This is a genomic window from Candidatus Njordibacter sp. Uisw_056 (assembly GCF_047730085.1).
Taxonomy (GTDB): Bacteria; Pseudomonadota; Gammaproteobacteria; order Pseudomonadales; family Balneatricaceae; genus Njordibacter.
This window is the reverse complement of record NZ_CP159830.1, coordinates 2,083,126-2,139,683: the sequence shown is the minus strand read 5'-3', so window position 1 is coordinate 2,139,683 and position 56,558 is coordinate 2,083,126. Positions and strand designations below refer to the sequence as shown.

Here is a 56,558-nt window from a genome sequence, read left to right as displayed (position 1 = left end):
TCAAGTCAGTGTTAGAAAAGAAAAATGCCCTGGTGAGTTTGCGGCAGATTATTCGGGAATTAGAGTCGACTCAAGAAACTTTATGGAGCCCTATGGTGATGAATGGCTCAGGATTCGGCCTAGTGGCGAACCACTCGTTAGTTATGGCGTCGTATATAGCTCGGGCCAATGCAGGTATTATAGACTTAAGAGGGTTGTTAACTCAGGGTTAAGTTAACAGTTTGCCCCATTGATATTTCAATGGGGCAAACTCGCACTGGTTAGCTTTTGTATGCGGCTGCAGCCACTTGGATTTTAGCCTTGGCAGACTCTACACCTTCCCAACTTTCAACCTTAACCCACTTGCCTTTTTCTAGGTTCTTATAGTTTTCAAAGAATTCTTTGATCTGGTTGCGTAGCATTTCTGGCAAGTCGGTAATGTCTTGTACGTCGTTGTATGCTTGAGTTAGCTTCTCATGAGGGACAGCCAATAGCTTGGCGTCTTCACCAGCTTCATCTGTCATGTTTAAAACACCTACGGGGCGGCAACGGATAACACTACCCGGCACTACAGGATAAGGCGTTACAACTAAGACGTCTAAGGCGTCGCCATCGTCTGCCAGTGTGTTGTTTATATAGCCATAGTTGGCTGGATAAAACATCGGTGAAGCCATAAAGCGGTCAACAAATAAAGCGTCAGCATCTTTGTCAATTTCGTACTTAACAGGGCTGCTGTTGGCTGGAATTTCAATGACAACATAAATGTCGTGAGGTAAATCTTTACCCGCTGGGATGTTTTGGTAGCTCATGATCTAGTCTGATCCTAATAATGGTTAATAGATAGTATGTTAACTAATGCACAGCCTAATGTGGCCATTAGGTTTGGTGATAGCGATTAACTCGCTCAACCTCTTCCTTAGAGCCTAAAATCACTGGCACACGCTGGTGAATATGGTTAGGTTCTACGTCCATAATGGGTTTTTGAGTATCACTAGAGGCGCCGCCTGCTTGCTCAATAAGGAAACTCATGGGGTTGCCTTCATACATTAAGCGTAGCTTACCCGCTTTACTTGGGTCTCGGCTGTCATAGGGGTACATAAATATACCACCACGGGTCAAAATGCGGTGAACTTCAGCCACCATGGAAGCAATCCAGCGCATGTTAAAACGTTTGCCTAGAGGGCCTTTTTCGCCAAGCAATAAATCATTGACGTAGTTTTGCATGGGGGCTTGCCAAAAACGTTGGTTAGACATGTTAATAGCAAATTCTTCTGTGGTTTCAGGTACTTGGATTTGGTCTTCAGTTTGGTAAAAAACACCATCTGAGCCCAAGTTATACATAGCCACACCGTTACCTGTAGTAATTGCAAGAATTACTGAAGGGCCGTAAAGAACATAACCTGCAGCTATCTGTTTGCGGCCTGCCTGCAAAAACGTATCAGTAGTCACTTGGGTGCAGTTTTCTGGCAACGCTAACACGGAAAAAATGGTACCCACCGTAACGTTAACATCTATGTTGGAGCTGCCATCTAATGGGTCAAAAGTGACCAGGTACTGGCCTTCTGCATTGCCTGCAATCGCCTGTTCTTCTTCTTCAGAAGCGATGCCAGCAACGTTGCGGTTAGCCAGTAGGGCCTGCTTGAGTAAGTCGTTAGAAATGACATCTAGTTTTTTCTGTATTTCACCTTGCACGTTTTCTTGCTCAGCAGATCCATATAGACCGCTTAAAGCACCGCCACGAAGGCGCTCGGCAATGTTTTTACAGGTGATGGTTATAGAGTCAACTACGGAGACAAGTTGGGGGTCAACTTGGGATTGCTCAAAGGCTTGATTGAGGCTCAGCATGAGATTTTTAGGGACGTCCATTATAGCGCATAAAAGTTGGGCGCAATTATATGATACTTACTACAAAAAGTCTTGCGGCTTAAGTCTAATGTGACCCGCTTTTGCGCTATGGCAAAGTTATGTGAGTTTGTGTCAGTAGTGGGTGGTAGCTTATGAGCCTTTAGCTGGTACAATAACGATGAAACTCACCTTATACACACGATTATGAATCAAACAGCTGGTAAAACGCCATCTCCAACAGAAAGACCCTACAAGGTGACCTTGGCTATTACTGGTGCTTCAGGCGTGCAGTACGGTTTGCGCTTGTTGCAGTGCCTCTTGGCAGCAAAGTGCGAGGTGTCGCTGATGGTTTCTTCAGCAGCGCAGGTGGTATTGGCAACAGAAACAGACCTTAAAGTGCCTTCGGCCACATCGGCAATGCAAGCCTTTTTTAGTGAATTGTATGGTGCAGAAACGGGGCAGTTACGGGTGTTTGCCAAGCAGCAATGGATGGCTCCAGTAGCATCGGGCTCTGGTGGTGGTGACGCAATGGTGGTGTGCCCATGCAGCACGGGCAGCTTATCAGCAATTGCTTGTGGCTCAAGTAATAATTTAATTGAGCGTGCTGCTGATGTGCATTTAAAAGAACGTCGTAAATTAATTTTAGTGCCTCGAGAGGCGCCTTATTCAGAGATTCATCTTGAGCATATGCTCAAATTAACCCGAATGAGTGCGGTGGTTATTCCTGCCAGCCCTGGGTTTTATAATAGGCCGCAAACTGTGGCAGATATGGTGGATTTTGTGGTGGCGCGAATTATGTCTCAACTGGGTTTGCCGCAGACCTTAGTGCCGGCATGGGGAGAATAGAAAAATTCCAGTAATAGCTCTGGTTTTTCCTCTATTTAGGTTCAATTTGGGCTATAATGTTCGCGCAAGTATTGTTACATTTTTTTAAGAGATTTTTATCATGTCAGTCGCTGATTACATGCAGCAATTAGGGTCCCAAGCTAAAGCCGCTTCCACGGTTTTGGCCACAGCACCTACCTTGGTAAAAAATAATGCTCTTATCGCTATGGCGAACGCCTTAGATGCCTCTAGATCTGGCTTAATTGCAGCAAATGAAAAAGATTTACTAGCCGGCCGAAATAATGGTTTAGATAACGCTATGTTAGACCGCCTGAGGGTTTCAGACGAGGGCATTGACGCCATGATGGTAGGTTTGCGTCAGGTTGCAGCGCTTGCAGACCCGGTGGGAGAAATCTCAGAAATGAGCTTCCGTCCGTCTGGTATTCAACTCGGTAAAATGCGTGTGCCTTTAGGCGTGGTGGGGATTATTTATGAATCGCGCCCTAACGTAACGGTCGATGCAGCTAGTTTATGTATTAAATCTGGTAATGCTGCCATTTTAAGGGGGGGGTCAGAGGCCACTCATTCCAACCAAGCCATCGCCCAGTGCGTGAAGCAAGGCCTGCTTGCGGCAGGTTTGCCCGCAGCAGCGGTGCAAGTGATTGAAACGACAGACCGCGCTGCCGTAGGCGAGTTGATTACTCTGACGGAATTTGTTGACGTCATCGTGCCTCGTGGTGGCAAGGGCCTGATTAAACGAGTGAGTGCAGAAGCTCGTATTCCTGTGATTAAACATTTAGATGGTAACTGTCATGTGTATATTGATGAACATGCAGATGCCACTAAGGCCATTAATATTGTCATTAATGCCAAAACTAGGCGCTATGGTGTCTGCAATGCTTTGGAGTCGTTATTAATTGCCGAGTCCCGCGCAGATGAGTTACTCCCTGCGCTGGCTCAAGGTTTACAGGAATTTGATATTGAGTTGCGCCTGTGCCCAAAAGCTATGAGGCTGGTTGGCAGCTACCAAGGTACCACTGTTGCTGCTACAGAAGATGATTGGTACACCGAATACTTAGCACCTGTGTTGTCTATTAAAGTTGTCACAGACATGGAAGCAGCTATCAAACACATTAATGCCTATGGCTCTCATCATACAGATGCTATTGTCAGTGAAAATTACACCAAAGCTCGCGATTTTATGGCGCGTGTCGACTCAAGCTCGGTGATGATTAACGCATCTACCGCTTTTGCAGACGGTTTTGAATACGGCCTTGGTGCAGAAATTGGCATTTCTACAGACAAGATACACGCCCGGGGACCGGTTGGCTTAGAAGGCTTAACATCACAAAAGTATGTGGTTTTTGGTGATGGCCATACCCGAACTTAATTCAAGCCCTGCAGCCTTAGTTAAGGTGCTGTGGGGTGGCACATTTGACCCGATACACCAAGGCCATGTGGCGTCGGCTATTGAACTGAGTCATTACTTGGGTGTGCAACCCGTGCAGCTGCTGCCCAATAGCCAACCTGCCCATAGAACAAGCCCAGAAGCAACGACGCATCAAAGGGTGAAGATGTTATCTCTGGCTATCGAGGCCCATGACGAATTAGCCATGGACACCCGTGAGGTCACACGCCAAGGACCAAGCTATAGTGTGCTAACTATGGCAGAAGTAAGGCAAGAAATAGGCCCTGTTAAACCGTTAATATGGTGCATGGGAATGGATGCGTTTGCAGGGTTAAAGCAATGGTACCAATGGCAAGAATTACTAAATTACGGGCACGTGTTAGTGCTTACTCGGCCTGCAAGTCTTTGGCCACAAGATCCTGAGTTGCTTACTTGGTATGCAACTCACAAAGTGGATGAGGCTAAGCTCTTGCTGGCTTCACCATCTGGTCAGGTAGCCCACCTGAAATTAGGGCAACATCCCGTATCTGCAACACAGATACGGCAGCAACTGCGCCTAGGTCATAAACCAAGCGCAACAGAATTAGCGCCTGCAGTGTCACAATACATTGCAAGCCAAAGCCTATATGGCATTAATTAGATTTTTGGAACACGAATTATGGCTATGCCCATTGAAGACTTATTAAAACTAATCACCAGCGCCTTAACCGATATGAAGGGCAAAGATATTGTGCAGTTAGATGTACGTGGCTTATCAAACGTAACTGACTACATGGTGATTGCTACTGGCACATCCAACCGGCATGTAAAATCGCTAGCAGATGAAGTGTCATTCCAAGCCAAACAAAAAGGTGTTATACCCTTAGGCATTGAAGGTGAAATGAGTGGCGATTGGGTATTATCAGACCTTGGTGACGTTGTTGTTCACGTGATGCAAGTGGAAGCCCGTGAATTTTATGACCTTGAGCGTTTGTGGAACCCAGCGCTGAAGGAAAATTTATCGAGTGCCGTAGAGCCTCGCGTATAGATGAAAATTAAGTTGCTAGCAGTAGGCACGAAAATGCCTACTTGGGTCATTCAAGGTTATGACGAATACGCTCGTCGGATGCCAAGTGACATGCAACTTCAGCTACACGAATTGAGCTTAGGTTTTCGTGGCAAAGGGGCAGATTTAAAGCGCGCTATTGCTAAAGAAGGAGAGCAAATGCTGGCTTCTATCCCAGCCCAAGATCACGTGATTGCTTTAGATGTGCTGGGTACTCCCTGGAGTACTGAGCAATTGGCTAAACAATGTGGCGATTGGCGTATGGGCGGTCGCAACGTCACTTTGCTAGTGGGTGGGCCAGATGGGTTATGCCAAACCTGTGTGGCAAAAGCAGATCAACGTTGGTCGTTATCGCCACTTACGTTGCCTCACCCTTTAGTACGAGTGTTACTCGCTGAGCAAATTTACCGTGCTTGGAGTTTGCTCAATAATCACCCCTACCACAAGTAACTGACCTTATTATGCCTTGGTCAAAAATGGATACTCAGCGCCAAGAAGTCAGTCAGTTTAGGGCGCGTCTTTGGTGGGCTCTTCTAGTAATTGTCATTGTCTTTGTGGGACTTGTCTCGCGTTTAGTTTATTTGCAAGTTTGGCAATATGAGCGCTATGCCACAGAGTCAGATGACAATCGCCAACAATTACAAGCTATCGCTCCTACCCGGGGATTAATCTATGACACTAACGGCGCTTTGTTAGCAGGCAATCGTGCCAGCCATAGTTTAACCTTAGTGCCTGAACAGCTCATAGGAGGCAGGCGAGGTATTGATAATGTTTTAGCTGAACTGGCTCAAGTTGTCTCCATCGATCAAAACGACGTAAAGCGCTTTAACCGTCGTTTAAATCAACCCCGCAGGCCCCACAGTCCCGTGGCATTGCGCTTTCAGTTGAACCCAACAGAAATTGCCCAAATCACTGTTAATCAACACCGTCTTCCTGGTGTAAGAATTGTGCCTGAGCTAGTGCGTTTTTACCCGTTGGATAAAGGCTTTGTCCATGCCCTAGGTTATGTGGGCCGTATTAACGACCGTGAGCTTGCCAAACTAGACAGTGCTAACTACAGCGCTACTCATCATGTGGGCAAATTGGGTGTAGAACGTTTTTATGAAACTGAGTTACACGGTAATGTGGGGTACCAAACTGTAGAAACTAACGCCAGAGGTCGAGTACTGCAGGTGTTAGACCGCTTTGAGCCGGTGCCAGGAAAAAATATCACCCTATTTTTAGATGCGCAATTACAGCAGGCCGCAGCCAAGTTGTTAGAGGGCAAACGAGGCGCAATCGTGGCGATTGATCCTAAAACAGGGGGTGTGCTAGCAATGGCCAGCGCGCCAAGCTATGGCGCCAATCAATTTGTTACGGGTATTAGCAATGCTAACTATCAAGCCTTAAGAGGTTCTGACGATTTGCCCCTGTTCAACCGTGCACTTCGGGGCCGTTATCCCCCAGCCTCAACGGTAAAACCAGTGATGGCCATTGCCGGCATGGATTCAGGTATTATATCTCGCAAATACTCCTTATGGGACCCTGGGTATTATCAACTCACCGAAGGTGGGCGGCTTTATCGTGATTGGAAAGAAGGTGGGCATGGTCAAGTTGACATGCACAAGTCTATCGTTGAATCTGTAGACACCTATTATTATGCCATTGCTCATATAATGGGCAATGACCCGATGACCAAGTATCTTGCTCAATTTGGCTTAGGACAGGTGACAATTGCTGATCAACCCGAAGCGACCAAAGCTGTTCTGCCCACTCAGCAATGGAAGCGCATAAATCGAAGCGCCTCGTGGTTCCCTGGAGATTCGTTAAACCTAGGCATTGGCCAAGGCTTTTTATCGGCTACGCCAACTCAGCTAGCAACCATGGCTATGGTCCTTGCCAACAAAGGCAAATGGCATCAAATTAGAATGATTAAAGCTATTAACGATCAACCTGTGGAAAAGGTCAGCGATATAGGTCGCAATGACCCTAAGCAACCTAGCGATGTTGCCCTAGAGCGCAGTAGTGATTGGAATAAGATTCACAATGCAATGATTGATGTTATGCATGGTAAAAAAGGTACGGGCCGACGTAGTGGCGCTGAAAGTAGTTATAAAATGGCAGGAAAAACAGGAACTGCACAAGTGTTAGGCATTAAACAAGATAGCACTTATGATGCTGCAACTATTGCTGAACGGTTCCGAGATCACGGACTATACATTGGTTGGGCGCCGGCCAAAGACCCAGTTATTGCAATAGCAGTGATTATTGAAAACGGCGGTGGTGGTAGTTCCGCTGCCGCACCGTTAGCCCGTAAGCTCTTTGATTTGAGCATTTTGGGTGCTCAGTCTAAGACTAAAGCTAAAGAGGGGGCTGAAAACGATGGCTGATTTCCAGCGCTGGGCCCCTGATGCACAAAAACATTTAAAGCAAGGCCCAGGGCTATGGGTCAAGCTTAGGCTAGATCCTTTCTTACTGGTGTTGTTATTTGCCATCATGTCGTTTGGGTTGTTGGTATTGTATTCTGGGTCTGGCTCCAGTGAAGCTGCGGTGCAAAAACAGCTAATACGATATGGTTTAGCACTCTTGGGAATGGTCATTATTACCCAAATTAATCTGCGCAATGTGCAGCGATGGATCCCCTTATTTTACATTATTGGATTATTGTTATTACTTGCTGTGCTGCTATTTGGAGTGGGTGCAAAAGGGGCTCAGAGATGGTTAGAGATCCCAGGATTGCCACGCTTTCAACCGTCTGAAGTAATGAAGCTAGTAGTCCCCTTAACACTATCTTGGTATTTGTCTAGCCGCCCCAGACCTCCCCATCTCATTCATGTTTTAGTGGCAGTGGTGCTAGTGACGCTGCCTGTATTATTAATTGCCAGGCAACCTGACCTAGGAACTGCTTTACTCATTGGTAGCTCTGGCGCGTTTGTTGTTTTTTTTGCAGGGTTGCTGTGGCGCTACCTTTTTGCTGCAATTGCCATTGGTGCTGCTGGGCTACCCTTGTTGTGGACTGGTATGCGCGAATACCAAAAACAACGGGTGATTACTTTCTTAGACCCCGAAAGCGACCCTTTGGGTGCAGGCTGGAATATTATTCAGTCTAAAATTGCTATTGGCTCTGGTGGTATTGATGGCAAGGGTTGGCTTCAAGGTACACAGTCTCACTTAGACTTTTTACCAGAAACTCATACGGACTTTATCGTTGCCGTTCTGGCAGAAGAATTTGGCTTAATGGGCGTGTGTTTACTACTAACCCTCTATTTCTTGGTATTGATTAGAGGATTAATGATTGCGGGTTCAGCCACACATCCATTTGATCGAATGTTAGCAGCAAGTTTAACCTTAACTTTTTTTGTTTATGTAGCGGTCAATATAGGTATGGTCACTGGTTTGCTGCCAGTAGTGGGCGTGCCCTTACCTTTGGTAAGCTACGGCGGTACAGCTGCGGTGACCTTAATGGCTAGTTTAGGCATATTAATGTCTATTCATGCCCGCAGGCCCCAACGCACTTAACTTAGATTAGGGTCGTTGGGTAAGGTGACAGGTTATTGGGTGTATTTAATGGGTAGGCGCTGCGTTACTCTGGTCATTAATTCATAGCCTATAGTGGCTGCATGGCTAGCCACTTCATTGATATTTAAGCCTTTCCCCCATAAGCACACGGGGTCACCTATTTTAACGTCATTCAGGTCTGTCACATCAACGCAGATCATATCCATTGACACACGACCCGCAATGCCTGCTCGGTGCCCATTGACCATAACAGGTGTACCAGATTCGGCGTTACGTGGGTAACCATCACCATAGCCAATAGCAACAGTGGCAATAGTTGAAGGGCGGTCAGCACGCCATTTTTGAGCGTAGCCCACAGTTTCGCCGGCATCAATATGTCGTAAAGAGGTTACCGCCGAGCACATTTGCATCACTGGCTTTAGGCCCTCACTTGATGGATGGTGTGCATCCAGTGGTGAATTACCATAAAGCATAAAACCAGCCCGGTTCCAATCTCCGTGGGCTTCTGGCCAAGCCATGATAGCGGGAGAGTTCGCTAAACTTACAGGCTGATTAAAGGGCGCAGTGGCTTCCATGAATACCTTTAGCTGAACTGAGGTAAAACTATTGTTAGTTTCGTCAGCGCTGGCAAAGTGAGTAGCAAAGACAATGTTATTAGACACATTTGGGCTGTTAAGCAACTGCTGGTAATAGCCTCCTAGTTTTTGTGGGCTTAAGCCTAAACGGTGCATGCCTGTGTCTACCTTAATCCACACTGTCAGTGGCTTAGATAGATGGGCATTCAAAATAGCATGCACTTGTGTAGGATCCTCTACCATAACCCAAAAACCCTGCTCGGCAGCAACAGTCACTTCGTCAGGGGTAAAGGTGCCTTCTAGTAGAACGATAGGTTTGCTGATGCCGGCCTTGCGAAGCTCTATAGCTTCTTCTATGCAAGCCACGCCAAATGCGGGTGCATACGGTTCTAAAGCATTAGCACAAGCCACTGCTCCATGGCCGTATGCATTCGCTTTAACCACAGCCATAGTCTGTGCTTTGGGTGCCAGCTGACAGGCCCATTGATAATTATGAATCAATGCGCCAAGATCAACGACCATATGACTGGGACGGGCCATAGAAAGATCTCTAGTAGTTAAACTTGCCGGCGCTATAAAGCTTAGCTGCTTTTTCCCAAATAGGGCCTGGCATGCCATCGCCTATGATCTGGTCATCGATCTGCGTAACAGGAGCAATTTCTTTACTGGAACTAGAAATCCAAATTTCGTCAGCATCAAATACTTCTTGTTTAGTCACAGTGCGTTCTTCTACGGCAATGCTGCCATCTTCACGCAATACGCCCAAGGCAATAAGACGAGTAATACCTGGTAATATTTGGTTATCTAAAATAGGCGTAATTACCGTGCCATTTTTTACAATATAAGCATTACAGGCACCACACTCAGTGAGCTCGTCCTTGCCATTAAATAACAACACTTCACCACTTCCCTGGCTATAACCCTTTTGATAGTGCATTACATTGCCAAGCAATGAAATAGACTTTATGTTGCACCGTTGCCAGCGTTGATCTTGCATAGTGGTGACTTTGTAGGCATTCACTTTATCCCTTTCTGGAATAGGTGCAGGAGGAATGTCTGTGGGCATGGCGAATACTGTTGGTGCTACACCTGCTGGGTATGGGTGATGGCGCTTGCTATCTGCCCCACGCGTAACGTGTAAGTATAAACCCACCTGGGTATTTGGGTTGCGCTGAATAAGCTCTTGGCATAGTTCGCGCCACTCATCATGGCTCCAGTTGAGTTCAATTTCCAGTGCAGCTAAGCCTTCGATCATGCGGTCAATGTGAGGTCCAAAACCGACCATTTTTCCGGCATAAGAAGGAATGACTTCATAGATGCCATCACCAAACAAAAAACCTCGATCTAGAGGGGAAATGTTGGCTTCTTCAATTGGCATATAAGTGCCATTAAGGTAAACAATGCTCATAACTTATTCTCTAATGATTTGACTTACCAATTGACTGGCGCTGTCGGCTAATAATTGTGGTAACAAACGGTCTTCGTCTTGACGCCAGCCACAACAAAACTTTAATTTTGGTGGTTCTGGGTCAACATCAAATGCGATAAGCCGCTCGGCCCTTAACGCATCTTCTACAATAGGTTGTGGTAGTAATGCTATACCAGCGCCTTGCTCGGCCATGGCTAGTAAGCCAGACACTGAGTTACTAGTATGGAATTTAGGTTTTTCTGCTACCTGGCTAAATAGTTCCTGTAAGTGTTTACCAGGCCCTGTGGCTGCGGGAAAGCTTAAAATAGGACATTTGCTAAGGGCGTCAATATCCATGCTGCGGTTACCCTTAGCATAATGAGGGCTACCAACCCAGGTCTGTGGCAGAGCACTTAATGGCTGCGTGTTCACAGAGATCGCTTGTCCGGTGTAGACCATCAGCGCTAGGTCTAATTGATGCTCTTCCAGTTGCTTGTAAAGTGCCAATGAAAGGTCAATGGTGAGTTCAAATTGAATCAACGGATGATGCTCACGCCATACTTTTAATAAATCTCTTAGCCATAAATGCGCTACGGTATCAGCTATGCCAATGCGAAACACCCCTTGTTGAGGGGCATCATCTTGCAGCTGGGCTTTCATTTCATTACTAATAGCCACTAAATGTTCTGCAAAAGGTAGCAGTTGTCTGCCACGAGCAGTGAGTTTAGTGCCACTTTGGTCGCGTTTAAACAGCTTAACACCCAAGTCTTCTTCTAGGGTGGCTATACGAGCAGAAATAGCAGGCTGAGACGCATGTAACTGAGCTGCGGCACCATGAAAGCTGCCTAAAGTGGCTACTTTTATAAAGCTATTGAGATTACGAAGACGCACAGTGTGCTCCCACAGTTAGTTTGCTTAACAACATTAATCGCTAAAGCCGGTTATTTGGCGTAACTGATCAATGACAGATTGGCCTTCGCTCATTGGCATGCCATCCTCTGTAAGTTGGTTGATGCGCGTTACACCATCTACGCTGCCAAGGTCTGACAAGTACTGCACAATGGCTAGGGGGTCAATTTTAGCTAATAAATCCTGTCCATGCCATAGGCCAAGAAAAGCGATCATACCATAGGCTCCCCAGTTAGAAACGTCGGCTATGATTAGCTCATCAGCATTAGTGACTGCAGGCACAATATCAAGCTGTTCAAGCACATGAATAACCTTCCCCATGCCTATTTCATTACCGCCGTCGCCCACAGCAATAGTGGGGCACTTGGCCCAGTTCATGAAGCCATCAAAACACGCTGTTCGCTCACTAATATTTTCCCCACGCATGTTGTAATAGCCACCATCTTTAGCCTGGCCTGGGCGTTCGATGGAAACAACGGTTTGGGGATTAAAGTGCGCAAGGGCAGCTATGGTATCAGCGTCCACATCAGCGTATCCGCCCACACGTATTTCATGGGTGCGGTAACGCTCTGAAAGAGCACCCACCAAAGGTTGTCCACACACAATAATGGGCACTGCACCTAACCATTCCAGCGTGTCATAAAGAGCAATAGCGCCCACAGGCCCATCGGTCTCAAACGTGCCTACTACAGGAAAGCCAGTACCAATGAGTACGGTGGCACCAGGCTTATATTTAATGCAATTCTGTAAGATCTGGGCAGCTCTTAGGCAATAGCCCGCCGTTAACACCGGTTGCACCTGGGCCATACCCCTGGGGTTGCGGGCCACCAAGGCGTCTTCAATCTGCTGGCTAGTGTGTTGGTCGTTTGGCATGATTAATCCTTCAGGTACAGCAGTGGTGTGGCATTAAATTTAAGTTGCGCTAAGGTATTTATTGTATGGGCTTGGAATAAATCTACGGCTTCAAAGTGCACTGTGTCACCTGGCCTTAGTTGGGCAAGCTGGGCTGTATCACGGGAAATAATGGCGCCTATTTTAGGATAGCCACCAATGGTTTGTCGGTCATTAAGCAAGACAATGGGCTGGCCGTCTGCAGGCACTTGCACTGCGCCTAAACAAATGCCCTCAGAGAGCATTTTCTCAGAGGGGCAAGGTACAGCAGGTCCTTCAAGTCGCATACCCATACGGTCACTGCGATCTGTAACGGTATATTGGCTGTTAAAAAAGCGCGCTCGCGTCGTAGAGTCAAATAAGTGATGTTGATACCCCGGTAGTAGGTGCAATACGGCATTACTTTCCTGTTTATTGCTGCCCTGTTGGCCATACAGTGGCCAGTCTGATTCAGGCAAGGCTTGGCGGGCTAACTCTGCGGTCTTGGCACAGGGAAGGATATCATTAGCTGCAAGCTTAGCGCCATTTAGGCCGCCTACTTTCTCTCGCATTACTGTGGCACTGCTACCAAAACTTGGGTTGATGTTAAACCCACCTGCTATGCCAATGTAGCTGCGACACCCATGGCTAGAATAACCAAGTTTAATCTCGTCTCCACTGACCACTTTGTGGCTGGTCCATAAGGCTTTATTAACGCCATTCACACTGATGTCTAAGCCAGCTCCAGTAACGCAAAAGTAACTGTCTGTTTGCACTAAGAGCTGCAGCCCACCAAAACTCAATTCAATAGCACATGCGTTGGACTCATTGTGAAGTATGCGATTGGCCCATAAAAATGCTTCACTGTCTAATGGTCCGCCAGTGGTCAAACCAATGTCATGCTGACCAAAACGACCAAGGTCTTGTATCAGGCTAAGCAAGCCAGGCTGGAGAACTTTAAAGCTCATGTAGCAGGCCTCCCATCAACAGATACTGGGGCTCGTCTATAGCAAAAAATTGTACTCGATCACCAACTGTTACTGGCATATGGGGCTGTTTTTCAGGGTTGAACATAGGCGTAGGGCACAGGCCAATAAGATTCCATCCGCCAGGTGAGCTTGCAGGATAAACAGCTGTTTGACGGTCCGCTATTGCCACTGCTCCAGCAGGCACTTTAAGCCTGGGTGTGGATAGTCTTGGCGCAGCTAAGCGCTCGTCTACTTCACCTAAATAAGCGAAACCTGGGGCAAAACCAATGGCATAGACACGGTATTCTGTGGCGCTATGAATGTCGATAACTTGTGCTATTGAAAGCCCTGCATTTTCGGCTAATAATGCCAGCTCTGGGCCATATTTAGTACTATAAAAAACAGGTATTTTAACCAGTTGGCCCCTATTTTCGCTGTGCTTTTCTGGCGTATTTAATATAGACCGTAGGGCGTTTTTTGCCCATAAATGGTCACATAAGTGGGTGTCATAAATGACCAGTACAGAAGCGTAAGACGCCACTAAGTCTATTAAACGAACACTAAAACGTTGCTTAATCTGCTCACAAGTTGCAGCGATAACTGCACTGACTTCAGGGCTAATCTGTAAGCTATCAGGATCACCAAAATAGACAATGTAGCTATTTTCGCTGGCTATTTCTATGTGTGTTTGGCTAGTGTTCATGATGTTAGGTTATGTCTGGTCGGCAGATGCTTGGTTCATCAATTGGCGGATGGATGTAATGGCTGCAATACCAGCATCATTATCTCCGTGTACACAAAGGCTGTCCACCTTAAGCCTTAAGATTGACCCACTGGCGCTAGTAATTGTGCCTTCTTGGGCTAACTGTTTTACTTGCTTGAGCATGGCATCATGACCCAGCACAGCGCCAGCCTTAGCACGAGCCATTAAGCTGCCGTCATCCTCATAACAACGGTCTGCAAATGCCTCAAAGTACAATTCTAAAGATAAGTCTTGTGCTTGTTTTAGATGTTCTTGCGCCTGGGTATTGGCTTGTAACATTAACTTTAATGGTGGTTGGGTTACGCCACTTGCAGGCACTCGGCTTGGGTAACTGCTCACTGCGTGCATAACTGCCTGGCGCACCGTTGCCTTGCTCATCATGTCGTTGTAGAGGGCGCCGTGGGGCTTTACATAGCTGAGGGTTAACCCTTGGCATGCAGCCATGCCTTCCATGGCAGCAATTTGATAGTGCATAAATGCAATTATTTCTTGCTCTGAGCAGTTCATGGAACGACGGCCAAAACCCACTAGATCTGGGTAGGCGGGATGAGCCCCCACCATAACCTTGTGCTGCTTTGCTAATGCTAACGTGTGTTGCATTACCAACGGATCACCCGCATGAAAACCACAGGCAATATTGGCTTGATCTATGTGTGGCATAGCCTTTGCGTCTTGGCCTAAAGTCCAAGAACCGTAACTTTCACCTAAATCGCAATTAAGTAACATGTTTTTCCCCTTACCTAAAATATGGCTAATTGGCTGTTAGGTAAATCTGTTACCAGCATACAACCTGGCGCATGGGTGATACAGAACGGCGGTTTAGCATTTTCAACGGCCACCTGAGGGGTGACACCACAGGCCCAAAACACAGGTACTTCGCCTTCATTAAGAGATACCTTGTCACCAAAATCAGGTTGGTTGAGGTTGCTAATACCAATTTCACTGGGGTTGCCAAAATGTACTGGGGCGCCATGGACAGATGGGAATCGGCTACATATTTGAATGGCTCTTATTGCATCTGCAGGTTTGTACGGGCGCATGCTTACGACCATATTGCCCGCAAATGGACCGGCTTCCTTACACGCAATATTAGTGCGATACATAGGCACATTCACCCCTTCTGAAAGATTACGTACATCAAGGCCATCAGCGATCAGAGCTTCCTCAAAAGAGAACGAGCAGCCTAGTACAAAAGCGACCAGGTCGTCACGCCAATGATCAATAATATTGCTCACTTGATGTTCAGCTTTGCCATGATTAAATAGTTTATACTGCGGTATGTCAGTACGCAGGTCGATGTCTTGGCCCAGGCTTTTTAGGCGAAAGTCGCCAGGGTTTTCTGACATGCCAATAATAGGGCATGGCTTGGGGTTTAGGTGGCAAAATTTTAAGAAATCGTTGGCATAATCTTCAGGTAAGATACACAGGTTGCCCTGTACGTAACCAGAGCATAATCCAGAGGTATTATCAGTCATAGATCCGCTACGGATTTGTTGCCTAAGTTGCAGTGGTGTTAGGGTCATAGAGCGTCCGGCAATTAATGATGGTTATATCTGTATTTGCATGTATTTTGCAGTCCAAAAGCGGTAGTGTCTAATTAAATCTATTTGGCGTATTGATAGATATATTTTATCAACTGATCGGCTTATTGATATTCTGCGTGTTAATTGATAGATTTTAGTTTAAAAGAGCGTAACTAGCTTAAGTTGTGTCAACATTAGCAAAGCCAAATGTCCAAGGAGAAGGGTGTGAGAAAGATCGTATTAAGTTGGCTTATAGTTGGGCTGTTTAGCGCTCATGGGTATGCTGGCTTCGACCAGCGAGATGACGTAGCAAAGTGGCTGGATGAGGCAGGTGATGTGGGTTTTACTAGAACTGAGGTGTTACAGTATTTGTCCCAAACTAAAGCCAAACCCAGTATTGTGCCAATACTGCGGAACGCACCAGAAAGCAAATTATTATGGCGTGGTTATCAACAGCGACTGGTGACTCCGTCGCGCATTAACTTAGGCCGAAAGTTTCTCAAACAGCATGCAACTCAATTGAATTTAGTCGCTCAAGAAACTGGCGTTGATGCCGCTATTATTGCTGCCATTGCAGGTATTGAAAGTAATTATGGTAACAACATGGGTAAGCATCTGGCCTTGCGGGTGCTTGCAACGTTATCGTTTGACTACCCCCGTAGAAGTCAGTTTTATCAGCGTCAATTAGCTGAGTTTTTTCGTCTCAGCCATAGTCAGGGCCTAGATCCTATGCTGGTTAAAGGGTCTGCTGCAGGTGCTGTGGGCATGGGACAATTTATCCCTACAAGTTATCGTGATTTTGCCCTAGACGGTGATGGTGATGGCCGCATTGATTTATTCCACAGTGAGGCTGATAATTTTGCCAGTATTGCCAATTACTTAGCACGTCATGGTTGGCAGGCTAATGAACCATGGCTGGTAGAAGTAGACACAAAAATAGACCCAGTTTGGGTGAGTAAAAAAGCTAAACGGCAAGGTATAACCCTAGAGCAATGGCAGCTCAGGGGTATTCGAGTGCCAGAGTTGGCAGACAAAATGAAGGAATTCAACTTGTATGCTTTTTCCACCGAAAATGAGGCTGAGCATCGTTTAGGGGGTGCTAACTTTTACGCCATAACACGTTATAATCATTCACTTTGGTATAGTCGTGCGGTGGTAGAAATTGCCCAAGGTATCGCCAAACCCTAAACTAGGTTGTATAACATGCAGTATAGATTCCAAATTATTTTAACGACCCTCTTGGCCCTGGCTGTGAGTGCTTGCTCTACTTCCAGCCAACAACCCAGCGGCAATGCTAGTGCCCAGCCCAATAGCAATACAAGCGTGGGCAATTCGCAAGTGGCAATAGTAGCGGCTGCTAAGGCTAAAACCGAAGCACGTTATGCCATTAAACAAGACTTGGGCCCCAAGCAGCACCTAGACATGAGTAAGGCCCCAGATGCCATTCCAAAAGTAGAGCCCCACAGCCGAGGTGGCAATAAGAGTCAATACCAAGTGTGGGGTAAATCCTACTCGGTAATGGCGTCTAGCGTTGGCTATCAAGAGCGCGGTTTAGCGTCTTGGTATGGGCAAAAGTTTCATGGTCATTTAACCTCTAACGGGGAAACCTATGACATGTATGCAATGAGTGCAGCTCATAAGTCTTTGCCTCTGCCTACCTTCGCTCGAATTACTAACCTGGCTAATAATAAGATGGTCATTGTTAGAGTGAATGATCGGGGCCCGTTTCATGGTGATCGCGTGATTGATTTGTCTTATGCTGCCGCCAGTAAATTAGATTACCGCAAAACGGGTGTTGCAGAAGTGTTAGTTGAGGCCATTGATGCGAGTCAGTGGAGCCCTGCACTAGAACAAAGCATTCGTAAGCAGCGTAATAGTAATAGTTTTTCTGCGTCACAAAGCAAAGCTATTGTGCCTGTTAAATCCGCGGCTAAAACTGCTGCAGTTAGTGTTAAGCCAGTGGCTCAGGTGCGGTCTTCATCCCAGAATGAAATTCGCCAACAATACAAACGTGTGTCTGGCTATTACGTGCAGGTAGCGGCAGTGTCGAACATTGGTAGCGCTTTATTGTTGCGAAACGCTCTAGTACAGGAGCTTAAGCGAGCTAATGTTTTTGTAGAGCAGGCTAGTGATCGGCCAGATTTATTTCGCATCCTTATTGGGCCTATCACAGATGCTGGCAGTGCCACTTTATTGATGCAGCAATTGGCAACCTTAGGGCGTGGCCAAGGGCTTATGATAAAGCCTTAATTTGCTGCCTCAAGCGTGTCTCTCATGGTACACTTTGAGCCGTTGAAAATTGCCAATGAAAATGATTAGGTCATTGGACCAATAAACTAAGGTGTTTGAGTATGGTAAATATTGTGGCTTCGGCTAAGTTATTATTTTGCGGCGTGAAGCAGGCAATAAAACATAGCGTTAAAACTGTGGTGCTGGTTGCAGCCGCATCCATGCTGCTACCTATTGGCCTGGCTACTTCTGCCCACGCTGCTCAAGCCCTTGTGCCTCAACCTCCCCAGCTGGCAGCTAAGTCCTATATATTAATCGATGCGATCACTGGTGAGGTGATTGTTGAAATGAACGCCGACGACGTGCTGGCCCCAGCGAGCTTAACCAAGTTAATGACCGCTTACATGTTGGACTATGAGGTAGCTTTGGGCAACGTTTCGTTAGATGACCAGGTGCGTATTAGTGAAAAGGCATGGCGAACAAAGGGTTCGCGGATGTTTATCCAAGAGGGCACCTTTGTTAAATTAGAAGACTTAATGCGTGGCATTATCATTCAATCTGGTAACGACGCCAGTGTAGCAGTTGCAGAACATTTGGCAGGCAGCGAAGACGCTTTTGCAGATTTAATGAACCAGCATGCTGTGCGCCTAGGCATGACTCAAACACACTTTCGCAACTCTACAGGCTTGCCAGCAGAAGGCCATAAAACTACAGCACGGGATCTAGCCACCCTGGCTCGGGCAATTATTCGTGAATACCCTGAGCAATATAAGGTGTATTCGGAAAAAGAGTTTACCTTTAATAAAATTAGGCAGCCAAATCGTAATAAGTTGTTGTGGCGTGACAGTACAGTAGATGGACTAAAAACAGGCTATACGTCTGAGGCTGGATACTGTTTGGTGGCATCAGCTAAAAAGGATGGCCAGCGTTTAATTTCTGTTGTTCTAGGTGCCGCCAGCACTGAGGCTCGGGCACAAGAATCACAAAAACTCATCACCTACGGCATGCGCTTTTTTGAAACACATGTGCTTTACGACGCCCAAGAAATTTTAAACGAAGCTCGGGTTTGGGGCGGTGCACAAGACTACATGGAGTTAATGCTTGAAAGTGAAGTTGCTGTCACTATTCCACGTGGCCAAGCCAAATACATTAAAGCGACCATGGACATTAATAACGGCATTGAAGCCCCATTATCTGCCGGTGATATTTTAGGTAAGCTTGTCATTACCCTAGACACAGACATTATTTTAGAGCGAGATTTAGTTGCCAGTAACGATATACTTGAAGGTGGTTTTTTCAAAGGCATTACCGATAGTGCAAAACGACTTATTAGTGGCGAATGATGAAAGTTAAGCCTGAAGCCCCAAAAATTGAGTTTCCCTGCGCTAACTATAGTTTAAAAATTGTGGGCCTTAAAACGGCAAATTATCATAAGTGGGTGGTTGAATGTATGCAGCGTTTGGCCCCCGAACTAGACCCCAAAAAAGTGCAGGTAGTAGATAGCCGAAATGGCACGTTTCAGTCTATACGTCTGGCGGTAACCGCTCAGAGTGAAGATCATTTAAAAGAAATACATCAAACTCTAATGGACAGCGGCAAGGTTAAACTTGTCCTCTAGCTTAGCCGCTAAAAAAGGGGTGTTAATAAGGCTGCTATCACCCCAAGCCTATGAACTCAGTTGGCAAGGTATGCAAGACTTTACCAATCAGCGGGATGAGGCGACTTTAGATGAGATATGGGTATTACAACACCTGCCTGTATTTACCCAAGGCCAGGCAGGTAAGGCCGAACATATGTTAGACCGAGGCACCATACCTCTAGTACAATCGGATCGTGGGGGTCAGGTAACTTACCATGGGCCCGGGCAGATGATGATCTATCTAATGTTAGATTTAAAACGCTTAAGTATAGGTGTTCGAATGCTAGTTTCGCATATGGAGCAAGCACTAGTTGGCTGCTTGAAGTCTTATGGCATTGCGGCTAATGCAGACACTAAAGCCCCTGGCGTATACGTGCATGGTAGTAAAATAGCCTCATTGGGGCTGCGTGTTCGCAAAGGGTGTAGTTTTCATGGCCTAGCTCTTAATGTAGACATGGATCTTAGCCCCTTTAAGCGTATCAATCCCTGCGGCTACCCTGGTTTAGACATGGTGCAGATGATCGATTTTAATCAGGCGGTTGATTTTGATCAAGTAGCCCGTAGCATGTGCCAACATTTAGTAAAGCAATTGCAGTACCTACACGTTAAGACAACTCAACAACCTTGGGTTGGACACCATTGAATATAACACAAGAGCAATAAGTTACTATGGCGACATCATACAAAGCAGAAGCAGGCGTTAAACTTCGTGGCGCCGATAAGGTATCGCGTATCCCAATTAAAGTTATTCCGACTGAAAAAATGCCTCGTAAGCCAGACTGGTTGCGGATTAAAGTTGTGAGTTCGCCTGAAATTAACCGTATTAAATCTAAACTTAGAGAGCATAAGCTGGCTTCTGTATGTGAAGAAGCTAACTGCCCTAACTTAGGCGAGTGCTTTAGTAACGGCACTGCAACCTTTATGATTATGGGTGAAATCTGCACGCGTCGATGCCCATTTTGTGATGTAGCCCACGGGCGCCCCAATGCATTGGCCGTCGATGAGCCTCGAGAATTAGCCACTGCTGTGGCTGATATGGCGCTTAAGTACGTTGTGGTCACCTCTGTAGATCGTGACGATTTAAGAGATGGTGGTGCACAGCATTTTGCAGATTGTATTAGCGCCATTAATGAGCGTACGCCAACAACTCAGGTTGAAGTACTTGTGCCAGACTTTCGGGGGCGTATGGACATTGCATTAGATATCCTAGCCCAAACACCTCCCCATGTGTTTAACCATAACTTGGAATCCATTCCCCGCCTATACAAAAAGATCCGCCCAGGTTCAGACTACCAATGGTCTTTGGATTTGCTGCAAAAATACAAACAGCGGTGTCCTGACGTGTTAACTAAATCAGGCCTAATGTTGGGTTTGGGTGAAACCAACGAAGAAGTATTGCAAGTGTTGCAAGATTTACGAGACCACGATGTAGATATGCTCACCCTTGGACAATACTTACAACCGAGTTTAAGCCACTTGCCTGTAGATCGGTTTGTGCCGCCTGCAGAGTTTGATGAGTTGGGTGTAGCAGCCAGAGCAATGGGCTTTAAGCACGTAGCCAGTGGGCCACTAGTGAGGTCCTCTTATCATGCAGATTTACAAGCAAAAGGCGAAGTGATAAGTTAATTGCTAATGAAAAAGTGCACTTTATATTGCCTAACGCGACACATAAAAAATACAATAAAATAAACCAACATAAGGTAAGGGCTAGTTATGGCGATCATTCATTGGCTAGGCGCTGGGCTTTCTAGCGCGCCAGGTATTAAACGACTCATCGGTAATGGTGCAGAGTTATGGTTGTGGAACCGTACTTTAAGTAAAGCTGAAGCCGTTATCCATAATTTAGAAGGCCAATGTCAGGCACGAACACTAGACTGGCAACAACTAGCTAGTCATGTAAGCAAGGGTGACATTTTGGTATCCATGTTGCCTGGGTCATTTCATCTTCAGGTGGCCCAGTTAGCCCTAGATAGCCAAGCTCATTTTGTGTCCAGCAGCTATTTATCACCTGCCATGGAGGCCTTGAACCAACAAGCCAAATCGAAAGGCCTATGTTTGGTAAACGAGGTAGGCTTAGACCCGGGTATCGATCATCTCTTGGCTTATGCATTATTAAACCATTACCGTGGGTCTGCGGCATATAAAAAAACTAATCATATAGAGTTTAGGTCATTTTGTGGCGGCTTGCCTGCTGAAGAGAATGATTTTAAGTACAAGTTTTCTTGGTCGCCACTGGGTGTGCTCACTGCCCTTAGGTCTACTGCAAAATGGCTTGAAGGCGGTGAAGTTAAAACCAATAGTAAGCCTTGGCTTGCCGTGCGTGACTATACGATGCCGCTGTCTGAAGAGCACAGTTCAACCTTTGAAGCCATTCCTAACCGTGACTCACTACCCTTCATGGCCCAATACCAATTTGACCCTCAGTGGCCTGTTGATACATTTATCCGTGGTTCTTTGCGGCTACCAGGCTGGTCAGATGCATGGCAGGACATTTTTAGTTTAGTGGAATCTGCCGATGGTGCGGATGCAAACGCCAAGCTTGCTGCCAAGTCTGATGAGCTTTGGCAGCGATACGCTTATAAAGACGGTGAGCAAGACCGCGTGGTATTGTATGTAGAGCTGTTGGCCAAAGATGCAGATACTAACCAATGTATTTGGCACCAAAGCTACTCAATGGATGCCTTTGGTAAGGACCAAGGTAGCGCCATGGCGCGCTTGGTATCGACCACGGTGAGTTTAGCTGTTGATGCTGTTTTAGAAGAGCGTATTAGTGCAGGTGTTAGTGCCGCACCCAACGAAATTAGCTTAGTGTCTGATTGGTTGAGTTATCTAAATGATCACCATGAGCCCATTAAACACCTGAATCATCTGGTTTAACTGTGCAACAACCTAAAAGCGCTATTGTTGTTGGGGCTGGGATGGTAGGCCTATGCTGTGCTTATGCCCTACACATTAGAGGGGTTAGCGTCACTATTGTAGACCGAGACCCTGTGGGAGATAAAACCTCTTATGGTAACGCTGGCGCTCTAGCTATCAGTGAATGTGTGCCGCACAGTTTGCCAGGGCAAATTTGGTCTATACCCAAGTGGCTGTTAGACCCAATGGGCCCCTTGTCTATAAGGCCAGCCCACATTCCTCAATTTATACCCTGGTTACTAGCGTATCTTGGGCATAGCCGTAAAAAAAACGTCTCGCACATTGCCAAAGCACTGCAGGCCATCAATGGTAGAGTAAGTGCAGACTATGACCCTATGCTTAAAGCCATAGGCTATGCAGATAAAGTGCGAGATAAAGGCTGTATTAGAGTCTACGATGATTACAAAAGTTTTAAATTAAGTGCGCAAGAGTGGGACATCCGTAAGCAATATGGGCAACACTTTGAGCTTTTGGGTGAGGCTGAATTAAGGCGTATGGAGCCTGCTATAGGGCAGACAAAGTCCTTCGGTGTATTGCAGCCCCAATGGCGCATTATTGACGACCCGAAGGCCCTAGTGGGAAGTTTGCGAGAATGGTTAGTGAGCCAAGGTGTGGCCTTGGTAACGGCTAATGTAGACGCTTTAGTAACTCAAGACAAGCGGGTAGTGGGTGTTAAAACGCCAGTGGGTGAGCATGTTTCAGACATCACCTTAGTAGCCGCAGGTGCTTGGTCTAAACAGCTAGCCAAACAAGTGGGAGAGACGTGTTTGCTAGAATCTGAACGAGGCTATAACACCACCTTGCCTTACCCTAATATAGCCTTAAGCCATGAGCTTTTATTTGCCGAACAAATGTTTGCTGTGTCGCCTTTATCTGTTGGTGTGCGCGTTGGCGGTGCGTCAGAATTTGCGGGCTTAACAGCTGCGCCCAACTTTAAGCGCAGTGAAAATTTATTGGCTCTAGCCAAGCGCTACCTACCCGAGTTAAATACCAAAAACGGCCAGCAATGGATGGGACATCGGCCATCTACGCCAGATTCATTGCCTGTGCTAGGCCGGTCAGTAAAATGGCAGGGATTGTCTTATGCCTTTGGCCATGCCCATTTAGGTATGACTCAGGCCGCGTCTAGTGGGCAAATGGTAGCTGAAGATTTGTTGGAACCCGACAAAGGTACAGACTTAACAGCCTATAGTATTGGGCGCTTTAGCTAATGACTAGCGAATAGGTTTGCCGGCAAGTTGCATTATTAAGCCACTTAGCAAGTCCCATGCATTAGCTTTGCTCACACCCTTTACACACTGATCTATGGCTTCGCATTGCTGTAGCATATCTTGGGCACTGTGGCTGTTATGATTTTGCGCCGCAGTACGCAGGTAGCCTTTACGCTTTTCCCATACGCGTTCTTGCTTCAGTCCAGCTTCAACCCCTTGAGGGTGGTTAATAACATTAATGAGCAGCCTAATTTCTCGGCTTAATACCCATAGAATTTCCATAGCCTTGGACCCTTCTTCCTTTAAACCATAGAGCATGGTGAGGCTGTGGCTCGCTTGGCCGGTAAGGGCGGTATCTACAAGCTGGTAATTACTGTATCTGGCAAGGCCGCCAACGTCGGCATTAATATGTTCTGCAGTAATTTCGAAGTTCGCACCATTAAGGGTGAATTTCTCTAATTCCTGAGCCGTAGCGAGTAAGTTACCTTCAGTTCTTTGGGTCAGCAATTGGCAAGCGTCTGGGGTTATTTTTAGGCCTAGTTTTTGGACCCTATTGTTAATCCAGCCAGCCATGTGATGTGCTTCTAGTGGAAAAATGGCCATACAAACCCCAGCGGTTTCTAGTGCCTTAAACCATTTAGCACTTTGGCCTTTGGAGTCAATTTTGCCACTGCTAATTAACACCAGATTGTCTGGGTTAGGTTGGCTAACCAGCAAGCTTAAGGTGGCAGAGCCTTCTTTGCCAGGTTTGCCATTGGGCATTCTGATTTCAATTATTTTGCGGCTAGAAAAAAGTGACATGGCTTGATCTGACGCAGTAATTTGCTGCCAATCAAAGCGTCCTTCTGCATGGAATAAATCACGTTCCAAAAAACCTTCTTGGCGCGCTTTGGTTCGAATAGCATCACATATTTCCTGCTGCAACAAAGGTTCATCACCATGCACCATATAACAGCCAGCCAAGCCCCTGGTTAAGTGGTTTTGGAGTTGGTCTGGTTTAATGCGCATTATTCAAAGCTAAGCTGGCGAGTAATGCCAGAGGCAAGTTGCTTATACAGCAACGCCCAGCTGTCAGCTTCAATGCGTTCGTTAATAGTGGCGTTACCTCCGCTCAAGTCAACATCAGTGCTTACAGACATAGGCAGTGAACCAGTTGCAGTCAGTGTTTGTTCAGTGTCTGGCTGCACGCCAGCTGCAATCACCAAATACTCACTGCTTAGGGTGTAGCGCCAGATTAAAGCATCCCCATTAGCGTCTAAAATGAGCTCAGTGCTATTTTTTAGAGTACGCGTTAGCTGCAGGGTGGGTGCTTTGGTATCAGTGCCCACCACAGACTCTACCAGAGTTAACACAACGCCACGTTCAGACAGGTTGTTGGCAACCATAGACCCTAGTATAGGATCGTCTACATAAAGGTTGAGCTGAGCTGGAAAAGACCGTTGGCTTTGGCCTTGCAAATGAAAGCCACAGCTGGCCATAACCAGGCTAAGGCATACAGCGATGCTAAACCTGCCCAAGACACCCAACGTAGAGGTTGTGTTAATCATTGGTTGTGTTCCTATTTATACTCACTTGAGCAACCCTGCTAGGTGTTAACTAACAACGATATTAACCAGTTTATTGGGTACCACTATTACTTTGCGTACCGCCATGTTGGTGATAAAACTTTGCACCTTTGCGTCTGCTAGGGCAAGTTGTTGAATCGTATCACGATCCATATTAGCATCAATACTTATCTTGCTGCGCAGCTTACCGTTAACCTGAATCATCATATCAATGTTCGATTTCACCAAAGCGCTTTCATCCACTTCTGGCCAAGGTGTTTGCAAAATGGTGTCATTGCCAGAAAATGCTTGCCATAACGTATGGCATAAGTGAGGGGTAAAAGGCGACATTAGTAGCACCGCAGTGCTCAAACCTTCTGCTCGCACAGCTCGGCCTTGGTCGCTAAGGTCATCAAACTTAGCAATGGTATTGCTTAGTTCCATAATTGCTGCAATTGCAGTGTTAAAGGTAGTACGACGCTCAATGTCATCGCTAACCTTGCGGATAGTTTCATGAGTCTTTCGGCGGATGTCTTGTTGCTTTTGGTTAAGTTGATTTGCCTCTAAGGCAGGCGCTTCAGGCGCTGACAAGTGTCGGTATACCTGTTTCCAAAAACGTTTAATGAATCGTTGAGAGCCTTCAAGGCCAGCATCAGACCACTCCAGAGACTGTTCTGGAGGTGCAGCAAACATGGTGAACAAGCGCACGGCGTCTGCACCATATTGATCAATCATGGTTTGTGGGTCAATGCCGTTATTTTTAGACTTAGACATCTTGCCCATACCGTCATACAACACAGCCGAGCCATCAGATTTTTTCAATGCACCAGTAATACGGCCTTTGTCATCGATAACGGGGTCCACATCTAGTGGAGAAATCCAATCTTGGCCACCTTTTTCGTCTTGCTGGTAATAAGTGTGAGCTAATACCATGCCTTGGCAAAGCAGTTTTTTAAAGGGTTCGTCAGAAGACACAAGACCCATGTCACGCATTAGCTTGTGGAAAAAGCGTGAATATAAAAGGTGCAATATGGCGTGTTCAATACCGCCCACATAATGATCAACTGGGGCCCAATAGTCTGCAGAATTAGGTGCCAACATATTGTCGTTATGGTTAGCGCTAGTAAAGCGTGCGTAATACCAAGAAGACTCCATGAAGGTGTCAAAAGTATCCGTTTCACGCTTTGCTGCCGCGCCGCACTTAGGGCAGCTGGTATTAATAAACGATGCCATTTTCTTAAGTGGAGAGCCACTGCCGTCAAATTCTACATTCGTAGGCAATACCACAGGCAGTTGATCTTCTGGCACCGCTACTGGGCCACAAGTATCACAATTGATTATGGGGATAGGAGTTCCCCAATAACGTTGGCGGGATACGCCCCAGTCGCGCAAGCGATAGTTAGTGGTAATTTTACCCTTACCATGGTGTTCAAGTTCTGCTGAAATGGCGTCGAAGGCCATTTGAAAATCCATGTCATCAAACGTGCCAGAGTTAACCAAAAGGCCTTTAGCTGTGAACGCTGCTTTTGAGATATCGACTACAACGCTGTCGTCTGCAGAACGAACCACTTGACGGATGGCAAGGCCATACTTCGTGGCAAATTCCCAGTCCCGCTGGTCATGCCCTGGCACAGCCATTACCGCACCAGAGCCATAGTCCATCAGCACAAAGTTGGCAGCCCATACGGGTACAGATTTTCCTGTAATGGGGTGTATTGCAATAAAGCCGGTGTCTAAGCCTAGCTTTTCCATGGTGGCCATGTCGGCTTCAGCCACTTTCATATTCTTGCAGCTATCTATGAATGTGGCCATCGCTGCATTGGTTGTTGCAGCTTTTAAAGCAAGAGGATGTTGTGGAGCCACCGCTAAATAGGTGACACCCATTAACGTGTCTGGACGAGTAGTAAATACGTCTAACGGCCCGTGACTCGGCACATCAAAGCTAAGTTCTACGCCTTGAGAGCGACCAATCCAATTGCGCTGCATAGTACGCACTTGCTCGGGCCATCCGTCCAGCTGATCTAAATCATCTAATAGCTGATCAGCGTAATCAGTGATTTTAAGGAACCACTGAGGGATTTCTTTGCGCTCAACTAATGCGCCAGAACGCCATCCACGGCCATCAATTACTTGTTCATTCGCTAATACAGTTTGGTCTACTGGGTCCCAGTTAACCACGGCATTTTTTTTATAAACTAAACCCTTATCTAATAGTTTGGTAAAAAACCACTGTTCCCATCGGTAGTAGGACGGTTCGCAGGTCGCTAGTTCACGGCTCCAATCGTAACCAAACCCCATGCGCTTGAGTTGGTCGCGCATATAGGCAATGTTCTCATGGGTCCACTTAGCAGGAGGCACATTATTTTTCATGGCCGCATTCTCAGCAGGTAACCCAAAGGCATCCCAGCCCATAGGCTGCAATACGTTTTTACCTTTCATTCGCTGAAAGCGAGAAATCACGTCACCAATGGTGTAGTTACGCACATGGCCCATGTGCAAGCGGCCACTAGGGTATGGGAACATCGAAAGGCAATAATACTTTTCTTGGTCAGGATTATCTTGCACCTGAAAGCTATCGTTAGCTTCCCAAAAGGCTTGAATTTCTGGTTCTATGTCGTGCGCGTTATATTGTTCGTTCATGGGTGCCGTAACTAGTGGTAAAGCCGATATGGCTGGAAATTAAATCGACCCATATAATAACACTAGAGCATAGGCAACAGGTAGCTTGATTGATAAAATAGGCGGGCTTAATCGCTGAGTGATTATTACTTGGCGATCTGAGTGTTTATAAAAATCTTTATTGATCAAGTAATAACAGTTGAATTCCGCCTGTACTGTCGTTATGATACCGCTCCCTGATAAGGCACTCGCCGAACCAAGGTATAGCGCGCCCGTAGCTCAGCTGGATAGAGTACTCGGCTACGAACCGAGCGGTCAGAGGTTCGAATCCTCTCGGGCGCGCCATTTTCTCTTCTAAAATAGCGATTTAATGCAACAATCAGTGCAAAACTTAATATTTTGCTTGGTCTTCGCATGGGAAGTGATGCATCAGCTACAGCGTATCTATTAACCGCTGGGCGCGTCATTTTTAACTAGGCTTTACCACTCAAACACAGTGAGAATTAAAACTTAATAAATGCGATACATAGGCTTATCCTATAGTTGGTCTTTTTATGACGTCAATTCAATCTCTGTTAAATCTTCTTTTAAACCCTCTTTTTATCGAATGCCCAAGACCTGCTCTAACGTAAGATCAAGCGTCTTATCAATACGACGTTTTTTATGGCTTATTTAACCCAGAAAGGCATCCAAAATCCCTAGGATCAAACGGTATCAGATGTATAATGATTTTTCTCCTCATTTTGCCACAAGAGTTGGCAATATCTGGGTATTACCCCGGCCTATCTTTGGCCTACACCTTGGGGAAAACTAGGGTTTTAATATTATTTTTTTGGGGGTGCTATGCTGTCACATAGTGATTTAATCTTGGCTAGAGGGCGCAGGCTCGCTTATGAGCGTATCGTAGGGAAGGGCCCAGACATTGTTTTTCTAAGTGGCTTTAAGTCAGATATGCAGGGCACAAAGGCTTTGCATTTAGCCCAGTGGGCCGCGCGCAACGGGCGCAGTTTTCTGCGCTTTGATTATTCGGGACATGGGCAATCATCGGGGAAGTTTTGTGATGGGTGCATTGGAGATTGGTTAACGGACGCTGAAGCTGTGATTGCTGAACTGACTGATGGGCCTGTGATCCTTGTAGGCTCTTCTATGGGAGGCTGGATTTCTCTGTTACTCTCAAAGCGCCTTGGTGCGCGGTTGGTAGGATTAGTCACTATAGCCGCTGCCCCTGATTTTACTGAAGACGCCATTTGGGCCGCTTTTAATGCAAATCAGCGATCCGAATTGAAACGTAACAAACAGGTCGCTCTGCCGTCCGATTATGATGGCCCCTATATTATCACGCAGCGACTAATCGAAGATGGTCGTCAGAATCTGGTGCTGCGTGCACCGCTGGAATTGCCCTGTCCGGTGCGCTTTCTTCAAGGTACCGCAGACGTGGATGTTGATATGTCTGTGGCACTGCGTTTACTGGCCCATGCATCTGGGCCAGATATCCAGCTAACCTTGGTTGATGGCGCAAACCACCGGTTTTCAGATGACCGTTGCTTGGGGTTGATAGAAAACGCCTTAATCGATGTTTTGCCCCTGAGCCTGGCCTGATATGAAAAGATGGCCCTTTGCGTCGCTATGTTTTGTCACACTTAAAGTGCTTTGAGGTTTGAACATGAAGAAGAGTATTTGCATTAAGAATAGGCAAACAATTACTTTGTTGCACCAATAACATTGATGATCGCTTGTTGCATGGCTGCACTATTGTTGTAGTCCAATGGGATCCCAAACAGTTTATTGTCTTTACTAATCACTAGGCTGGGAAAGCCTTGGCTTGAGAGTTGGCGGGCTAATTGAAGTTGTTCCTGCAGCAGCAACTCGATAGCAGGGCTGGTTATATCCTGTTTGAACTTTTCTGCATTTAGGCCGATGCTGTGAGCAACCTCAGCCAAAACATCGATGTTGGAGGGGTTTTTGGCGTTTAGATAGTAGGCCTGCTGTATACCTAGAATCATTGCTTGTTCTAATGTGGGGTCTTGCATTTTGGCTGCTAACACCGCCCGGCACGACGGGTAAGTGGAGCGCCTTGGCATGCTATTGCTGGCAGGGTTCCAAAAATCATAATTGAATTTGGTACCGGGTATGTGTTGCTCGATGCGTTGCCATGTGGCTTTTAAGGCGTGTTGCATGCCGGTGGCCATGGGCTGGTTTGAATCTGCCGCCAAGCCACCCACAACATAAATAATGGTTACGGTACTGCCAAGCTGGGCTTGGAGTTGCTGCCATACGGGCTTGAAACCCCAACACCAGCTGCACATGGGGTCGTGGATGTAGAACAGCGTTGCATTAGATGGCTTCACTAAATTACCTTAAGTTTTGACACAGTACTGCAAATATAACTGCCTAATTGCGCCATGACAATATTGTTTTAATAGTCCTGTAACTTGCACATAGGGTTTGGGGTTCATAAAAATAATTGTTGGTTTCATAAAAATAACTGCAACGCCTATGCCACATTAAGCCTAAATTGCAGTTGTTTACTGGGGTGTACCAAAGTAGACTTGATGCGGCACATAAGTATCTATGTGCGGCAGAGGCGTTTTCTGCAGGGCTGAAGCCTTGTGATTATTGATTTGTTTTGTTATTTTTCATTACCGCTTAAAGATAAATCCTCACTAATTATAATAACGGAGTTAGAAATGAACAAGTTTGTTAAAGGTATTGCTGTTGCTGGTCTAGCAACTGCCATGTCCCAAGGCGCGATAGCCGCCTGTGGCGACGTAACTATTGCAGAAATGAACTGGGCATCTGCCGAGTTTATGGCTAACGTAGACAAAATCATCCTAGAAGAAGGTTATGGCTGCAGCGTGGAATTGGTTCCAGGTGCAACGCTGACTACTTTTGCTTCGATGAACACCAAAGGAGTCCCTGACATTGCTCCTGAATTATGGACCCAATCGGTCGATGTTCCGCTGAAAGCTGCCATTGCAGCTGGCAGCTTACACTCAATGAATCCTATGCCAATTCTAGGCGCTGGTGAAGGTTGGGTTGTACCTAGCTATACGCTAAAGAATCACCCAGAACTTAAAACTGTGTTGGATGTCATCGAGCGTCCTGATCTTTTCCCATACAATGAAGATCCATCTAAAGGCGCGTTCGTGGGTTGTCCTGCAGGTTGGGGTTGTCAGCAAATTAATAATAACTTATTCACAGCGTTCGATATGGAAGCTAAAGGGTGGGTATTAGTTGATCCAGGTTCTGCTGCAGGTCTTGATGGTGCCATGGCTAAGGCTGCACAACGTGGTGACGACTACTTTGGTTACTACTGGTCTCCAACAGCGATGATGGGCAAGTGGGATATGGTTACGCTTGATTTTGGTGTGCCATTTCAAGGAATGGAAGACTGGCTTGGCTGTACTACCCAAGCTGAGTGTGCTGATCCACAGCCAACTTCTTGGAGTGTCTCTGAAATCAACACCATTGTTACTGATTCATTTATGAAGAACAATGACCCCAAAGCTGCTGCTTACCTTGTGGCACGGGAATACCCTGCAGCCGCCATGGGCGCAATGCTAGTGTATATGGCTGATGAGCAAGCTGGCGGTGAAGATGCAGCGATTGAATTTCTTATGAACCATGAAGACGTTTGGACTCAATGGGTTGGCGTACAAGCCGCTAACCTAATCAAAAAATCTTTAAACTAACCTAAGGGTTATTCAAAAAGCCTGCTAACCTCGTTAGCAGGCTTTTTTTTAATGTTTTAACTGAGCAGGATTAATTGTGGAATTATTTGATGACTTTCCCTCAATGGGGAGAACAGACTTAAGAGATCTAAAAAAAGGTATCGATCTTGCCTTTAATGATTTTTCTCGAGATAACGGCGAGGCGATTGAGGGTTTCTTTGATCCGCTAATGCATTTTATGGTGTGGTTTGAAAAACTACTAATGGCCGCACCTTGGCCGATTATGATTTTAATATTTGCTCTCTTAGCTTGGCTTGGCGCACGCAGTATTGGCATCGTCATTGGCACCATAGTATCGTTTTTGGCGATAGGTTATTTTGGCATGTGGGAAGATACCATGGCCACAGTGGCGATTATTTCTGTGGCGACTTTTTTGTGTATTGGCCTTGGCATACCACTGGGTATACTGATGTCACGCTCTAATCGTTTGCAGGCAGGGGTTACTCCTGTGCTGGATATCATGCAAACTATTCCAAGTTTTGTGTACTTGGTACCAGTGGTGATGCTACTGGGCATTGGCAAGGTGCCTGGCCTTATTGCTGTGTGCATTTACGCACTGCCTCCTATCGTGCGGTTAACTAACTTGGGCATTCGGTTAGTAGATAAAGAAGTGCTTGAAGCGGCTGAAGCCTTTGGCTCTAGTTATCGACAGAAGTTATTTGATGTGCAGATACCTCTAGCGTTACCCAATATTTTTGCGGGTGTAAACCAAACCATAATGATGGCATTGGCCATGGTGGTTATCGCTTCTATGATTGGTGTTAAAGGTTTGGGTGTGCCCGTATTGCGTGCTCTTTCCAATCAGTACTTGGCATTAGGCTTGATGAACGGCTTAGCTATTGTAGCTTTGGCGGTAATATTTGACCGAGTTTCTCAACAGTACGGTAAACGGTTGCAAAAGCACCGTGAAGGAGGCCATGGTGTCTGATATTAAAGTTTCTATTAAGAATCTATATAAGATTTTTGGCTCTAACGGTAAAGATATGGTGCAAAAGGTTGAAGAGGGTGCCACCAAGGCATCACTTCAAGCTGAGTATAAACATGTTTTAGGCTTAAATAATGTCAATATAGACATTCCTGCCCGCCGCATCCAGGTGATTATGGGTTTGTCTGGCTCTGGTAAATCTACCTTAATTCGCCATTTAAACCGTTTAATTGAGCCTACCTCTGGTGAGATCATGGTTGACGGTGAAGACGTTTTGGCAATGTCTGACGTTGAGTTGCGTAACTTCCGTCGCAACAAAATGTCCATGGTATTCCAAAAGTTTGCTTTGTTGCCTCACCGTACAGTGATCGACAACGTGGGTTATGGCCTGAAGATTAAAGGTACCGATAAAGCAGAAATGAACGAACGTTCGCAAAAGTGGATTGATCGAGTAGGTTTGTCGGGTTTCGAAAACAACTACCCAGCACAATTGTCTGGTGGTATGCAGCAGCGGGTAGGTTTGGCTCGCGCCTTGGCTACAGATGCTGAGATCTTGCTCATGGATGAAGCCTTCTCGGCTTTGGATCCATTGATTCGTAATGACATGCAAGATATTTTGTTAGATTTACAGGAAGAACTGCACAAAACCATTATATTTATTACCCACGATTTGGATGAAGCCCTCAATATTGGTGACAATATTGTTATCCTGCGTGACGGCGCTGTCATCCAACAAGGTTCACCACAAGAAATTGTGTTAGATCCTGCAGATGATTACGTGCGTGACTTTATTAAAGACATCAACCGTGCTCGCGTATTAGACGTGAGCTCGGTAATGAAGACAGGTTCTAATGACTCTGGTCTGGAATTGGCTTCTGATGTTATTTTAGAGCTAGCCATGCCAGCAATGATTAAAGCTGACGTTACAAGTGCTAATGTAATGCGTGATGGTGAAGTAATTGGCGTGGTAACCCTTGCTGACATGATCGGCGGTATTGCTCGTCCAGAAAGCCATGAGGGAGAGCAAGTAACCTACCGTTAAGGTTTATCTTGTTTTAACAAAAGGGTAGCTTCGGCTACCCTTTTACGTTTTGCATCAAAGTTAACCTAGCTGGTCAATTTGCGTTTGGTTGTAGCCTAGTAAATCGCGGTACACCACTTCGTTAGCAGAGCCCATGGGAAGGCCTGGGAAACGCAGTTTAGACTTCTTATTAGTGGTTGAGTTGTCTCCCATACGAAAAGGTACGTCAGGCATTTTAAGTTCTACCCCAGACGCTGGGTCTATCACCCTAATAATACTGCCACGAGCCTCAAAGTGGGGGTCTTCATCAATTTCCTTCATTGACAAAATAGGGCCGGCTGTAATGCCTTCTTGGCGAAACAGCGCCAGAGCTTCCGGGTTGGTTTTGCCCAACATCCAAGCCTTAATAATTTGATTAAGCGCAATGCGGCTGTCGGCCTGAATGCGGTCATTATTAGTTTTAAAACGCGGATCACGAATAAGCTGGGGCTGCCCCATGACTTCGGCTAAACGTTCCCATGTTTTTTGGTTGGAGCATGACATGGCTACCCATAAACCGTCGCTGGTTTGGTAATTGTTTCGAGGGGCTGCGGCCCTCAGTTCGTTGCCAATTGGCTTTGGCACTTCGCCGGTGAGCTGGTAACCAATAAATTCACCGCCTAAGTAACCAAACAAGGGCTCGTATAAAGAAATGTCCACAACCTGGCCACCACTTTCCCCGCGCTTACTTTGATGCAATGCTAGGCTCACGGCATAGGCTAAGTGAATACCGGTAGTGAGGTCTGCCAGGGCAATAGGTGGGCTAGTAGGGCCAGTTTCTTCATAACCATTAAGGTATGAAAAACCGCTGTAAGCTTCGGCTAGGGTGCCAAAACCCGGTTGGTGAGCGTGGGGCCCTGTCATGCCATAACCAGAGACTTTGCCAATAACAAGGCCAGGGTTAAGCTCTAGTAATGCCTCATGGCTTAAGCCGAGGCGATCCATAACGCCTAAACGCATATTTTCTACTAGTACGTCACTCGATTGAATAAGCTCCAAAAACGCTTGTTTGCCTGCCTCAGACTTAAGGTTTAAAGTGATGGGTAGTTTATTCCTGCCAATATAAGCGTGATAAGGCTCAATACCAGTTGCTGCATGAGTTCCCCAGCCTCGCAAGGCATCTGGTATATTGGGGTTTTCTACTTTAATAATTTCTGCCCCAGCGTCACCTAACAAGGCTGCGCAATAGGGTGCAGCGATCACACTGGACAAATCGATCACACGCTTACCTTCTAACGGCAAGCCTTTAAAGCAGGATTCTTGGCGTTGTTGGGTGATGTATTCGTTTAGGTTAGGCTGTGTTTGTGCGCTCATAGTGGGGGTCCATTTTAGTTATGAGCCCAATTTGCATCATCACATGCCGCCAGTCAATGCTATAAACACAATGATTGATGTTTAACTAAAAACGCTTTTTTTGTTTCCTATAAGCTATCAAAGGAAACATAAGAAAGGGTATTAAAAACTATACATATCATGTAGTTATATTTTTTTTAAAGACATTGGTTTAGCCTAATAGAGCTTAGTTTCTAATGCGATATTTATGCCATAAAAGTACAAAAAACCACAAAAAAGTGGCCAATAGGAAATATTAAGACTAAAGCACTTAAAAAATATCCCATAGGCTTTCAAAGCTGTTGGTGAAGCTATTTTTTGCTTTTGGCCACTGGCATGGTTGCAAAATCTTTAACGTCTGAGTTAATGGGTGTAGAAGGTAGTCGGCTACTGGCCCAAACATTACATTGGGGTTGAAACCATTTAGCATCGTCCATGGTGCCTACTTTAATATGTATACGATCAGGTCTGTTGCTATTGGTGCCAAACAGTTGGCTGCCACAATTAGCACAAAAATGTTTGGTCATTTTAGTGCCAGAATTGGCGTTGTGGCTAAATGTTTGAGTTTCGCCTTGCCAATTCAAGCTTTCAATGGGAACAAAAGCCAAGGCAGCAAATGCAGAACCCCCATTTTTGCGACAATCTTGGCAATGGCAATGGGCTTGGAACAGCAGAGCAGCTTCTGCTTGGTAACTTATTTGGCCACATAAGCAACTGCCGGTGATTGTTTGTGTATCGGGCATAGAGGTTGCCTCCTTTTCATTGGTATAATATCGGCAGATTCCGTTATTTAAGTGTTTTAAAGCTGTGACATGAAATTTATTGTTAAACTCTTCCCTGAAATTACGATTAAAAGCCGTCCTGTAAGAAAGCGTTTTATTCAGCGGCTACAGTCTAACTTAAGGGTTATCCTGCAACGTATTGAGCCAAATATCAAGGTATATGGTTTATGGGACCGCGTGGACATTAACTGTCCACCGCAGGCAGATGCAGTATATGAAGAAATAGTAACAGCCTTAGGTGATACCCCAGGCATCGCAAATAGTATTGAAGTACAAGAATACCCCTTAAAAGACTTTGAACAGGTGCTTGGCATTGTAAAAAGTGTTTGGGGCCAGCGCCTAATAGGTAAGAGTTTTGTTGTGCGGGTTAAACGCTCTGGAGAACATGATTTTACCTCTGGAGAAATGGAGCGGTACCTTGGTGCGGGTCTGTTGCAGTATACGCAAGCCCTTAGAGTAGATCTTCATACGCCAGAGGTGACCATTAATTTAGAAGTAAAAGGTGATGCAGTATTTATTATAGAGCGCCTTATTAGCGGCATTGGTGGCTACCCTCAAGGGAGCCAAGAAGCCGTAGTATCACTTATTTCGGGTGGGTTTGACTCTATTGTCTCTAGTTACCTCACTATGAAGCGTGGGGCAAAAACTCATTTTGTGTTTTTTAACCTAGGTGGGCTAGCCCATGAAGCCGGTGTAAAACAGATTTCCTACTACCTATGGAAAAAATTTGGGTCTGCTTCGCGGGTTAAGTTTATATCGGTACCGTTTGAAGAAGTAGTCGGTGAAATATTACAAAATGTTGACCATTCTCACATGGGTTTAGTGTTAAAACGTATGATGCTGCGGGCAGCAGATCGAGTGTCGGGTAAACTAAAAGCGGAAGCCATGATTACGGGTGAAAGCATGGCTCAGGTTTCAAGCCAAACACTAACCAACCTAGGGGTTATTGATAAAGTCACAGATCGCTTAGTGTTGCGGCCATTAATTACGTACGACAAGCAAGACATTATTAACATAGCCACTAAAATTGGTGCGTATGAGTTTGCTGCGTCGATGCCAGAATATTGCGCTGTCATCTCTAATCGACCCACGGTAAGAGCAAAGCTGAAACGGGTAGAAGAAGAAGAACAAAACTTTAATTTTAATGTGCTTGAAGAGGCCTTAGAAAATTCTCGTGTCACTAGTATAGACACCGTGTTAGAAGATATTAAACAATTAGGGCAGCTTTTGCCCAAACAGCGATTACTGGCTAACGATGTAGTTGTGGATGTGCGCCCTAGTTTGGAGCAGCAAAAAAAACCCTTGAATCTTCCAGGTATAGACATTATCACCGTGCCTTTTTTTATAATTAACAAACAGTTTGGTACTTTTGATCAAGGTCGAAACTATTTACTGTATTGTGAAAAAGGTGTGATGAGCCAGCTACATGCGCTTCACATTCAAGATCAAGGGTATAAAAATGTGGGCGTTTACCGACCCCAAGGGTAGTGTGTTGCTTAAATTGAGCAAAATAAGTCGCGTTGTTGAATTTTTTTGACGTTTTTAGGAGCGATACTAAAATCATTGGTTTTTATACTGGGTATTCTTGCGACTTTGGTCACACTTGGGTAAATTGTGTCATTGAAATGATTCGTAGCCTCACCATGGCTGCAAAAATAAGCCGCCACAAGCGGCAAAAATAACCGGAGCTGCTATCGTGCCAACATCCGAACTAATGCTCGAAGGCCTCACCTTAATGGTGTTTGGCATGGGCTTTGTGTTTACTTTTCTTACCTTATTGGTGTTTTCCACCAAAATGATGTCCGCTACTGTGTTGCGCTTTTTACCTGTTGAAGAAGTGCTACTACAGCCACCTTTGACCATGGCTTCACCTTCGCAACAAATTGCCAATGATCCCCAACTGATGGCGGTGTTAAGCGCAGCGGTTCACCGTTATCGTCAAGATCATTAATAACAGTAGCATCCCCAATTTTCCATCTTCGATTATTAGCACAGGCGTAAACACATGACCGCTGTTAAACAACCTTTAGGTATTACTGATGTCGTCCTACGTGACGGCCATCAGTCTCTATTTGCCACGCGCATGCGTTTGGCTGATATGCTCCCCATTGCTGACAAGCTAGACCAAATAGGCTATTGGTCTGTTGAAACATGGGGGGGAGCCACGTTCGACTCATGTATTCGTTATTTGGGCGAAGACCCTTGGGAGCGTATTCGTGCCCTTAAGGCCGCTATGCCTAGAACGCCGCAACAGATGTTATTTCGTGCGCAAAATATACTTGGCTATCGCCACTATGCTGATGACGTAGTCCGTAAATTTGTAGAACGTGCTGCAATTAATGGGGTTGATGTGTTCCGGGTGTTTGACGCCATGAACGATGCTCGCAACTTAGCCACTGCTATTACTGCGGTAAAACATACCGGTAAGCATGCCCAGGGCACCATTTCCTATACTTTAAGCCCCTTACATAATATTGATTATTGGGTTGATTTGGCCAAAAAGATTGAAGACCAAGGTGCAGATTCCATCTGTATTAAAGACATGGCTGGTTTATTGAACCCCTATACTGCCTTTGAGCTAGTGACCCGCCTTAAAGCCGAAACCAACATGCCTGTGCACATGCAATGCCATGCCACTACTGGCTTGTCTACCGCGGCTATCCTGAAGGCTGCAGAAGCAGGTATTGATAACGTTGACACCTCTATTTCTTCCATGTCGATGACTTATGGCCACTCACCTACAGAATCTGTAGTGTCTATTTTTGAAGGCAGTGACCGTGATACTGGGCTAGACATTAACGCCCTAGAAGAAGTCGCGGCATACTTTCGCGAAGTGCGTAAAAAATATGCCAAATGGGAGGGTTCCCTTAGGGGGGTAGACTCCCGCATTCTAGTGGCTCAAGTGCCAGGTGGAATGCTCACCAATATGGAAAGCCAGCTTAAAGAACAAGGTGCCGCAGATAAGCTTGATGAAGTGTTAGCAGAAATCCCACGGGTACGTGAAGACTTAGGCTTTATTCCTTTAGTCACGCCAACCTCACAGATTGTAGGCACTCAGGCTGTGCTTAATGTACTTACGGGTGAACGATACAAAACGATTACTAAAGAAACTGCAGGTGTATTAAAAGGTGAATATGGCGCTGCCATGGCGCCTTTTAATGAAGCACTGCAAACCCGCGTGCTTGACGGTGCGCAAGCCATTACATGCCGCCCTGCAGACCTCATCGAAGACGAATTAGACAAGCTCACTAAAGAATTACGTGGCCTTGCCAAAGAAAAGAATATTAAACTGGCTTCAGGAGACCGGGAAATAGATGACGTATTAACCTACGCCTTATTCCCTCAAGTGGGGCTTAAATTCTTACAAAACCGTGATAACCCCGAGGCCTTTGAACCAGTGCCTACGTTAGAGTCTGCTGTTGCGTCCACAGCGCCTAAAGTCGCTGTTGGGGGCTCCACTATTTATACTATTGGTGTCAATGGCCAAAGCTATGTAGTGGAAGTAGAAGAAGGGGGAGATATTTCAGCTGTTGGTGTGGCTAAAGTTGCTATTGCCGCCGCCCCAGCTTCTGCCGCTGCGCCAGTGACAGGTGGCGAGCCCATCACTGCACCTTTAGCGGGTAATATTTGGAAGGTTCATGCGGTACCCGGGCAAGCAGTGCAAGAAGGCGATGTGTTATTTATCTTAGAAGCTATGAAAATGGAAACTGAAATTCGCACCAGCAAGGCAGGTGTGGTTGGTTCTGTAACGGCTAAAGAAGGCGACTCTGTATCTGTTGGTGATACCTTGTTAACCTTAGTTTAGGCGGAATATTCATGGATAAGTTATTACAAATCTGGCACAGCTCCGGTGTATACCAAGTGCAGCCAGGGCAAGTGGTAATGATGGCGGTGGGGCTATTGCTCCTGTATCTAGCCATTAAGCGCAATTTTGAACCCTTACTACTGATACCGATTGGTTTTGGTGGCATATTAGCCAATATCCCTGGGGCTGGCTTAGCCGAGTCTGGTGGCATTCTTTATATGTTCTATACAGTGGGTATAGAAACGGGTGCCTTCCCACTAATCATCTTTATGGGTGTGGGTGCCATGACCGATTTTGGTCCTTTACTGGCTAACCCTAAAACTCTCTTTTTGGGTGCGGCAGCGCAGTTTGGTATCTTTGTAACCCTTATTGGTGCCGTAGGTTTAACCACTTTAGGGGTAATGGACTTTACCCTTGCCGATGCGGCTGCAATAGGTATTATTGGTGGTGCAGACGGCCCCACATCGATCTACGTAGCCAGTAAATTGGCGCCAGATTTACTGGGCGCTATCGCAGTAGCATCTTATTCCTATATGGCCTTGGTGCCGTTAATTCAGCCGCCTATTATGCGTGCGTTAACGACGGAAAAAGAACGCCAGATAAAAATGGTGCAGCTACGCCCTGTAGGTAAAGTAGAGAAAATTGTATTCCCATTACTATTGTTGCTTTTGGTAGCCTTTATGCTGCCAGACGCGGCACCGTTATTGGGTATGTTTTGTTTTGGTAACCTCATGCGCGAGTCTGGTGTAGTGGATCGACTGTCAGATACCACTCAAAATGCCTTAATTAACGTAGTGACTATTTTCTTAGGCTTAGCAGTGGGCTCTAAACTGTCCGCTGATAAATTCTTAGACTTAACCACTTTAGGCATTCTTTGCCTTGGCATGGTGGCGTTTGCAATTGGCACAGCCTCTGGCGTGTTGATGGCAAAATTGATGAACAAATTGACTAGTGGTGGCATTAATCCCCTGATTGGCTCAGCGGGTGTCTCGGCAGTGCCAATGGCAGCTCGTGTGTCTAACAAGGTGGGTTTAGAAGCCAATAACCAAAACTTTTTGTTAATGCATGCCATGGGCCCCAACGTGGCAGGTGTTATTGGCTCGGCTGTTGCGGCCGGTATTATGATTAACTACGTTGGCGGTGGTTAACGCCTATGGCGCGCAAGGCAAGCGACAGAGGTCAAAATGGCAGAAAGCCCTGTGCTTTTTGTCAGACGATGCGCTGGGTTTTGGTTTTTACCGTTATCGTGGTGATGCTCCTAGCTTACGGCAATAAGCTTTGGTGGTTAGCTGGGATACAGTTCAGCACTTTATTTGGTTATCTAGTTTTGCTGTGCTTTTTTTTAGTATTAGGTTACCGAGTGTGGGATGAATATGGCAGGCCCAAAAAATCTTTGTTAGAGCAAGAAGAAAAACGTATAAAACGCGAGCGGCAAGAGAAACTGTTTGATGAGATAGATGCTTTAGAAGCTCAGAGTGCTCAAGCAGAGGATACTCAGGTGAGGCACACAGAGCCAACACAAGTAGAGGCGAAGCCGAAGCAACAACCTGAGCAAGGCAACAGTAATGAAATCTCTGAGCCCGATGAGAATCAGCAGCCTAAAAAATCAACATTAAATGTGGTATCTGAACAATTAGATTTGTTAGGCTTTTCAACAGAACAGAAATAATTTTCGAATGAACACAAACAAAAAACCACCTAATTGTATGCAATGTAAGCACTTTTATATCACTTGGGAAGCCAACTTTCCAAGAGGTTGTCGCTTGTTTGCTATTAAATCTCGTCAGTTGCCGATGATAGAAGTGATGCGTATCGATGGCCATGCCTGCAGGGGCTATGAGCCAAAAGCCATCAAAAAAGCCTAAAATGCCTTTTGCAAAATGCCATAAGCAGTGGGCGCTAGTCCCTTACCGCCAAAAACTGTAACCCGTCCGTGTTTAATTTTTTGTTAACACACTGCCCACCCCAAAACGTTTGGCCTGTATAGCAACGATACTAAGGAAGGCTAAAAATTAACTGCGCAATTATTATTAAAAAAATATTAATTTCAAATTCTTATGTTTTTTTTTACCTCCAAAATCTATCCACTAATTTAGAGGTAACTTAAATGGCATTACGCACTATATTGATAACAGCGATATTAATACTAAATATTTATTATATTTGGTCGATAAGAATGCGTAGGAATGAATTTTTAATATTCACTAACTAGAGAAGGTATCAATGGATTTTGCAACAATCATTGGATTTATAGCGTCTTTTACCATTGTTGCGATTGGTATTCTTATCGGTGGGCCCGCAAGTTTGTTTATTAATACTGCGTCCATTTTTATTGTAGTTGCAGGGTCTTTGGCAGTTGTATTAACACGCTCATCTTTGGCAGACTTTATCGGCGCAGGCGCTCTAGCGGGTAAGGCGTTTACAAATAAGGTGGACAAGCCAGAAGAACTTATTGAAAAGGTAGTTGAGATCGCAACTATTGCCCGTAAAGACGGCATGATTGCTCTGGAAACTCTGGAAATTGACAATGAATTTTTAGCTAAAGGCGTAGGGATGTTAGTGGATGGCGAAACTGGTTCTGGTATTAAAGTAGGACTTGGCATAGATGCTGGAATGATAATTCGCAGAGGTAAATCTGGTGCTGCTTTATTTGAAGCGTGGGCAGATTTTGCCCCCGCTATGGGTATGATTGGCACGCTGGTAGGTTTGGTACAGATGTTGGCCAACATGTCTGATCCAAAATCGATTGGGCCAGCCATGGCTGTAGCTTTGCTAACGACGCTTTATGGTGCGGTTATTGCCAATATGATTGCTATGCCCATTATGCAAAAATTGCAACAACGTCTGGAGGCAGAAACGCTTAACAATGACTTGGTTGTTTCGGCGCTCATGTTTATCTCCCAAGGGGGTAACCCTCGGCTTTTGGAAGCGATGTTGCTAGGTTATTTGTCGCCCAAAGCTCGCGCAAAATTAAAGGCTGCTGTTAGTTAGATTGTAGCCTAAGGAGAAGAGCTTATGGTTGGAGACGACCCACAAGAGCAAGAGCAAGAGCAAGAAGAATGCCCGGTGTGTAAAAAAGGTGCCCCCATGTGGATGTCAACCTTTGCAGACATGGCGACTTTGTTAATGGCGTTTTTTGTTTTAATTTTATCCTTTTCAGAAATTAAGTCACTCAAGTATAAACAAATAGCGGGCTCTATGAAAAATGCCTTTGGTGTGCAAAAAGAAGCGGAAGCGCCCCAGCCCCCAAAAGGTACTAGCTTATTATCTCAAACATTTAGCCCCACCGTGGCGCAGATAACTATACTGGATCAAGTAAAGCAAGAGACCACCAATAATAAGCAAAAAGATTTAATCTTAAGAACTGAGATAAAAAAGCATGACTTTGATATTGATGCCGAAAAACAAAAGGCAGAAATTATCTTAGCCGAAGAGATTGCCAATGGCCAGGTTGAGATAATTGTTCAAGATGACTTGCTTGTCGTTCAGCTGCAAGGCCCTGGCAGCGTAGGTGAAGCGGAAAGCGACAACGAACTAGGCTTTGTGACTGAAGCAACAGTAGAACTTTATGCAAAAATTTCTGATGCCCAAAAAGCTACTGAAGCACCCATTAAAGTACAAGAAAAGCAGTCTAAGCAGGATCAGCAAGATGAAACAGTGTATCAACAGCAACAACAACAGGCGCAGCAAGAAGTGGCCAAACTGCAAATGATACTTTCAGAAGAGCTCACCCAAGGCTTAGTAGAAGTAGAACGAGAAGGGACTAAAATTATTGTTCGACTCAGGCAAAAAGGTACTTTTCCAAATGATAGTGCGCAGATTAACCCTACTGCCTTGCCTGTACTTAGGGCTCTAAGGGATGCCATTAATAGAAATAGAGGGCAGGTTATTATTACTGGACATACGGACGACCGCTTACCATCTTTAGGTAGTGTATATCCAAGTAATTGGGATTTATCGGCAGTTCGGGCAGCAGCTATAGCCGATTCGCTAATTAGCTTGATGAACATTCCTAAGGAGCGTATCTCTGTTTCAGGCAAGGCAGCTACTGCCCCTTTAAACAATAATGCATCTTCGAAAGATCGCGCGCGTAACCGCAGAGTTGAAGTGGTATTAGATATAGCTGGGGTTAAGCAGTAGCTAGGCTAAGGCAGCCTCTGCAATAGTGCCTACATTGAGTTGCTTCCAGATAAATAACAGGTTGTTGTTTAGTCGGTGATAATGGCTCAGTGTTGCTTCATTTCATAGGCGCAGCTTAACCAATAATTCATCAATCGATAATGCAATAGGAGGGAAGATGATCAACAGTGTGCTCGGACCTTTATTGCCATCCAATGGCTTGGCCAGGCCAGCCGTTAACCTTGGTAAAGGCACTGTAATGCCATTAACCACTTTAACAAAAGGCCAGCTAATGGAGGGGGTTGTAGTACAACTACAACCGCGATTATTAGTTGAAACGCCTGCTAATATTTTTAGTGCTGCTGCAAACGCTGGAGCCCATAAACTTGGGGAACGATTATTGTTTAAAGTGGTGGACCCAGACTCACGCCCACCACGCCTAGAATTGTTACGACCTGGACAGTTGGCAAGGTCCTCAGTATTAGAGCAAAACGTTTTTTTACGCAGCCTATTATATCGCCCAGATAGCCTTGCACCGCTACAAAAATGGTTGTCTGGACATTTATCTGTAGGGTTATCAAACCTAGGTTCCAAAACCAAAATGCCCACTGCATTATCAGCCTTACTGAACGAGTTCTGGCAATTACCAAGTAACCCAAAAGCCCTGGATATAAAAAAAACACTGTTGATGAGTGGCTTATTTAGCGAGAGTAGGGGCCATGAGAAAACACGAGCTAGGTCTATAGTGGGGCCGGCAAAACCTAATAATGACCTTAAATCCTTATTACAATTAGTTGCCTTAGAAGAAGACTTTGATCATGAGACTAAGCCTTTGTTAGAGGCGTTGCATTCTAGTCAAATAAAAGCCCTAAACGCACTTGTTAACAACCAGGTGTATTATCAATGGTTAATGCCCTGGTTTGACCAACAATACTTGATGATCACCTTGCAGCAAAATGAACAGCAGCTTAGTCAAAAAAAGTGGTCTATTAGCCTTGCTCATCAGGGCCCAGAGTTAGGTAATTTACAAATAAACCTGTTGCTAACTCAAGTAGTGGACACTAATGAGGCAACCGCCAGCTTGCACTTTGCTAGTAATACCGTGTGGTTAGCCCCACTGGTAAATAGCTCTAAACAGCAATTAAATAGGGCACTGCAGTCTCATGGCATACACCTGCAACATGTAAGTGTGGGGCCACTGGAAGACAATGATGCCAAAAATAGGCATAACCCAGCCCATGCTATTTTGGATGTTCATGTATGAAAAAGCCACTGCAGGCCATTGCAATAGAATATGGGAGCAACCCAGTACCGCTAGTTATAGCCAAAGGTGAAGGTGATTTAGCTCAAAAGGTTATTGACGCTGCCATTGCCGCAGGAGTGCCTATTAAAAAAGATGAGGAGTTAGTAGCGCTTTTAGGCTTGCTTGATATCAACGAAAAAATACCGCAGTCACTCTATACCTTGGTAGCAGAGGTATTGGTTTACACCTATAGGCTCAAAGGTATGAAGCCTGGTGATGAAAAAGTAGTTTGAATAAGGGGTTTATTGGTGCAGGTCTAAGATGAGGGTAACCTCACCCTCTGTGAGCCCACACAGGTGTTGGATTTTTTCGCCGGGTATACCGTCCTTGGCCATCCTTATAGCCTGTTCATAATTATTTTGGTTTGGCACCTCTTTAGATAATGCTCCATTTGAACTAGCTTGGTCTTTGATACGGTCTAACTTTTGGTTATTAGTATCAATTAAACCGTAGATATCTTGTAATACTTGGTCTGTAGATCGCTGGTGCTTAGCTGCTAAAACTTGGTGTTTCTCTATTTGTTTGTAGTCTTCTCGCTGCTCTAAAAGCTGGTAACCCAAGTCTGACAGGCGCTGGAGCAATAGCTGGCTTGATTGGCGCTCTAACAAAAGGGAAACTAAGCTTGTTACTAAGGCTATTAGGCTAATCACCACCAGCAGTATCAATAAGGTTAGCTGAGGGTTATTCGCTAAGGTGTTAAAAATGGCCATAAAAACAATCTGCTATGTAAGTGTAGTTAGGATGGGTCGAGTAAATTCTTTCATTTAGGCCTTATAGAGGCTACGGCCAATATTAGATTTAAAGGCATTGCCTAAATTGTTGTATAAGTTTGTACTGGTTGCTGGGCTATTAAGTTCTAACGTGTCTAGGGCCTTATTAATTGACTCTAGCTTAATGCGCATAAAGAAATCACTGGTGCGGTGGATCTTGTCACAGGCAGCTAATAAATCTAACAGCTGCCGCCACATCGTCTGCTGTGCCATAGTTAGGTGTTGGCTAAAGTTTTGATCTTCTCTGTCGATACCTGAATCCGTACAAAACTTATTACGCAAGGCATCAAATAGCTGAATGGTTTGCACGTCATGTTGTTTGCGTGCCTGAAGTTCCTGGAAAGCCTTCAAGTCGCTAGTTTTCAGGTATTCATACTCTTGGTTAAGGGTGCTCTGCAATTGCTGCGCATCAGTAATGGCCTGCTCTAAGTGGCCATTAAATTCTTCTTCTCGTGGTTGCAGCAATGGTGGGTTATCCTTGAATTAGTTTTTCTAAGCTAGTCATTTTTTCAGCAACACGTGCTGTATTAATAGGGAACTCACCAATTTCTAAGGCCTGCTTAATGCTATTAACCTTCGTTTGGTTGACATCACTGATGCCTTTACTTGCTTGGGTCATGTGCAGCAGCGTTTGTGCCTCTGGTGTAAGCTTAACTTGGTCCGCACCTTGATTCGGCCCTGTTTTGGTTTGTTGTACTAAGGGCTGGCTTTGCGCTGCTTGTGATTGTTGTTGACCACCCTGAGTTTTATTAGCCGGCTGAGCGACAGCACCGTTGGCTTTGCCAGCTGTTAACCCTCGATACTGATTATTAATGTCGTTCATGTTCCACCTTTAACCTCATTAAACCTACTTTCCCATCTATACAGTAGCTATCGGCAGGCTGAGTAAAAACTTAAGTTAAAAATAGCATTTAATTTAAATAAAATCTTAATAATCAAAAAAAAACCTTTTAACCTGCCTAATTAATGAGTTCTAACTGGCCTTTAGCAATCACCAAGCCCCACTTTACTAAGCCGCTGGGCATTACTTTAACGTTAACCTTATCACCCAAATTACCATTTGACAAAGCCTGTGCTTGGCTAGAAATTTGGTAGTCTTTTAAATTAATTTGCAAGCGTACCTGGCTACCTTTAGTCACTAGGTACGCTTGGCGTAACATATCTTTTGTTAGGGGTGTATCACTGGCGATGTAGCGTTTGGTAACCCATCCAACTAGCGCTTCTGTGCGCATAAACTCTGTTTGTCTTAGTTTGTGGTCTGGCACCCATGCCATGGTGAGATCTTGGGCGATCAGCTCTCGACCCATAGCGAGCGCTTGGCGACTAATGACCACACGCTGCTGACCCTGAACATCATTTTTATCCAGCAATTTACCCGCTTTTATATACCTTTTTGCCAACTGGCCAAGTAGTTGGTTTTTGTTGGTAATAACATTGGGGCTGCTGGTGTGGATAGACTCTTTGCTGGCAGTTAGATGGTTTGTGGCAATTACCTGGCCTTGAGGAATGTCTTTGGCTGCACGCCACAGCAGATGTAAGTGACTAAAATCTTTAGGGCTAAGCCAGTGCCCTGAGTTTAACTGGCGTTTAACTTGTTTGCCAATAGGGTTAGTGTCGCTGCTGATTAAGGTGTTGCTGATGTCAGTGCTATTGCCGGTATAGGCCACTAAGGCGACTTGTTTTGCACTAATAGTACCTTGTTCTGCAATATCGCTTACTAGGCGCCAGGCTTTGGTGCTGATTTTCACCTTAATGGATAGGTATAACGACCAATTGGGTTTGTTACTGTTATAGGTTTCATCACAAACCACTTTCACCGTTTTTTGATTGTTAAAGGGCAGTGTTACCTGCAATGAAGTTTTGCACAGGGCGTAGCGACTGCGTTCGTCTAGCTTAGCGGCGCTGGCATGACCACCTAACTGTTGTTGGGAAAATGCATTAACCGCTTGATAAATGTCTTCATGGGCCTGCCACTGTGCGGCATGAGAAGCCGTTGTAGCTAGCCCCAAAAAAACCACTGTTGCCAACCATTTACCGGGTATTAACGCAGCGGCAAAGCCTTGCCACTTGTTGTTATTGGATCCTAAATACGTCATAAAATAATTTCTAACATTATGAAAAATAACAGTTTATTTGTATTGGCATAATCGTTGCTTTAGTCACTGTGTAGTTGGCATATTTAGGCCTCTAAACAGTTAACAAACGTAGCGAAAAATTATGAGTCTTTTACAAAACCCACTAGGCATTCATGCCACCGCCTTAAAGCTGCGCGAACAGCGCACCTCGGTATTGGCATCTAATATTGCCAATGCAGACACGCCCAATTACAAGGCGCGTGATATTGACTTTAGCAGCGTAATGGCGGCCACAAAAGGCAATGCCATGGGCACAAGCCATAGCCGGCATATCGGTGTGAGCCACTATCAAGCCCTGCAGGGCGACGGCATGATTAAGTACCGAATGGCAAATAGCGCCTCTATAGATGGCAACACAGTGGAAGTTAACACAGAAAACAATCTGTTTACAGAGAACTCCCTTCGCTATCAGGCCACATCTACTTTTTTAAATAGTCGAATTAAAGGCATCATGAGCGCTTTGCGTGGCGAATAAGCCAAGCCTAGCTCACTCACTTAGCCTAAACCAATAGAGAACAGCACAATGTCAATGCTAACCGCCTTAAAAATCTCCAGTTCTGCTATGAATGCACAAATGATGCGTCTGAATACCACTGCCAGTAACTTGGCTAACATAGATGTTGTGGGTTCCACCTCTGAGGAAGCGTATAAAGCTAAAAAACCCATTTTTAAAACAGTGATTGAAAATTATACCCAGGATAACTTTGGAGCCAGCGTAAGTGTGAACGGCATCTTCGTAAGCGATAGAGAAAATACAAGTCGCTACGACCCACAAAACCCATTGGCGAGTAGAGATGGCTATGTGTTTATGTCTAACGTTAATTCTATAGAAGAAATGGTAGACATGACCAACGCCTCACGTTCTTACCAAACCAACGTAGAAGTGATGAACGCAACAAAGAAAATGATGATGAGCACGTTGCAGCTTGGCAAGTAATATTTTGGTTTACCTGAGCATGCCTAACGACGTAGGCAAAAAAAACACTATAAGGAGATTATGATGACTACATCAGTAACGCAAGCCATACCCGGCACTCTTAGATCATTCGAGTCTACCCAAAATAGTGAAGAAAATCGAACTTCGGTGCTAGGGCAAGACGACTTTCTAAAGCTATTAACGGCCCAACTACAGTACCAAGACCCAATGAAGCCAATGGAAAATGGTGAATTTATGGGGCAGATGGCACAGTTTTCTACCGTTAGTGGCATTACCGAAATGGGAGAATCTATAGACGGCCTAGTGAGCATATATCAGGGCCAACAAATGAGTAACTCGGCTGCCATGATTGGTAAACAAGCATTAGTGAATGGCAACTTGGCACAACTAAAGGGTGGTCAACTGGGTGGTGCAATAGACCTAGCGACAGCAGCCAACGACGTCCGTATCGAAATTACCTCAGATAGCGGTGAAGTGATGGCGAGTTTAGGGCTGGGGTCACAATTAGCAGGCACCAAAGAATTTACCTGGGACGGTGTGACACGAGATGGTACCCAAGCCCCAGAAGGGCGCTATCACCTCAGAGCTACGGCTTTAGTGGATGGTGAAACCAAAGTGCCCCCCATGCAAGTTTACGGCACAGTCAGTAGTATTCAGCTTAAGAATGGAGAGGTTACTCTCAATGTATCGGGTCAAGGTAATGTCAGTTTTAATAATGTGAAGCGCATTAGTCAATAGCGTATCAGTGCCACTTAAATAAATGTAATTTAACCTCATCAATAGGGAATTGGTCTATGTCTTTTTATACCTCACTCACCGGCCTAAACTCGGCGCAAGCAGATTTAGGGGTCACATCAAACAATATAGCCAACGTAGGCACTGTGGGCTTTAAAAAATCTCGTGCTGATTTTGGTGACTTGTTTAGTAGTACGTCGGGTGCCATTGGTCAGGGCGCCCATTTAAAAAACGTAAATCAGCAGTTTAGCCAGGGCAGCATTGAAATGTCGGGTAACGCATTAGACTTAGCCATCTCTGGAGAAGGTTTTTTTGCTGTACGACCAGACCTAAGCGCAACCGAAACGGTGTACACCCGAGCAGGTGCCTTTAGCATTAATAACGACAACTATGTCGTTGATTCCTCTGGTCAGTATCTTCAGGCATTCCCTGTGAGTGAAGATGGGTCTGTAATTGCCACCGGCCTAACGTCTGCTAAGTCGTTACAATTAACATCAGCTGGGGGGTTGCCAAAAGTTACTTCTAAAATTGAATTAGGTTTAAATTTGCCTTCTGATGCGGCTATTAAACCCACCGCTTCATTTTCGCCTAGTGATAGTAATACCTTTAACTCGTCAACCCAGATGACCGCTTACGACTCTTTAGGAAATCCGCATGTTGCCACAGTGTATTTTCTTAAAACGTCCAACCCAACACCCGCAGTACCCACAAATACCTGGGACACTAAGCTTTATATCGATGGGACTGTGATAGCCCCCACTAATGCAGCCGATAGCGTGTTGACGTTTGATCAAGACGGCAAGCTGACTGCACCCATAGCGGCGATCACCTACGACCCTGCAACATTGATTACCGGTGCGATTCCACTAAGCTTAAGCATAGACTACGGTAGCTTATCTAGTCAGTATTCTGCGCCTTTCTCAGTCATGTCTTTGTCTCAGGATGGCCACCCGCGTGGTGAGCTATCGGGTATGGACGTTGACTCAAGTGGTGTTGTGCGTGCCAACTACACCAATGGCACACAACTGGCCTTGGGTAAATTAATGTTGGCTAACTTTGATAACCCTAATGGGTTGAAACAGATCGGCAATGCCAGCTTTGAAGCCACCAATGCCTCTGGCCTTGTAGATTTAGGTGAAGCAGGGTTTGGTGGCTTCGGTGACATTCGAGGGGGTGCCTTGGAGGGATCTAACGTTGATCTTACAGAACAACTAGTGAAGTTAATTAGTGCCCAGCGCAACTTCCAAGCCAACGCTAAGGCCCTTGATACCTCAGGTACCTTAATGCAAACCATTATGGGAATAATGAACTAAGCCACGCTATACAGGTTACACCACTTACTTAAAGCCCGATCACTGTATAGTAAGTTGGCATCGATATTGCATTAGCTAGTTAAGGAAGGAGAAATTGATGAAACTTTGCCGTATTTTTGCCATATTAACTACTATTGTTGTGGCTCACATTGCCACTCTTGCCCATGCTGATCGAGTGAAAGATCTGGCTGAAGTGGCTGGGGTACGCGATAACCAGCTAATTGGTTATGGCTTAGTTGTGGGTTTAAATGGCACTGGTGACGGGAAAATGTCATTTACCAGTCAAAGTATGACATCCATGCTGGCCCGCTTTGGAGTTAACCTAAGTGATACCCTTTCTAATTATGATGGGTCTACTTCGCGTAATGCTTTAGAGCTAAAAAACGTCGCAGCGGTAATGATTACCGCAAATCTGCCTGCTTTTGCTAAACCTGGTCAGCGTATTGATGTCACCATATCAACCATTGGTGCCTCTACTAGTTTACGTGGTGGCAGTTTAATTATGTCCCGCCTTTTGGGTGTGGATGGCGACGTATATGCTTTGGCGCAAGGTGCATTAGCCGTAAGCGGCGCTAGTGCAAGTGCTGGTGGAGCATCTGCAACTGTCAATGTTCCAACAGTGGGGCGCATACCTTCTGGTGCCACCGTAGAGAAAATGGTTGAAACGCCTTTCTCAACCAGTGAATTCATCGTGCTTAACCTAAAAAACTCTGATTTTACTACCAACCGTCGATTAGCTAACGCTATTAATGACACCTTTGGCCCCGGCACTGCCACTGCCTTAGATGCTGTCTCTACGCGGATTTTAGCGCCAGCAGAAGTTAACCAACGGGTCACTTTTCTATCCATGATAGAAAACTTAGAAGTAGAGCCAGCGGCGCCGCCAGCGCGAGTTGTGGTCAATTCCCGCACGGGCACAGTTGTTATTAGCCGTAATGTAAAAGTAGATGCGGCCGCCGTCACCCATGGGGGGATCACTGTAACGGTAAAAACGTCTAACAAAGTGGTCCAGCCCGGTGCTTTCTCGCAAACGGGTGAAACCACAAACGAGGTGAATACAGAGGTGCTTATTGAAGAACAAGCTAACAACATGTTTTTGTTTACCCCTGGCATAGAGCTACAAGACATAGTAGACGCTGTGAACGCTGTAGGCGCTACGCCAAGCGCTTTAGTGTCTATCTTACAGGCGCTTAAACAAAGTGGCAGCCTGCGTGCTGATTTAATAGTTATTTAGCCACATAAACCAGAAACGAGATAACGCCATGACCGTAAACACCAGACAACATGCTAATAACTATAACGATTTTACCGGTTTAGCAAACTTGCGAACGCAGGCGCAAAAAGATCAAAAAGCGGCACTGAATGAAACAGCACAGCAATTTGAAGCCTTGTTTATACAAATGATGCTGGCTGAAATGCGAAAATCTATTCCTAAGGAGGGCATGTTTGATTCTCAGGCGGTGCAAACCTATCAAGACATGTCAGACAAGCAGGTGGCCTTAGATATGGCCAAGCGTGGTGATTTTGGCATAGCCAATGTGATTAAGCAGCAGTTTGAACGCCAAGGTATGGCAATGCCAGCAGAGCAAGTACTAAAACTCAGAAGTGCAAGCCCATCCTTTAACGTGCAATCGTTAATATCGGGTATGCCTCTTGCTGTGGCTGAGGGAGCAGGGCTAACTTTACCAGTTGCGCGGCAACGGGCCTTGACTATCGACAGGCAAGATTCTGCCGCCATGGTGCTAGAGCGTAAATAGATCGTAAGCAAACATGCATCAGCAACACAATAACACTAGAAAGCGGAGTTAAATAATGGCCGATTTATTATCAACAGGTATCTCTGGAGTACGCACTTATCAGCGTGCTTTAGCGACTGTGGGTAATAACATTGCCAATGTAGATACCGATGGCTACAGCCGCCAACGGTTAGACATAGCAGATAAAACCTCGGTAAACGAAGGGGGTTTAAATATAGGTAATGGTGTAACTGCAGTGCGTGTGCAACGCAGCTACGATAGCTTTGTTGCAGAAAACCTAAGAAGCAGCCAGTCACAACTGTCAAAACATCAAACGACGTTAGACTATACTACTCAGTTAGAAAACCTACTGGCCGACCAACAGCTCAGCTTGTCTAGTTCTGTGGATGGGTTCTTCGCCGCGGTGCAAGAGGTGAGCGTTTCACCTTCCTCTGGGTCTGCGCGCCAAAACATGCTTAACCTTGCACAAACTACGGCATCCCAGTTCAATACTGTAGGCGCACAATTAGTCCGTATAGAACAGACTTCTTATAACGATATCCAAGCTAAAGTGAGCCAGTTAAATCAATTTGCTAGCCAACTTGCCAACATTAATTCTTCATTAAACAAAGCCTCCAACATTAATAAACAGCCCAACCAGCTGCTAGACCTTAGAGACACGTTAATTCAAGACATGTCTAAGTTAATGCGAGTTGTTGCAGTAGAGCGGGCCAACGGTTCGGTAGATGTTCATATGGGTGACGTGCCGTCTGGCCAATACCTTGTTCAGGGCAATAAAAGTAACAGGGTCACCATTGCCCGTAGCGCCACTAACCCTGAAGAGGCGGTGTTAATGGCTACTGTGGGTAATAGTTCACAGGCATTAAACCAACCGGTGGGTGGCAGTATTGCTGGTATTGCAGAATTTAGAGGCCATGCGCTAACGTCCCTAAGAAATGAGTTAGATGCCTTGGTTCAAGTATTTGTGGGTGAAGTTAATGCGGCCCACACTTTAGGTATTGATGCACAAGGCCAGTTTGGTGGTGATTTATTTTCCTTAGCTAATATTTATGCCGTGACCCCGGGCACTAATACAGGCACCGCGGCAGTGACTTTAAGCGCCGTGCCTAATGCAACGATAGATAAACTCGCCATGAACCTAAGCTATTCCAGTAGCACTGGTCTCTATACCTTAGCGGACGCCGCAGATGCTGCACAATTTGTCACGGGCACCTCAGAGCTCACTTTAGCGGGTGTTAAAGTCACCCTTTCTGGCGTGCCCCAAGACGGGGACTCGTTTAGTTTAACGTCTAATAAGCGGCCCATTGATGCCCTACAAGCGTTAGTAACAAACCACACTCATATTGCTTCGGGAGCCCCTGTATCTGTATCGCGCACCAGCGTTAATACCAGTGCCACCCGCATGGTGCTTGAGGGTTATAGCAAGCCTGTAGCAACCGCAGCCAATACTGCTATTGGTGCCCCAGACAGACGCGAAGCGTTGCGCCAAAACATTGATATTGAATTTGCTGCAGATGCGACTGCATATATTTTAAAGGATGTTGCCACAAGCAGTACCATTGCCAGCGGAACCTATACCCCAGGAAGCACCATAGAACACAATGGTTGGAAAGTGTCTTTTAATGGCACAATAGAGGCTAACGATTCGTTTACTGTGCGGGGTAATAATACCTATCAAGCCGGTGATAACCGCAACTTGCTTAGCCTCATCAGCCTTCAAGGCAATAAAGACATTTTTAATGGTGGTGGCGATTTCACACAAGTGTATACAGACACCATCAGTCACTTAGGCAGCAGTTTAGTGCAGTCGGCCGTTGGCCGCGATGCGCAACAAATAATTGTAGACCAAGCACAAGCAAAACGAGATGAAACCTCTGCCGTAAGTTTGGATGAAGAAGCCGCTAACCTACTTAGGTTCCAGCAAGCCTACCAGGCTTCTGCCCAGATCATTAGCACAGCTAACAAGCTGTTTGACACGATATTGGACATTCGATAGTGCCGTATTTTAAGGACACACCATGCGCGTAACGCAAACCGGCTTTTATAACCAAGCCACCAAACAAATGGCAGAGCAGCAATCCAAGGTGTTTGAGACCCAAGCACAGCTGTCTTCGGGCAAAAAGCGGCTACGCCCATCAGATGATCCAGCCTTGGCGGCGTCGCTTAACAACCTAAAATCACAAATCAGTGTTAACCAGCGTTACCTTACTAACTTGGGCCGCATAGGCGACACCCTAAAAATGCAAGAAGCCTCTGTGAGTGGCGCTGTAGGCATCGTCTCAAGTATTAAAGAACTCAGCATTCAAGGGGCCAACGGCACTTACAGTGCTGCAGACCGGAAGAATATCGCCATAGAAATTAAAGGGCTTATTAGCTCACTAGTAGACCTAGGCAATATGCGCGACACGGATGGCGCCTTTTTGTTTTCTGGCTACAACCAAGACCAAGCACCGTTTGCACAATCTGCATTGGGTGTGGTTAGCTACACAGGTACGCCAGACTACCAACAGGTGATGGTGGATGAAGGCCGCAGTATGCAAATAGGTCTGCCAGGTTCAGATGTGTTTGGTAGTGTGCAACATTTAGACCCAGTCTCTGGTGTTAGCAGCAGTGTAGAATTGTTTGCTACCTTAGAGGCTATGCACCAAGCGCTTATGAATAACGACACCAGCGCCATTAAAGATAATTTAGATAAAGTGTCGAGTGTGCATGAGCATGTTGTGATTCAGCAATCGGCCATTGGCTCGCGTATGAACCGGGTTGAAACCCTAACCAACGCCACCGAAGACAGAGACTACACCTACAAAACACTGCAATCTAGTATGGAAGATTTAGATTATGTAGAGGCTGCATCACGACTAAAGAATCAGTCACTGGCGTTACAGGCAGGGCAGCAAACCTTTGCTCAATTGAGTAGCCTTAGCTTGTTTAATTACATCAAATAGGGTGTTTAAAAGCCTCCAGTTAAAGCCTAGCTGAAAACCTAAACCTAGCTTAAGTGCTACCCCAACACCTGTTGAAGTGACGTAAAATCAATCCAAACATGCACAGCCATATTCAAACAGATGTTTAACGCCTACAATGACAACCGCCAACATAAAATAGAATGCCAACAAAAAACAACCCATGAGCCAATTCTTTCAAATTCATACAGAATCTCCCCAACCTCGCCTAATTAAGCAAGCCGCCGAAATTATTCAACAAGGCGGCGTAGTGGTGTACCCCACAGATTGCGCCTACGCCATTGCGTGTCATATAGGCGATAAAAAAGCAGTAGACCGCATTAAACAACTGCGCCAATTAGATGAAAAACACCACCTTACCTTAGTGTGTGAAGACCTAAGCCAAATTGCCACCTATGCCAAAGTAGATAATGAAGCGTATAGAATATTAAAATCTCACACCCCTGGGGCCTACACCTTTATTTTAAAAGCCAGCAAAGAAGTCCCTAAAAAGCTCTTACATCCGAAAAAGAAAACCATTGGTCTGCGGGTGCCCAACAATGTCATCGCTTTAGCTATTCTCAAAGAACTTGGTGAGCCAATGCTCAGCAGTTCATTGATTCTGCCTAATGAAACGTTTCCGCTAACAGACCCCTACGATATCCGTCAAACCCTCGAGCACAGCCTAGACCTAGTCATAGACGGTGGCTACTGCGGTATGGAAGTGACCTCACTGGTGAGCTTAGTGGACGGTGAGGTGGAAGTGCTGCGCCAGGGCATGGGCGATACTAGTGCCTTTATTTAGTATTTTTTTTCCGATTTTACGGTTAATTTAAATCTTAGTTTATTTTCACAATCTTTCGCCAACTGCCAATTTAAGGGGTTTGAGTAGCGTCAGCGACATAGAATAGGTATAAAAATAGGTATAAATGGGTATTAATACCCACAGACTCAATTATTCATTTCATTCATAATTGCCCCTTAAAATCAAAACTAGGAAAAATTCCTAGATAATTCAACGTATACTGATCCCAAACCAAGTATAGATACTAGTGTTAATTGATATGTTAGTGACTACGGAACTTTGGCAAGCCAACCTAATTGCGCTGGTCAGCGCTTTTTTAGCGATAAAAGTGCT

The 56,558-nt window shown here is 45.5% G+C and carries 60 protein-coding genes and 1 tRNA gene (2 of these 61 only partly in view); 41 read left to right on the top strand and 20 right to left on the bottom strand.

What is annotated here, in order from left to right; translation table 11 throughout:
- A protein-coding gene (locus ABXT60_RS10305; RefSeq protein ID WP_443630065.1) for a DUF2333 family protein crosses the window boundary here: on the top strand, positions 1-212 show its 3' end. It extends 799 nt beyond the left edge of the window; 212 of the gene's 1,011 nt are visible here — the last part of the coding sequence; the start codon falls outside the window, past its left edge; its stop codon occupies positions 210-212.
- A 48-nt stretch (positions 213-260) separates the two neighbouring features.
- On the opposite strand, the gene ppa is transcribed toward ABXT60_RS10305, so the two are convergent.
- Both ppa and ABXT60_RS10295 read right to left on the bottom strand, forming a co-directional pair.
- Positions 261-788 carry an inorganic diphosphatase gene (gene ppa / locus ABXT60_RS10300; RefSeq protein ID WP_443630064.1) on the bottom strand — a complete coding sequence of 176 codons (528 nt, stop codon included), beginning with the start codon at positions 786-788 and terminating at the stop codon, positions 261-263.
- A 67-nt stretch (positions 789-855) separates the two neighbouring features.
- Positions 856-1,845: a class 1 fructose-bisphosphatase gene (locus ABXT60_RS10295; protein WP_443630063.1), complete on the bottom strand. Its 990-nt coding sequence runs from the start codon at positions 1,843-1,845 to the stop codon at positions 856-858.
- 183 nt (positions 1,846-2,028) lie between these two features.
- Between ABXT60_RS10295 and ABXT60_RS10290 the strand changes: the two genes are divergently transcribed.
- The 7 genes from ABXT60_RS10290 to rodA all read left to right on the top strand — a co-directional run bounded on the left by ABXT60_RS10290 (position 2,029) and on the right by rodA (position 8,600).
- Positions 2,029-2,670, top strand: a complete 642-nt coding sequence (locus ABXT60_RS10290) for a flavin prenyltransferase UbiX (protein ID WP_443630062.1) — start codon at positions 2,029-2,031, stop codon at positions 2,668-2,670.
- Between the two features lie 100 nt (positions 2,671-2,770).
- Positions 2,771-4,039: a glutamate-5-semialdehyde dehydrogenase gene (locus ABXT60_RS10285; RefSeq protein WP_443630061.1), complete on the top strand. Its 1,269-nt coding sequence runs from the start codon at positions 2,771-2,773 to the stop codon at positions 4,037-4,039.
- Entirely contained in the window at positions 4,020-4,697 is a 678-nt protein-coding gene (gene nadD / locus ABXT60_RS10280; protein ID WP_443630060.1) for a nicotinate-nucleotide adenylyltransferase, read from the top strand. Before ABXT60_RS10285 ends, nadD begins: the two co-directional genes overlap by 20 nt.
- An 18-nt stretch (positions 4,698-4,715) precedes the next feature.
- Positions 4,716-5,084 (top strand): ribosome silencing factor, encoded by a 369-nt coding sequence (rsfS, locus tag ABXT60_RS10275; protein ID WP_443630059.1) that lies wholly within the window; start codon positions 4,716-4,718, stop codon positions 5,082-5,084.
- On the top strand, positions 5,085-5,552 hold the full coding sequence (rlmH, locus tag ABXT60_RS10270) for a 23S rRNA (pseudouridine(1915)-N(3))-methyltransferase RlmH (protein ID WP_443630058.1): 468 nt from the start codon (positions 5,085-5,087) through the stop codon (positions 5,550-5,552).
- Positions 5,553-5,563: 11 nt separating this feature from the next.
- A complete protein-coding gene (mrdA, locus tag ABXT60_RS10265; RefSeq protein ID WP_443630057.1) occupies positions 5,564-7,471 on the top strand; it encodes a penicillin-binding protein 2 in 1,908 nt (635 codons plus the stop codon).
- Positions 7,464-8,600 carry a rod shape-determining protein RodA gene (gene rodA / locus ABXT60_RS10260; protein ID WP_443630056.1) on the top strand — a complete coding sequence of 379 codons (1,137 nt, stop codon included), beginning with the start codon at positions 7,464-7,466 and terminating at the stop codon, positions 8,598-8,600. Before mrdA ends, rodA begins: the two co-directional genes overlap by 8 nt.
- 32 nt (positions 8,601-8,632) lie before the next feature.
- Here rodA and alr read toward each other — a convergent pair whose 3' ends face one another.
- Genes alr through ABXT60_RS10220 form a run of 8 tightly spaced genes read right to left on the bottom strand, consistent with a single transcriptional unit; the run spans position 8,633 to position 15,616 of the window.
- Positions 8,633-9,715 (bottom strand): alanine racemase, encoded by a 1,083-nt coding sequence (gene alr / locus ABXT60_RS10255; protein ID WP_443630055.1) that lies wholly within the window; start codon positions 9,713-9,715, stop codon positions 8,633-8,635.
- A gap of 10 nt (positions 9,716-9,725) precedes the next feature.
- Positions 9,726-10,583 (bottom strand): aminotransferase class IV, encoded by an 858-nt coding sequence (locus ABXT60_RS10250; protein WP_443630054.1) that lies wholly within the window; start codon positions 10,581-10,583, stop codon positions 9,726-9,728.
- Between the two features lie 3 nt (positions 10,584-10,586).
- A complete protein-coding gene (locus tag ABXT60_RS10245; protein ID WP_443630053.1) occupies positions 10,587-11,474 on the bottom strand; it encodes a LysR family transcriptional regulator in 888 nt (295 codons plus the stop codon).
- A 33-nt stretch (positions 11,475-11,507) separates the two neighbouring features.
- Complete coding sequence (locus tag ABXT60_RS10240) at positions 11,508-12,365, bottom strand: glutamate cyclase domain-containing protein (RefSeq protein WP_443630052.1); 858 nt, start codon at positions 12,363-12,365, stop codon at positions 11,508-11,510.
- A gap of 2 nt (positions 12,366-12,367) precedes the next feature.
- The gene (locus tag ABXT60_RS10235) at positions 12,368-13,330 is read right to left on the bottom strand and encodes a biotin-dependent carboxyltransferase family protein (RefSeq protein WP_443630051.1); all 963 of its coding nucleotides are present in this window, start codon (positions 13,328-13,330) and stop codon (positions 12,368-12,370) included.
- On the bottom strand, positions 13,320-14,033 hold the full coding sequence (gene pxpB / locus ABXT60_RS10230) for a 5-oxoprolinase subunit PxpB (protein ID WP_443630050.1): 714 nt from the start codon (positions 14,031-14,033) through the stop codon (positions 13,320-13,322). Before pxpB ends, ABXT60_RS10235 begins: the two co-directional genes overlap by 11 nt.
- A gap of 9 nt (positions 14,034-14,042) precedes the next feature.
- On the bottom strand, positions 14,043-14,819 hold the full coding sequence (locus ABXT60_RS10225; RefSeq protein WP_443630049.1) for a 5-oxoprolinase subunit PxpA: 777 nt from the start codon (positions 14,817-14,819) through the stop codon (positions 14,043-14,045).
- Between the two features lie 14 nt (positions 14,820-14,833).
- Positions 14,834-15,616 carry a putative hydro-lyase gene (locus ABXT60_RS10220; protein WP_443630048.1) on the bottom strand — a complete coding sequence of 261 codons (783 nt, stop codon included), beginning with the start codon at positions 15,614-15,616 and terminating at the stop codon, positions 14,834-14,836.
- Positions 15,617-15,841: 225 nt separating this feature from the next.
- Between ABXT60_RS10220 and mltB the strand changes: the two genes are divergently transcribed.
- The 8 genes from mltB (at position 15,842) to ABXT60_RS10180 (ending at position 23,611) form a co-directional block, all read left to right on the top strand.
- Positions 15,842-16,804 carry a lytic murein transglycosylase B gene (gene mltB / locus ABXT60_RS10215; protein WP_443630047.1) on the top strand — a complete coding sequence of 321 codons (963 nt, stop codon included), beginning with the start codon at positions 15,842-15,844 and terminating at the stop codon, positions 16,802-16,804.
- 15 nt (positions 16,805-16,819) lie between these two features.
- Positions 16,820-17,866 (top strand): septal ring lytic transglycosylase RlpA family protein, encoded by a 1,047-nt coding sequence (locus ABXT60_RS10210; RefSeq protein ID WP_443630046.1) that lies wholly within the window; start codon positions 16,820-16,822, stop codon positions 17,864-17,866.
- A gap of 200 nt (positions 17,867-18,066) precedes the next feature.
- Positions 18,067-19,188, top strand: coding sequence for a D-alanyl-D-alanine carboxypeptidase family protein (locus ABXT60_RS10205; RefSeq protein ID WP_443632095.1), 1,122 nt, complete (start codon positions 18,067-18,069; stop codon positions 19,186-19,188).
- Entirely contained in the window at positions 19,185-19,463 is a 279-nt protein-coding gene (locus tag ABXT60_RS10200; protein WP_443630045.1) for an HP0495 family protein, read from the top strand. Before ABXT60_RS10205 ends, ABXT60_RS10200 begins: the two co-directional genes overlap by 4 nt.
- 70 nt (positions 19,464-19,533) lie before the next feature.
- Positions 19,534-20,127 carry a lipoyl(octanoyl) transferase LipB gene (gene lipB / locus ABXT60_RS10195; RefSeq protein WP_443632094.1) on the top strand — a complete coding sequence of 198 codons (594 nt, stop codon included), beginning with the start codon at positions 19,534-19,536 and terminating at the stop codon, positions 20,125-20,127.
- Positions 20,128-20,153: 26 nt separating this feature from the next.
- The gene (gene lipA / locus ABXT60_RS10190; RefSeq protein WP_443630044.1) at positions 20,154-21,110 is read left to right on the top strand and encodes a lipoyl synthase; all 957 of its coding nucleotides are present in this window, start codon (positions 20,154-20,156) and stop codon (positions 21,108-21,110) included.
- A gap of 87 nt (positions 21,111-21,197) precedes the next feature.
- Positions 21,198-22,361 carry a saccharopine dehydrogenase family protein gene (locus ABXT60_RS10185; RefSeq protein ID WP_443630043.1) on the top strand — a complete coding sequence of 388 codons (1,164 nt, stop codon included), beginning with the start codon at positions 21,198-21,200 and terminating at the stop codon, positions 22,359-22,361.
- A 2-nt stretch (positions 22,362-22,363) separates the two neighbouring features.
- Positions 22,364-23,611, top strand: coding sequence for an NAD(P)/FAD-dependent oxidoreductase (locus ABXT60_RS10180; RefSeq protein WP_443630042.1), 1,248 nt, complete (start codon positions 22,364-22,366; stop codon positions 23,609-23,611).
- A gap of 3 nt (positions 23,612-23,614) precedes the next feature.
- Here the strand turns inward: ABXT60_RS10180 and holA are convergent, their stop codons facing one another.
- The 3 genes from holA to leuS are packed head-to-tail and all read right to left on the bottom strand — an operon-like array spanning position 23,615 to position 27,795.
- Entirely contained in the window at positions 23,615-24,619 is a 1,005-nt protein-coding gene (holA, locus tag ABXT60_RS10175) for a DNA polymerase III subunit delta (protein WP_443630041.1), read from the bottom strand.
- Positions 24,619-25,158 carry a hypothetical protein gene (locus ABXT60_RS10170; protein ID WP_443630040.1) on the bottom strand — a complete coding sequence of 180 codons (540 nt, stop codon included), beginning with the start codon at positions 25,156-25,158 and terminating at the stop codon, positions 24,619-24,621. The genes holA and ABXT60_RS10170 overlap by 1 nt, the downstream gene beginning before the upstream one ends.
- A gap of 45 nt (positions 25,159-25,203) precedes the next feature.
- The gene (gene leuS, locus ABXT60_RS10165) at positions 25,204-27,795 is read right to left on the bottom strand and encodes a leucine--tRNA ligase (RefSeq protein ID WP_443630039.1); all 2,592 of its coding nucleotides are present in this window, start codon (positions 27,793-27,795) and stop codon (positions 25,204-25,206) included.
- Between the two features lie 247 nt (positions 27,796-28,042).
- Between leuS and ABXT60_RS10160 the strand changes: the two genes are divergently transcribed.
- Positions 28,043-28,119: transfer RNA gene (locus tag ABXT60_RS10160), tRNA-Arg, on the top strand.
- A 498-nt stretch (positions 28,120-28,617) separates the two neighbouring features.
- Entirely contained in the window at positions 28,618-29,373 is a 756-nt protein-coding gene (locus ABXT60_RS10155) for an alpha/beta hydrolase (protein WP_443630038.1), read from the top strand.
- Positions 29,374-29,474: 101 nt separating this feature from the next.
- On the opposite strand, the gene ABXT60_RS10150 is transcribed toward ABXT60_RS10155, so the two are convergent.
- Positions 29,475-30,122 (bottom strand): DsbA family protein, encoded by a 648-nt coding sequence (locus tag ABXT60_RS10150; protein WP_443630037.1) that lies wholly within the window; start codon positions 30,120-30,122, stop codon positions 29,475-29,477.
- Positions 30,123-30,461: 339 nt separating this feature from the next.
- Here ABXT60_RS10150 and ABXT60_RS10145 point away from each other — a divergent pair, with 339 nt between their 5' ends.
- The 3 genes from ABXT60_RS10145 (at position 30,462) to ABXT60_RS10135 (ending at position 33,472) form a co-directional block, all read left to right on the top strand.
- On the top strand, positions 30,462-31,466 hold the full coding sequence (locus ABXT60_RS10145; protein WP_443630036.1) for a glycine betaine ABC transporter substrate-binding protein: 1,005 nt from the start codon (positions 30,462-30,464) through the stop codon (positions 31,464-31,466).
- A gap of 103 nt (positions 31,467-31,569) precedes the next feature.
- Positions 31,570-32,433, top strand: coding sequence for an ABC transporter permease (locus tag ABXT60_RS10140; RefSeq protein ID WP_443632093.1), 864 nt, complete (start codon positions 31,570-31,572; stop codon positions 32,431-32,433).
- Complete coding sequence (locus ABXT60_RS10135; protein ID WP_443630035.1) at positions 32,426-33,472, top strand: quaternary amine ABC transporter ATP-binding protein; 1,047 nt, start codon at positions 32,426-32,428, stop codon at positions 33,470-33,472. Before ABXT60_RS10140 ends, ABXT60_RS10135 begins: the two co-directional genes overlap by 8 nt.
- A 60-nt stretch (positions 33,473-33,532) precedes the next feature.
- Here ABXT60_RS10135 and ABXT60_RS10130 read toward each other — a convergent pair whose 3' ends face one another.
- Both ABXT60_RS10130 and ABXT60_RS10125 read right to left on the bottom strand, forming a co-directional pair.
- On the bottom strand, positions 33,533-34,804 hold the full coding sequence (locus tag ABXT60_RS10130; RefSeq protein WP_443630034.1) for a CaiB/BaiF CoA transferase family protein: 1,272 nt from the start codon (positions 34,802-34,804) through the stop codon (positions 33,533-33,535).
- Positions 34,805-35,133: 329 nt separating this feature from the next.
- Positions 35,134-35,565, bottom strand: coding sequence for a GFA family protein (locus ABXT60_RS10125; RefSeq protein ID WP_443630033.1), 432 nt, complete (start codon positions 35,563-35,565; stop codon positions 35,134-35,136).
- Between the two features lie 69 nt (positions 35,566-35,634).
- On the opposite strand from ABXT60_RS10125, the gene thiI reads away from it, so the two are divergent.
- The 10 genes from thiI (at position 35,635) to ABXT60_RS10075 (ending at position 45,064) form a co-directional block, all read left to right on the top strand.
- Complete coding sequence (gene thiI, locus ABXT60_RS10120) at positions 35,635-37,092, top strand: tRNA uracil 4-sulfurtransferase ThiI (RefSeq protein WP_443630032.1); 1,458 nt, start codon at positions 35,635-35,637, stop codon at positions 37,090-37,092.
- A 208-nt stretch (positions 37,093-37,300) separates the two neighbouring features.
- Positions 37,301-37,555 carry an OadG family protein gene (locus ABXT60_RS10115; protein ID WP_443630031.1) on the top strand — a complete coding sequence of 85 codons (255 nt, stop codon included), beginning with the start codon at positions 37,301-37,303 and terminating at the stop codon, positions 37,553-37,555.
- Positions 37,556-37,609: 54 nt separating this feature from the next.
- Positions 37,610-39,409: a sodium-extruding oxaloacetate decarboxylase subunit alpha gene (oadA, locus tag ABXT60_RS10110; protein WP_443630030.1), complete on the top strand. Its 1,800-nt coding sequence runs from the start codon at positions 37,610-37,612 to the stop codon at positions 39,407-39,409.
- Between the two features lie 11 nt (positions 39,410-39,420).
- The gene (locus tag ABXT60_RS10105) at positions 39,421-40,557 is read left to right on the top strand and encodes a sodium ion-translocating decarboxylase subunit beta (RefSeq protein WP_443630029.1); all 1,137 of its coding nucleotides are present in this window, start codon (positions 39,421-39,423) and stop codon (positions 40,555-40,557) included.
- Between the two features lie 5 nt (positions 40,558-40,562).
- Positions 40,563-41,078: a hypothetical protein gene (locus ABXT60_RS10100; RefSeq protein WP_443630028.1), complete on the top strand. Its 516-nt coding sequence runs from the start codon at positions 40,563-40,565 to the stop codon at positions 41,076-41,078.
- A gap of 7 nt (positions 41,079-41,085) precedes the next feature.
- Entirely contained in the window at positions 41,086-41,274 is a 189-nt protein-coding gene (locus ABXT60_RS10095) for a hypothetical protein (RefSeq protein WP_443630027.1), read from the top strand.
- Positions 41,275-41,632: 358 nt separating this feature from the next.
- Positions 41,633-42,400: a MotA/TolQ/ExbB proton channel family protein gene (locus tag ABXT60_RS10090; protein ID WP_443630026.1), complete on the top strand. Its 768-nt coding sequence runs from the start codon at positions 41,633-41,635 to the stop codon at positions 42,398-42,400.
- Positions 42,401-42,424: 24 nt separating this feature from the next.
- Positions 42,425-43,549, top strand: a complete 1,125-nt coding sequence (locus ABXT60_RS10085; RefSeq protein WP_443630025.1) for a flagellar motor protein MotB — start codon at positions 42,425-42,427, stop codon at positions 43,547-43,549.
- A 157-nt stretch (positions 43,550-43,706) separates the two neighbouring features.
- Positions 43,707-44,792 (top strand): hypothetical protein, encoded by a 1,086-nt coding sequence (locus ABXT60_RS10080; protein ID WP_443630024.1) that lies wholly within the window; start codon positions 43,707-43,709, stop codon positions 44,790-44,792.
- Complete coding sequence (locus tag ABXT60_RS10075; protein ID WP_443630023.1) at positions 44,789-45,064, top strand: EscU/YscU/HrcU family type III secretion system export apparatus switch protein; 276 nt, start codon at positions 44,789-44,791, stop codon at positions 45,062-45,064. The genes ABXT60_RS10080 and ABXT60_RS10075 overlap by 4 nt, the downstream gene beginning before the upstream one ends.
- Before the next feature lie 9 nt (positions 45,065-45,073).
- On the opposite strand, the gene ABXT60_RS10070 is transcribed toward ABXT60_RS10075, so the two are convergent.
- The 4 genes from ABXT60_RS10070 to flgA all read right to left on the bottom strand — a co-directional run bounded on the left by ABXT60_RS10070 (position 45,074) and on the right by flgA (position 47,697).
- The gene (locus ABXT60_RS10070; RefSeq protein WP_443630022.1) at positions 45,074-45,541 is read right to left on the bottom strand and encodes a DUF2802 domain-containing protein; all 468 of its coding nucleotides are present in this window, start codon (positions 45,539-45,541) and stop codon (positions 45,074-45,076) included.
- A gap of 54 nt (positions 45,542-45,595) precedes the next feature.
- A complete protein-coding gene (gene flgN / locus ABXT60_RS10065) occupies positions 45,596-46,066 on the bottom strand; it encodes a flagellar export chaperone FlgN (RefSeq protein WP_443630021.1) in 471 nt (156 codons plus the stop codon).
- Positions 46,067-46,073: 7 nt separating this feature from the next.
- On the bottom strand, positions 46,074-46,424 hold the full coding sequence (gene flgM / locus ABXT60_RS10060) for a flagellar biosynthesis anti-sigma factor FlgM (protein ID WP_443630020.1): 351 nt from the start codon (positions 46,422-46,424) through the stop codon (positions 46,074-46,076).
- A gap of 136 nt (positions 46,425-46,560) precedes the next feature.
- Positions 46,561-47,697, bottom strand: a complete 1,137-nt coding sequence (gene flgA, locus ABXT60_RS10055) for a flagellar basal body P-ring formation chaperone FlgA (RefSeq protein WP_443630019.1) — start codon at positions 47,695-47,697, stop codon at positions 46,561-46,563.
- Positions 47,698-47,818: 121 nt separating this feature from the next.
- Between flgA and flgB the strand changes: the two genes are divergently transcribed.
- The 10 genes from flgB to ABXT60_RS10005 all read left to right on the top strand — a co-directional run.
- Positions 47,819-48,211, top strand: coding sequence for a flagellar basal body rod protein FlgB (gene flgB, locus ABXT60_RS10050; protein ID WP_443630018.1), 393 nt, complete (start codon positions 47,819-47,821; stop codon positions 48,209-48,211).
- Between the two features lie 48 nt (positions 48,212-48,259).
- Positions 48,260-48,673: a flagellar basal body rod protein FlgC gene (gene flgC / locus ABXT60_RS10045; protein ID WP_443630017.1), complete on the top strand. Its 414-nt coding sequence runs from the start codon at positions 48,260-48,262 to the stop codon at positions 48,671-48,673.
- A gap of 63 nt (positions 48,674-48,736) precedes the next feature.
- Positions 48,737-49,411, top strand: coding sequence for a flagellar hook assembly protein FlgD (locus ABXT60_RS10040; RefSeq protein ID WP_443630016.1), 675 nt, complete (start codon positions 48,737-48,739; stop codon positions 49,409-49,411).
- Between the two features lie 56 nt (positions 49,412-49,467).
- Entirely contained in the window at positions 49,468-50,721 is a 1,254-nt protein-coding gene (locus tag ABXT60_RS10035; RefSeq protein WP_443630015.1) for a flagellar hook protein FlgE, read from the top strand.
- A 97-nt stretch (positions 50,722-50,818) separates the two neighbouring features.
- Positions 50,819-51,955 (top strand): flagellar basal body P-ring protein FlgI, encoded by a 1,137-nt coding sequence (locus ABXT60_RS10030; RefSeq protein WP_443630014.1) that lies wholly within the window; start codon positions 50,819-50,821, stop codon positions 51,953-51,955.
- Between the two features lie 28 nt (positions 51,956-51,983).
- A complete protein-coding gene (locus tag ABXT60_RS10025; RefSeq protein WP_443630013.1) occupies positions 51,984-52,478 on the top strand; it encodes a rod-binding protein in 495 nt (164 codons plus the stop codon).
- A gap of 55 nt (positions 52,479-52,533) precedes the next feature.
- Entirely contained in the window at positions 52,534-54,474 is a 1,941-nt protein-coding gene (gene flgK, locus ABXT60_RS10020) for a flagellar hook-associated protein FlgK (protein ID WP_443630012.1), read from the top strand.
- Positions 54,475-54,496: 22 nt separating this feature from the next.
- On the top strand, positions 54,497-55,423 hold the full coding sequence (gene flgL, locus ABXT60_RS10015) for a flagellar hook-associated protein FlgL (protein ID WP_443630011.1): 927 nt from the start codon (positions 54,497-54,499) through the stop codon (positions 55,421-55,423).
- Between the two features lie 181 nt (positions 55,424-55,604).
- The gene (locus ABXT60_RS10010; protein WP_443630010.1) at positions 55,605-56,225 is read left to right on the top strand and encodes an L-threonylcarbamoyladenylate synthase; all 621 of its coding nucleotides are present in this window, start codon (positions 55,605-55,607) and stop codon (positions 56,223-56,225) included.
- 247 nt (positions 56,226-56,472) lie between these two features.
- Positions 56,473-56,558, top strand: the 5' end (the start) of a protein-coding gene (locus ABXT60_RS10005) for a hypothetical protein (RefSeq protein WP_443630009.1). It continues 1,000 nt past the right edge of the window; only the first 86 of its 1,086 coding nucleotides appear in the window; it begins with the start codon at positions 56,473-56,475; its stop codon lies off the right edge, out of view.

Bases quoted from the DNA above. Each gene is read 5' to 3' on its own strand.
- ABXT60_RS10250 (WP_443630054.1), bottom strand. From the start codon at position 10,583: ATGAGCATTGTTTACCTTAATGGCACTTATATGCCAATTGAAGAAGCC.
- ABXT60_RS10240 (WP_443630052.1), bottom strand. From the start codon at position 12,365: ATGCCAAACGACCAACACACTAGCCAGCAGATTGAAGACGCCTTGGTG.
- ABXT60_RS10010 (WP_443630010.1), top strand. From the start codon at position 55,605: ATGAGCCAATTCTTTCAAATTCATACAGAATCTCCCCAACCTCGCCTA.
- ABXT60_RS10025 (WP_443630013.1), top strand. From the start codon at position 51,984: ATGACCGTAAACACCAGACAACATGCTAATAACTATAACGATTTTACC.
- ABXT60_RS10295 (WP_443630063.1), bottom strand. From the start codon at position 1,845: ATGGACGTCCCTAAAAATCTCATGCTGAGCCTCAATCAAGCCTTTGAG.
- lipA (WP_443630044.1), top strand. From the start codon at position 20,154: ATGGCGACATCATACAAAGCAGAAGCAGGCGTTAAACTTCGTGGCGCC.
- thiI (WP_443630032.1), top strand. From the start codon at position 35,635: ATGAAATTTATTGTTAAACTCTTCCCTGAAATTACGATTAAAAGCCGT.
- pxpB (WP_443630050.1), bottom strand. From the start codon at position 14,033: ATGAACACTAGCCAAACACACATAGAAATAGCCAGCGAAAATAGCTAC.
- ABXT60_RS10090 (WP_443630026.1), top strand. From the start codon at position 41,633: ATGGATTTTGCAACAATCATTGGATTTATAGCGTCTTTTACCATTGTT.
- leuS (WP_443630039.1), bottom strand. From the start codon at position 27,795: ATGAACGAACAATATAACGCGCACGACATAGAACCAGAAATTCAAGCC.
- flgC (WP_443630017.1), top strand. From the start codon at position 48,260: ATGTCAATGCTAACCGCCTTAAAAATCTCCAGTTCTGCTATGAATGCA.
- flgK (WP_443630012.1), top strand. From the start codon at position 52,534: ATGGCCGATTTATTATCAACAGGTATCTCTGGAGTACGCACTTATCAG.
- rsfS (WP_443630059.1), top strand. From the start codon at position 4,716: ATGGCTATGCCCATTGAAGACTTATTAAAACTAATCACCAGCGCCTTA.
- ABXT60_RS10290 (WP_443630062.1), top strand. From the start codon at position 2,029: ATGAATCAAACAGCTGGTAAAACGCCATCTCCAACAGAAAGACCCTAC.
- ABXT60_RS10095 (WP_443630027.1), top strand. From the start codon at position 41,086: ATGAACACAAACAAAAAACCACCTAATTGTATGCAATGTAAGCACTTT.
- flgL (WP_443630011.1), top strand. From the start codon at position 54,497: ATGCGCGTAACGCAAACCGGCTTTTATAACCAAGCCACCAAACAAATG.
- ABXT60_RS10070 (WP_443630022.1), bottom strand. From the start codon at position 45,541: ATGGCCATTTTTAACACCTTAGCGAATAACCCTCAGCTAACCTTATTG.
- mrdA (WP_443630057.1), top strand. From the start codon at position 5,564: ATGCCTTGGTCAAAAATGGATACTCAGCGCCAAGAAGTCAGTCAGTTT.
- ABXT60_RS10170 (WP_443630040.1), bottom strand. From the start codon at position 25,158: ATGATTAACACAACCTCTACGTTGGGTGTCTTGGGCAGGTTTAGCATC.
- ABXT60_RS10235 (WP_443630051.1), bottom strand. From the start codon at position 13,330: ATGAGCTTTAAAGTTCTCCAGCCTGGCTTGCTTAGCCTGATACAAGAC.
- ABXT60_RS10225 (WP_443630049.1), bottom strand. From the start codon at position 14,819: ATGTTACTTAATTGCGATTTAGGTGAAAGTTACGGTTCTTGGACTTTA.
- alr (WP_443630055.1), bottom strand. From the start codon at position 9,715: ATGGCCCGTCCCAGTCATATGGTCGTTGATCTTGGCGCATTGATTCAT.
- flgM (WP_443630020.1), bottom strand. From the start codon at position 46,424: ATGAACGACATTAATAATCAGTATCGAGGGTTAACAGCTGGCAAAGCC.
- ABXT60_RS10205 (WP_443632095.1), top strand. From the start codon at position 18,067: ATGCTGCTACCTATTGGCCTGGCTACTTCTGCCCACGCTGCTCAAGCC.
- ABXT60_RS10145 (WP_443630036.1), top strand. From the start codon at position 30,462: ATGAACAAGTTTGTTAAAGGTATTGCTGTTGCTGGTCTAGCAACTGCC.
- ABXT60_RS10140 (WP_443632093.1), top strand. From the start codon at position 31,570: ATGGGGAGAACAGACTTAAGAGATCTAAAAAAAGGTATCGATCTTGCC.
- ABXT60_RS10100 (WP_443630028.1), top strand. From the start codon at position 40,563: ATGGCGCGCAAGGCAAGCGACAGAGGTCAAAATGGCAGAAAGCCCTGT.
- ABXT60_RS10075 (WP_443630023.1), top strand. From the start codon at position 44,789: ATGAAAAAGCCACTGCAGGCCATTGCAATAGAATATGGGAGCAACCCA.
- ABXT60_RS10080 (WP_443630024.1), top strand. From the start codon at position 43,707: ATGATCAACAGTGTGCTCGGACCTTTATTGCCATCCAATGGCTTGGCC.
- ABXT60_RS10105 (WP_443630029.1), top strand. From the start codon at position 39,421: ATGGATAAGTTATTACAAATCTGGCACAGCTCCGGTGTATACCAAGTG.
- ABXT60_RS10035 (WP_443630015.1), top strand. From the start codon at position 49,468: ATGTCTTTTTATACCTCACTCACCGGCCTAAACTCGGCGCAAGCAGAT.
- ABXT60_RS10130 (WP_443630034.1), bottom strand. From the start codon at position 34,804: ATGAGCGCACAAACACAGCCTAACCTAAACGAATACATCACCCAACAA.
- flgB (WP_443630018.1), top strand. From the start codon at position 47,819: ATGAGTCTTTTACAAAACCCACTAGGCATTCATGCCACCGCCTTAAAG.
- ABXT60_RS10040 (WP_443630016.1), top strand. From the start codon at position 48,737: ATGACTACATCAGTAACGCAAGCCATACCCGGCACTCTTAGATCATTC.
- rodA (WP_443630056.1), top strand. From the start codon at position 7,464: ATGGCTGATTTCCAGCGCTGGGCCCCTGATGCACAAAAACATTTAAAG.
- ppa (WP_443630064.1), bottom strand. From the start codon at position 788: ATGAGCTACCAAAACATCCCAGCGGGTAAAGATTTACCTCACGACATT.
- oadA (WP_443630030.1), top strand. From the start codon at position 37,610: ATGACCGCTGTTAAACAACCTTTAGGTATTACTGATGTCGTCCTACGT.
- ABXT60_RS10210 (WP_443630046.1), top strand. From the start codon at position 16,820: ATGCAGTATAGATTCCAAATTATTTTAACGACCCTCTTGGCCCTGGCT.
- rlmH (WP_443630058.1), top strand. From the start codon at position 5,085: ATGAAAATTAAGTTGCTAGCAGTAGGCACGAAAATGCCTACTTGGGTC.
- flgA (WP_443630019.1), bottom strand. From the start codon at position 47,697: ATGACGTATTTAGGATCCAATAACAACAAGTGGCAAGGCTTTGCCGCT.
- ABXT60_RS10030 (WP_443630014.1), top strand. From the start codon at position 50,819: ATGAAACTTTGCCGTATTTTTGCCATATTAACTACTATTGTTGTGGCT.
- ABXT60_RS10220 (WP_443630048.1), bottom strand. From the start codon at position 15,616: ATGACCCTAACACCACTGCAACTTAGGCAACAAATCCGTAGCGGATCT.
- lipB (WP_443632094.1), top strand. From the start codon at position 19,534: ATGCAAGACTTTACCAATCAGCGGGATGAGGCGACTTTAGATGAGATA.
- nadD (WP_443630060.1), top strand. From the start codon at position 4,020: ATGGCCATACCCGAACTTAATTCAAGCCCTGCAGCCTTAGTTAAGGTG.
- ABXT60_RS10125 (WP_443630033.1), bottom strand. From the start codon at position 35,565: ATGCCCGATACACAAACAATCACCGGCAGTTGCTTATGTGGCCAAATA.
- ABXT60_RS10185 (WP_443630043.1), top strand. From the start codon at position 21,198: ATGGCGATCATTCATTGGCTAGGCGCTGGGCTTTCTAGCGCGCCAGGT.
- ABXT60_RS10285 (WP_443630061.1), top strand. From the start codon at position 2,771: ATGTCAGTCGCTGATTACATGCAGCAATTAGGGTCCCAAGCTAAAGCC.
- ABXT60_RS10200 (WP_443630045.1), top strand. From the start codon at position 19,185: ATGATGAAAGTTAAGCCTGAAGCCCCAAAAATTGAGTTTCCCTGCGCT.
- ABXT60_RS10085 (WP_443630025.1), top strand. From the start codon at position 42,425: ATGGTTGGAGACGACCCACAAGAGCAAGAGCAAGAGCAAGAAGAATGC.
- holA (WP_443630041.1), bottom strand. From the start codon at position 24,619: ATGCGCATTAAACCAGACCAACTCCAAAACCACTTAACCAGGGGCTTG.
- ABXT60_RS10155 (WP_443630038.1), top strand. From the start codon at position 28,618: ATGCTGTCACATAGTGATTTAATCTTGGCTAGAGGGCGCAGGCTCGCT.